The 55,975-nt window shown below is 65.5% G+C and carries 54 protein-coding genes, 1 tRNA gene and 1 pseudogene (2 of these 56 only partly in view); 25 read left to right on the forward strand and 31 right to left on the reverse strand.

Translation table 11 applies throughout. The features are described 5' to 3' along the window. From BM167_RS06915 to BM167_RS06945, 7 genes are all read right to left on the reverse strand, one after another. Positions 1 to 941: the 5' portion of a geranylgeranyl reductase family protein gene (locus tag BM167_RS06915; protein ID WP_092890659.1), read on the reverse strand. 433 nt of this gene lie to the left of the window's left edge; 941 of the gene's 1,374 nt are visible here — the first part of the coding sequence; it begins with the start codon at positions 939 to 941; its stop codon lies off the left edge, out of view. Positions 942 to 1,258: 317 nt separating this feature from the next. Further along, entirely contained in the window at positions 1,259 to 2,167 is a 909-nt protein-coding gene (locus BM167_RS06920; protein ID WP_092890662.1) for a hypothetical protein, read from the reverse strand. A gap of 98 nt (positions 2,168 to 2,265) precedes the next feature. Beyond that, positions 2,266 to 3,333, reverse strand: a complete 1,068-nt coding sequence (locus tag BM167_RS06925; protein ID WP_092890665.1) for an ABC transporter permease — start codon at positions 3,331 to 3,333, stop codon at positions 2,266 to 2,268. Continuing rightward, the gene (locus tag BM167_RS06930; protein WP_092890668.1) at positions 3,326 to 4,543 is read right to left on the reverse strand and encodes an ABC transporter permease; all 1,218 of its coding nucleotides are present in this window, start codon (positions 4,541 to 4,543) and stop codon (positions 3,326 to 3,328) included. The genes BM167_RS06925 and BM167_RS06930 overlap by 8 nt, the downstream gene beginning before the upstream one ends. Continuing rightward, entirely contained in the window at positions 4,540 to 6,111 is a 1,572-nt protein-coding gene (locus BM167_RS06935) for an ABC transporter ATP-binding protein (RefSeq protein ID WP_092890671.1), read from the reverse strand. Before BM167_RS06935 ends, BM167_RS06930 begins: the two co-directional genes overlap by 4 nt. Positions 6,112 to 6,156: 45 nt before the next feature. After that, positions 6,157 to 7,284 carry a BMP family lipoprotein gene (locus BM167_RS06940; RefSeq protein WP_092891152.1) on the reverse strand — a complete coding sequence of 376 codons (1,128 nt, stop codon included), beginning with the start codon at positions 7,282 to 7,284 and terminating at the stop codon, positions 6,157 to 6,159. A 146-nt stretch (positions 7,285 to 7,430) separates the two neighbouring features. Next, positions 7,431 to 8,795: a phosphopentomutase/phosphoglucosamine mutase gene (locus BM167_RS06945; protein WP_092890674.1), complete on the reverse strand. Its 1,365-nt coding sequence runs from the start codon at positions 8,793 to 8,795 to the stop codon at positions 7,431 to 7,433. 103 nt (positions 8,796 to 8,898) lie between these two features. Here BM167_RS06945 and BM167_RS06950 point away from each other — a divergent pair, with 103 nt between their 5' ends. Further along, the gene (locus BM167_RS06950; RefSeq protein ID WP_092890677.1) at positions 8,899 to 9,183 is read left to right on the forward strand and encodes an acylphosphatase; all 285 of its coding nucleotides are present in this window, start codon (positions 8,899 to 8,901) and stop codon (positions 9,181 to 9,183) included. Between the two features lie 78 nt (positions 9,184 to 9,261). Next, entirely contained in the window at positions 9,262 to 9,516 is a 255-nt protein-coding gene (locus tag BM167_RS06955; RefSeq protein WP_092890680.1) for a DUF8132 family protein, read from the forward strand. Between the two features lie 16 nt (positions 9,517 to 9,532). On the opposite strand, the gene BM167_RS18375 is transcribed toward BM167_RS06955, so the two are convergent. From BM167_RS18375 to BM167_RS06970, 4 genes are all read right to left on the reverse strand, one after another. Beyond that, on the reverse strand, positions 9,533 to 10,363 hold the full coding sequence (locus BM167_RS18375) for a TrmB family transcriptional regulator (RefSeq protein WP_245781315.1): 831 nt from the start codon (positions 10,361 to 10,363) through the stop codon (positions 9,533 to 9,535). Further along, positions 10,360 to 12,897: an efflux RND transporter permease subunit gene (locus tag BM167_RS06960; protein WP_177213293.1), complete on the reverse strand. Its 2,538-nt coding sequence runs from the start codon at positions 12,895 to 12,897 to the stop codon at positions 10,360 to 10,362. The genes BM167_RS18375 and BM167_RS06960 overlap by 4 nt, the downstream gene beginning before the upstream one ends. A gap of 3 nt (positions 12,898 to 12,900) precedes the next feature. Further along, positions 12,901 to 14,457, reverse strand: coding sequence for a COG1361 S-layer family protein (locus BM167_RS06965; RefSeq protein ID WP_092890683.1), 1,557 nt, complete (start codon positions 14,455 to 14,457; stop codon positions 12,901 to 12,903). Positions 14,458 to 14,815: 358 nt separating this feature from the next. Beyond that, positions 14,816 to 15,478: a DUF7522 family protein gene (locus tag BM167_RS06970; protein WP_092890686.1), complete on the reverse strand. Its 663-nt coding sequence runs from the start codon at positions 15,476 to 15,478 to the stop codon at positions 14,816 to 14,818. Between the two features lie 272 nt (positions 15,479 to 15,750). Here BM167_RS06970 and BM167_RS06975 point away from each other — a divergent pair, with 272 nt between their 5' ends. The 5 genes from BM167_RS06975 to BM167_RS06990 all read left to right on the forward strand — a co-directional run bounded on the left by BM167_RS06975 (position 15,751) and on the right by BM167_RS06990 (position 19,253). Next, the gene (locus BM167_RS06975) at positions 15,751 to 16,194 is read left to right on the forward strand and encodes a DoxX family protein (RefSeq protein WP_092890689.1); all 444 of its coding nucleotides are present in this window, start codon (positions 15,751 to 15,753) and stop codon (positions 16,192 to 16,194) included. A 176-nt stretch (positions 16,195 to 16,370) separates the two neighbouring features. Then, the gene (locus BM167_RS18870; protein ID WP_281244623.1) at positions 16,371 to 16,502 is read left to right on the forward strand and encodes a DUF7989 family protein; all 132 of its coding nucleotides are present in this window, start codon (positions 16,371 to 16,373) and stop codon (positions 16,500 to 16,502) included. Between the two features lie 65 nt (positions 16,503 to 16,567). Beyond that, a complete protein-coding gene (mvaD, locus tag BM167_RS06980) occupies positions 16,568 to 17,542 on the forward strand; it encodes a phosphomevalonate decarboxylase MvaD (protein ID WP_092890692.1) in 975 nt (324 codons plus the stop codon). An 89-nt stretch (positions 17,543 to 17,631) separates the two neighbouring features. Then, the gene (locus BM167_RS06985) at positions 17,632 to 18,759 is read left to right on the forward strand and encodes an NAD(P)/FAD-dependent oxidoreductase (protein ID WP_092890695.1); all 1,128 of its coding nucleotides are present in this window, start codon (positions 17,632 to 17,634) and stop codon (positions 18,757 to 18,759) included. 149 nt (positions 18,760 to 18,908) lie between these two features. Beyond that, entirely contained in the window at positions 18,909 to 19,253 is a 345-nt protein-coding gene (locus BM167_RS06990; RefSeq protein ID WP_092890698.1) for a hypothetical protein, read from the forward strand. Here the strand turns inward: BM167_RS06990 and BM167_RS06995 are convergent. The 6 genes from BM167_RS06995 to BM167_RS07020 all read right to left on the reverse strand — a co-directional run bounded on the left by BM167_RS06995 (position 19,247) and on the right by BM167_RS07020 (position 25,160). Next, complete coding sequence (locus tag BM167_RS06995) at positions 19,247 to 21,241, reverse strand: cbb3-type cytochrome c oxidase subunit I (protein ID WP_092890701.1); 1,995 nt, start codon at positions 21,239 to 21,241, stop codon at positions 19,247 to 19,249. The two genes, BM167_RS06990 and BM167_RS06995, sit on opposite strands and share 7 nt — an antisense overlap. A gap of 91 nt (positions 21,242 to 21,332) precedes the next feature. After that, entirely contained in the window at positions 21,333 to 21,788 is a 456-nt protein-coding gene (locus BM167_RS07000) for a DUF6789 family protein (protein ID WP_092890706.1), read from the reverse strand. A 60-nt stretch (positions 21,789 to 21,848) separates the two neighbouring features. After that, entirely contained in the window at positions 21,849 to 22,604 is a 756-nt protein-coding gene (locus BM167_RS07005) for a hypothetical protein (RefSeq protein WP_092890709.1), read from the reverse strand. Positions 22,605 to 22,683: 79 nt separating this feature from the next. After that, positions 22,684 to 23,862: a Gfo/Idh/MocA family protein gene (locus tag BM167_RS07010; RefSeq protein ID WP_092890712.1), complete on the reverse strand. Its 1,179-nt coding sequence runs from the start codon at positions 23,860 to 23,862 to the stop codon at positions 22,684 to 22,686. Further along, complete coding sequence (locus tag BM167_RS07015) at positions 23,859 to 24,653, reverse strand: glycosyltransferase family 2 protein (RefSeq protein WP_092890715.1); 795 nt, start codon at positions 24,651 to 24,653, stop codon at positions 23,859 to 23,861. Before BM167_RS07015 ends, BM167_RS07010 begins: the two co-directional genes overlap by 4 nt. A gap of 162 nt (positions 24,654 to 24,815) precedes the next feature. Next, on the reverse strand, positions 24,816 to 25,160 hold the full coding sequence (locus BM167_RS07020) for a hypothetical protein (protein WP_092890718.1): 345 nt from the start codon (positions 25,158 to 25,160) through the stop codon (positions 24,816 to 24,818). A gap of 155 nt (positions 25,161 to 25,315) precedes the next feature. Here BM167_RS07020 and BM167_RS07025 point away from each other — a divergent pair, with 155 nt between their 5' ends. Further along, positions 25,316 to 25,585: a hypothetical protein gene (locus tag BM167_RS07025; protein ID WP_143095477.1), complete on the forward strand. Its 270-nt coding sequence runs from the start codon at positions 25,316 to 25,318 to the stop codon at positions 25,583 to 25,585. A 32-nt stretch (positions 25,586 to 25,617) separates the two neighbouring features. Here the strand turns inward: BM167_RS07025 and BM167_RS18380 are convergent, their stop codons facing one another. The 4 genes from BM167_RS18380 to BM167_RS07040 all read right to left on the reverse strand — a co-directional run bounded on the left by BM167_RS18380 (position 25,618) and on the right by BM167_RS07040 (position 30,383). Further along, positions 25,618 to 26,586 (reverse strand): alpha-ketoacid dehydrogenase subunit beta, encoded by a 969-nt coding sequence (locus BM167_RS18380; RefSeq protein WP_177213294.1) that lies wholly within the window; start codon positions 26,584 to 26,586, stop codon positions 25,618 to 25,620. After that, on the reverse strand, positions 26,576 to 27,652 hold the full coding sequence (pdhA, locus tag BM167_RS18385; RefSeq protein WP_177213295.1) for a pyruvate dehydrogenase (acetyl-transferring) E1 component subunit alpha: 1,077 nt from the start codon (positions 27,650 to 27,652) through the stop codon (positions 26,576 to 26,578). The genes BM167_RS18380 and pdhA overlap by 11 nt, the downstream gene beginning before the upstream one ends. 72 nt (positions 27,653 to 27,724) lie before the next feature. Next, positions 27,725 to 28,999 (reverse strand): cation:proton antiporter, encoded by a 1,275-nt coding sequence (locus BM167_RS07035; protein WP_092890725.1) that lies wholly within the window; start codon positions 28,997 to 28,999, stop codon positions 27,725 to 27,727. An 82-nt stretch (positions 29,000 to 29,081) separates the two neighbouring features. Beyond that, complete coding sequence (locus tag BM167_RS07040) at positions 29,082 to 30,383, reverse strand: MFS transporter (protein WP_177213313.1); 1,302 nt, start codon at positions 30,381 to 30,383, stop codon at positions 29,082 to 29,084. Between the two features lie 450 nt (positions 30,384 to 30,833). On the opposite strand from BM167_RS07040, the gene BM167_RS07045 reads away from it, so the two are divergent. From BM167_RS07045 to BM167_RS07070, 6 genes are all read left to right on the forward strand, one after another. Beyond that, positions 30,834 to 32,228 carry a GntP family permease gene (locus BM167_RS07045; RefSeq protein ID WP_092890731.1) on the forward strand — a complete coding sequence of 465 codons (1,395 nt, stop codon included), beginning with the start codon at positions 30,834 to 30,836 and terminating at the stop codon, positions 32,226 to 32,228. A gap of 278 nt (positions 32,229 to 32,506) precedes the next feature. Then, positions 32,507 to 33,655 carry an FAD binding domain-containing protein gene (locus BM167_RS07050; RefSeq protein ID WP_092891154.1) on the forward strand — a complete coding sequence of 383 codons (1,149 nt, stop codon included), beginning with the start codon at positions 32,507 to 32,509 and terminating at the stop codon, positions 33,653 to 33,655. Between the two features lie 42 nt (positions 33,656 to 33,697). Continuing rightward, entirely contained in the window at positions 33,698 to 34,333 is a 636-nt protein-coding gene (locus tag BM167_RS07055) for an SDR family oxidoreductase (RefSeq protein WP_092890734.1), read from the forward strand. 187 nt (positions 34,334 to 34,520) lie between these two features. Continuing rightward, positions 34,521 to 35,123 (forward strand): DUF7282 domain-containing protein, encoded by a 603-nt coding sequence (locus tag BM167_RS07060; RefSeq protein WP_143095478.1) that lies wholly within the window; start codon positions 34,521 to 34,523, stop codon positions 35,121 to 35,123. Between the two features lie 223 nt (positions 35,124 to 35,346). Beyond that, positions 35,347 to 36,234, forward strand: a complete 888-nt coding sequence (locus BM167_RS07065; RefSeq protein WP_092890740.1) for an alpha/beta fold hydrolase — start codon at positions 35,347 to 35,349, stop codon at positions 36,232 to 36,234. Between the two features lie 57 nt (positions 36,235 to 36,291). Continuing rightward, positions 36,292 to 36,969, forward strand: a complete 678-nt coding sequence (locus tag BM167_RS07070) for a helix-turn-helix domain-containing protein (protein WP_245781316.1) — start codon at positions 36,292 to 36,294, stop codon at positions 36,967 to 36,969. A 75-nt stretch (positions 36,970 to 37,044) separates the two neighbouring features. On the opposite strand, the gene BM167_RS07075 is transcribed toward BM167_RS07070, so the two are convergent. After that, a complete protein-coding gene (locus tag BM167_RS07075) occupies positions 37,045 to 37,512 on the reverse strand; it encodes a universal stress protein (protein ID WP_092890743.1) in 468 nt (155 codons plus the stop codon). A 510-nt stretch (positions 37,513 to 38,022) separates the two neighbouring features. Here BM167_RS07075 and BM167_RS07080 point away from each other — a divergent pair. Continuing rightward, on the forward strand, positions 38,023 to 38,403 hold the full coding sequence (locus BM167_RS07080) for an SHOCT domain-containing protein (protein WP_092891158.1): 381 nt from the start codon (positions 38,023 to 38,025) through the stop codon (positions 38,401 to 38,403). Between the two features lie 327 nt (positions 38,404 to 38,730). Here the strand turns inward: BM167_RS07080 and BM167_RS07085 are convergent, their stop codons facing one another. From BM167_RS07085 to BM167_RS07095, 3 genes are all read right to left on the reverse strand, one after another. Further along, complete coding sequence (locus BM167_RS07085) at positions 38,731 to 40,911, reverse strand: heavy metal translocating P-type ATPase (protein ID WP_092890746.1); 2,181 nt, start codon at positions 40,909 to 40,911, stop codon at positions 38,731 to 38,733. A gap of 127 nt (positions 40,912 to 41,038) precedes the next feature. Further along, positions 41,039 to 41,467, reverse strand: a complete 429-nt coding sequence (locus tag BM167_RS07090; protein WP_092890749.1) for a universal stress protein — start codon at positions 41,465 to 41,467, stop codon at positions 41,039 to 41,041. A gap of 262 nt (positions 41,468 to 41,729) precedes the next feature. After that, positions 41,730 to 41,804, reverse strand: a tRNA-Arg gene (locus BM167_RS07095). Positions 41,805 to 41,913: 109 nt separating this feature from the next. Here BM167_RS07095 and BM167_RS07100 point away from each other — a divergent pair. From BM167_RS07100 to BM167_RS07110, 3 genes are all read left to right on the forward strand, one after another. Beyond that, positions 41,914 to 42,819 (forward strand): geranylgeranylglycerol-phosphate geranylgeranyltransferase, encoded by a 906-nt coding sequence (locus BM167_RS07100; RefSeq protein ID WP_092890752.1) that lies wholly within the window; start codon positions 41,914 to 41,916, stop codon positions 42,817 to 42,819. A gap of 195 nt (positions 42,820 to 43,014) precedes the next feature. Beyond that, complete coding sequence (locus tag BM167_RS07105) at positions 43,015 to 43,626, forward strand: RAD55 family ATPase (protein WP_092890755.1); 612 nt, start codon at positions 43,015 to 43,017, stop codon at positions 43,624 to 43,626. 45 nt (positions 43,627 to 43,671) lie between these two features. Then, the gene (locus BM167_RS07110; RefSeq protein ID WP_092890758.1) at positions 43,672 to 44,097 is read left to right on the forward strand and encodes a CoA-binding protein; all 426 of its coding nucleotides are present in this window, start codon (positions 43,672 to 43,674) and stop codon (positions 44,095 to 44,097) included. 37 nt (positions 44,098 to 44,134) lie between these two features. Here the strand turns inward: BM167_RS07110 and BM167_RS07115 are convergent, their stop codons facing one another. Then, positions 44,135 to 45,115, reverse strand: a complete 981-nt coding sequence (locus tag BM167_RS07115; protein ID WP_092890761.1) for a PLP-dependent cysteine synthase family protein — start codon at positions 45,113 to 45,115, stop codon at positions 44,135 to 44,137. Between the two features lie 125 nt (positions 45,116 to 45,240). Next, a complete protein-coding gene (locus BM167_RS07120; protein WP_092890764.1) occupies positions 45,241 to 45,588 on the reverse strand; it encodes a DUF5798 family protein in 348 nt (115 codons plus the stop codon). Positions 45,589 to 45,706: 118 nt separating this feature from the next. Here BM167_RS07120 and BM167_RS18945 point away from each other — a divergent pair. After that, a pseudogene (locus BM167_RS18945) lies at positions 45,707 to 46,478 on the forward strand (alpha/beta fold hydrolase). A 25-nt stretch (positions 46,479 to 46,503) separates the two neighbouring features. Here the strand turns inward: BM167_RS18945 and BM167_RS07130 are convergent. The 3 genes from BM167_RS07130 to BM167_RS07140 are packed head-to-tail and all read right to left on the reverse strand — an operon-like array spanning position 46,504 to position 50,376. After that, a complete protein-coding gene (locus BM167_RS07130; protein ID WP_092890767.1) occupies positions 46,504 to 47,562 on the reverse strand; it encodes an ABC transporter permease in 1,059 nt (352 codons plus the stop codon). After that, positions 47,555 to 49,384: an ABC transporter permease family protein gene (locus BM167_RS07135; protein ID WP_092890769.1), complete on the reverse strand. Its 1,830-nt coding sequence runs from the start codon at positions 49,382 to 49,384 to the stop codon at positions 47,555 to 47,557. Before BM167_RS07135 ends, BM167_RS07130 begins: the two co-directional genes overlap by 8 nt. After that, the gene (locus BM167_RS07140) at positions 49,381 to 50,376 is read right to left on the reverse strand and encodes an ABC transporter ATP-binding protein (protein ID WP_092890772.1); all 996 of its coding nucleotides are present in this window, start codon (positions 50,374 to 50,376) and stop codon (positions 49,381 to 49,383) included. The genes BM167_RS07135 and BM167_RS07140 overlap by 4 nt, the downstream gene beginning before the upstream one ends. A gap of 110 nt (positions 50,377 to 50,486) precedes the next feature. On the opposite strand from BM167_RS07140, the gene BM167_RS07145 reads away from it, so the two are divergent. Further along, positions 50,487 to 50,693: a hypothetical protein gene (locus BM167_RS07145; protein WP_092890775.1), complete on the forward strand. Its 207-nt coding sequence runs from the start codon at positions 50,487 to 50,489 to the stop codon at positions 50,691 to 50,693. A 71-nt stretch (positions 50,694 to 50,764) separates the two neighbouring features. Beyond that, complete coding sequence (locus BM167_RS18390; RefSeq protein WP_177213296.1) at positions 50,765 to 50,923, forward strand: hypothetical protein; 159 nt, start codon at positions 50,765 to 50,767, stop codon at positions 50,921 to 50,923. A 12-nt stretch (positions 50,924 to 50,935) separates the two neighbouring features. On the opposite strand, the gene BM167_RS07150 is transcribed toward BM167_RS18390, so the two are convergent. Then, positions 50,936 to 51,802 carry a 3-hydroxyacyl-CoA dehydrogenase family protein gene (locus tag BM167_RS07150; RefSeq protein WP_394327233.1) on the reverse strand — a complete coding sequence of 289 codons (867 nt, stop codon included), beginning with the start codon at positions 51,800 to 51,802 and terminating at the stop codon, positions 50,936 to 50,938. Positions 51,803 to 51,947: 145 nt separating this feature from the next. Here BM167_RS07150 and BM167_RS07155 point away from each other — a divergent pair, with 145 nt between their 5' ends. The 4 genes from BM167_RS07155 to BM167_RS07170 all read left to right on the forward strand — a co-directional run. After that, positions 51,948 to 53,114: a DUF7409 domain-containing protein gene (locus tag BM167_RS07155; protein ID WP_143095479.1), complete on the forward strand. Its 1,167-nt coding sequence runs from the start codon at positions 51,948 to 51,950 to the stop codon at positions 53,112 to 53,114. A gap of 150 nt (positions 53,115 to 53,264) precedes the next feature. Beyond that, positions 53,265 to 54,062 (forward strand): class I fructose-bisphosphate aldolase, encoded by a 798-nt coding sequence (locus tag BM167_RS07160; protein ID WP_092890781.1) that lies wholly within the window; start codon positions 53,265 to 53,267, stop codon positions 54,060 to 54,062. Position 54,063: 1 nt separating this feature from the next. Continuing rightward, on the forward strand, positions 54,064 to 54,966 hold the full coding sequence (locus BM167_RS07165) for a class 1 fructose-bisphosphatase (protein ID WP_092890784.1): 903 nt from the start codon (positions 54,064 to 54,066) through the stop codon (positions 54,964 to 54,966). A gap of 56 nt (positions 54,967 to 55,022) precedes the next feature. Next, a protein-coding gene (locus BM167_RS07170) for an acyl-CoA carboxylase subunit beta (RefSeq protein WP_092890787.1) crosses the window boundary here: on the forward strand, positions 55,023 to 55,975 show its 5' portion. The gene runs 826 nt beyond the window's last position; 953 of the gene's 1,779 nt are visible here — the first part of the coding sequence; it begins with the start codon at positions 55,023 to 55,025; the stop codon falls past the right edge of the window.

Consider the following 55,975-nt stretch of genomic DNA (forward strand, 5'->3'; position numbering starts at 1 on the left):
CCCGCGTACTCGCCGGCGTACGCGGCACCGGCGATTCCGCCGCCGGTGGTCGGGTTGACGTGGGCCGCGGAGTCGCCCGCGGCGATGAACCCCGGTGCGACGGCGGAGTCGTAGGGGCGACGCGTCGGCAGGGCCGCGCCGAGTTTGTCGGTGACCGTCGCGCCCTCGAACTCCTCGCGGTTCCGGAGATCGTCTTTCAGATCGTCGACGAGTTTCATCGGTTCCTCGTTCATCTGGAACCCCAGACCGGCGTTGATGGTCGTCTCGGTCCGCGGGAAGTACCAGACGTACGCGGCGGCGACGTCGGCGGGCTTGAACACGAGTGCGTCGGACCACTCGACTGGCTCCTCTACTTCGACGATTTCGCGGTAGGCCGAACAGAACTGCGAGTACGAGACGTTCGTGTCGAACGTCGCCTCCGAGAGGTCCGCCTTGTCCTGCAGAAGCGACAGGGCACCGGCGCCGTCGACGACGATGTCGGCGTCGTACTCGACTTCTTCGCCTTTGTGCTTGCCCGTGACGCCGGTGACGGTGCCGTCGTCGTCCTGCGTCACGTCTTGGACGACGGTGTCGTAGTGGAACTCCGCGCCCGCGTTCTCGGCGCCCTCGATGAGGCGGCGACCGTACTCCCAGCGGTCGATGACCGCGAGTTCCCCGGGGACGGGAATTTCGAGCACCGAGTCCTCTTTGGGTATCTCGAAGCGCCCGTGGTCGACGTCGGTGTTCGTGAACGCCGGCTCTATCTGCGATTTGGGGATGGCATCGGGGAACTCGTCTGCGCCCTTGAGGGCGTCGCCACAGGCGATGTGGCCCGCCTCTTCTGCAGTCTTTCGCTCGACGACGACGGCGTCGAGACCCTCATTCGCGACGGTCGCTGCCGCGTAGCACCCCGAAGTGCCTGCCCCGACGACGACGACGTCGTACTCGTGGGTCGTGCTCATTGATTCGTATTCCCTTCCGTGATAAGAAAACTCTTTATTTGTTGGTCTGCGTCGGGCAAAGGCCCACCTCGGAACCCGAACGGTCGATACGAGACGTCTCGGGCGCGTATTTACCAGTTGACTGCACTGCGCAACCGGACTCGTCAGAAGGCTTGACTGACCGCGAGTGAAGAGGCTTGCGATACATCCACTGAGCAATCACTGGTTCGCGAGGGCGCGGCGCTTCACAGCTATCAGATTCGGAGTCGCGCCGTCCCGTGTCACCTCCGCTGTGCCAACGAGCGTCCAGGCGGCTTTGCGTCTGCGAATCGACGCCCTCACTCGGCGTCTTTCAGGTCGGTGCCGAACACCATCTCGGCGTCGGACTCGTCGTCTCCGTCGTCGGCCGCAGTCTCTTCGCCGTCGCGTCGGTCACCGCCGAGAATCTCGGCGTCGTCGGCCGCCGTGCCGTCGGGGAGCGTCGACTCCGCGTCGTCCGTGAGTATCTCCGCGCCGTCGCTCTCCGTCTTCGGCGTCTCGGCGGGGAACTCGCTCTCGTCGTCGGCGAGGAGCGACTCCATCCGTTCGCTGGCCCGTCGAGAGGCCTCCGCGAGGGGGTTCTCGTCGTCTTCCCCGTCGGACGGAGTCGCCTCGCCGGGGGTCGCGAGGGCGTCCTCTCGGGAGGCGTCGTCCGGAGAGTCTCCGTCCGAGTGCGCCCGACGGCCCGCGGCGGGTCGGCCGTCGACGTCCTCGACCGAGATGTCTCGAACCTCTCTCTCTCCAGTCGGATCGACGACTCTCCGGGTGGCGTCGTCGGACTCGTCGTCTCCGTCGTCGAGAGCGTTCTCGACGGCGGCTTGGACGTTCGACTCGATCTGATCCGAGGCGACGTCCATCGTGTCGGCGACGGAGTGTTGCACCGCCAGCGACACCGTCTCGCGGAGGTCGTCGGGGTCGATACCCTCGTCTCGCGCCGACTCGACTTCGGCGGCGACGAGATCCGCGGCGGTGGTGGCGCGGGCGACCGTCCGGCCGAACGCGACGACGAAGAGACCGACACCGACGAGAGCGAGGGCGGGAACCGCACGCTCGGACCCGGCCAACGCGGTCGGAGAGAGAGGCGTTCCGTCCCCCGACGGGAGTCCGTACCAGAGACCGATTCCGACGAGACCCACGCCGGCGGCCGTCGGGACGAACGCTCGGAGATGGTATCGGGCGGCAGTTCGAACAGCGTCTCGCGGGCGCATATCCGGCGCATCACCGTTCCGGATAATAAATCCCCCAGACCTGTTAGAGATAATGACGTGTCAGAAATATGTCGTCGAGTCAGGAGGCGACGCGACGTTCAGTCGTCGCCCGACTCGTAGTGGTCGCCCGCGGCCTCGGGTATCTGGGTCCGGCCGACGAGAGCGAGGACGACGATGACCGTCACGTACGGGATGGTCCGGACGAGCGGTTGCGGAATCGCGAACACGTCGCGCGCCTGCAGCGTCAGTTGAAGCGCGTCGAGTCCGGCAAACAGCATCGTCGAGAGCATCGCGCCGATGGGGTTGTAGTTGCCGAACAGGTAGGCGACGATGGCGATGAACCCTTTCCCGTTGACCATCGTCGGGCCGTTGCCGGTGAACTGTCCGAGACTGAGCGACAGCGCCGCGCCCCCGATACCGGCGAGGACGCCCGAGATGACGACGGCGGCGTAGCGGACGCGTTGCACGTCCACGCCCGCCGTGTCGAGCGCTTTCGGGTTCTCACCGCTCGCGATGACCCAGCGACCGAACGTGGTCCGATTGAGCGTCCACCACGAGAGGGCGACGGCGACGAACATCATGTAGACGAACGGCGTCGCGTCGAACAGCGCACCGAGCGACGGGATATCCGAGAGGTACGGAATCGTAACCGTCCCGATGGTCGGAACGCTCGCCGTGTTCGGGCCGCCGTAGACGACCTGTGACGCGAACGGAGCGAGTCCGAGCGCGATGAGCCAGATGGCGAGTCCGGCGATAATCTGGTCGGCGCGGAACTCGATGCAGACCACCGCAAACAGCAGTGCGAGGAGCGTGCTGGCGAGGACGCCCGCCAACAGACCGAGCCACGTGCTCCCTGTCACGTCGGCGAAGTAGACGCCGCCGAACGCCGAGATGATGAGCAGGCCTTCGAGCCCGATGTTGATGACGCCGCTCTTCTCGGCGAAGATGCCGCCGAGAGCGGCGAACGCGATGGGCACCGAGAGACGCAGCGTCGCCGAGAGCGTGCTCTTTGCGGTGAGGATGTTCAGCACCTGTCCGGCGTCCGACGACGGGAACAGGACGCCGAGGACGCCGATGGCCACGAGCAGGAGGGCGGCGACGCCCGCGACGAGTCGCCGCGAGTCGAGGCCCTCGGTCAGGTTCGACCGCAGACTCGTCTCACTCATCGGTCTCACCTCCCACGCCGCCGTCGGTGACCGGGCGACCGGTGGTCTCGTCTTCGAACGTCCAGACGTGCTTGCCGATGAGGCGGAAGAACTCGGGCATGGCGACGAAGAGGATGATGAGGCCGCGGAGGACGCCGACGAGTTGCGGCGGCACGTCCGTCGCGACGTCCACGACGATGGACCCGCTCTTGAGGACGCCGAACAGCAACGCCGCCAAGCCGACGCCGAGCGGATTGTTCCCCGCGAGGATGGAGACGGTGATGCCGTCGAAGCCGTACGCGGGAACGCCCGTCTGGAAGTTCCCGAGGACCATGAGGACGTACACCGCGCCGCCGATTCCGGCGAGCGCACCGGAGAACGTCATGCTCGCGACGACGGTTCGAGCGGCGTCTACGCCGCCGTACTCCGCGGCCTCGGACTGGATACCGCTGGTCCGGAGGTCGTAGCCGAACGAGGTGCGTTCGAGTATCAGGTAGACGGCCACGAGGAGGCCGATAGCGAGGACGAACGCGACGAGCGAGAAGTCGTTTCGGGGGTCGAACAGGATCGGAGGGAACAGAGCGCCGTCGGGAACCGAAACGGTCTGCGTCGCGAAACTCTCGGGGTCTTTGAAGTGGTCCTGTACCAGATACAGCGCGATAGACGTCGCGACGAAGTTCAGCATGATGGTCGTAATCACCTCGTTCGCGTCGGCGTACGCCTTCAGAGCGCCCGGTATCGCGCCGTAGGCGCCTCCGGTGACGGCTCCGACGAGGAGTCCGAACGGGAGCAAGAGGAACGGGCCGACGCCCGCGGGCACCGTCGCTCCGACGACGGGAACCGCGATGGCCGTCGCGAGAGCGCCGACGACGAGTTGCCCCTGCGTCCCGATGTTGAAGATGCCGGCGCGGAAGGCGACGGCGACTGCGACGCCGGTGAACATCAGTATCGTCGTCTCCGAGAGCGTCGTCGCGAACTGACCGTTGAGCGGGTTCTGCGAGAGGTTACCGAACGCGCCGATGAACAGTCGGTCGTATATCAAAAGCGGGTCGTAACAGAAGCCGACGCCGAAGTACGTCGCGGCGGCCGTCCCGCACGTCGTCATCCGACCGGCCGCGAGGATGAGGACGAACCCGACGGCGATAGACAGCAGTAACGCGGCCCCGCTTATCAGTACCCGTTCGCCCCTCGACGCGCCGACGAGTCGTTCGGCCGCGTCTTTGACGCTCATCGGCTCTCACCCGTCGGTTCCGCGGCGCCGACTCCGCGCGAGGAGTCGTAGGACTCGGGGTACTCACCGGCCATCAACAGGCCCAGTTCCTCTTCGGTCACCGCCTCGGGGTCTACCACGTCCATTATCTCGCCCTCGTACATGACCGCGAGTCGGTCCGACAGTCCCTGTACCTCCTCTAGCTTCGAGGAGACGAGAAGCACCGCCTTCCCCTCGCTTCGGAGTTCCAACAACTGCTCGTGGATGAACTCGGTCGACCCGATGTCGACGCCGCGGGTCGGATGCGTCGCGACGACGAGAGAGGGGTCGCGTTCGAACTCGCGGCCGACGATGAACTTCTGTTGGTTGCCGCCGGAGAAGGAGACGGCGTCGGCGTCGGCGTTCGGCGGCCGAACGTCGTACTTCCGGATGATGTCCTCGGCGTGCGACCGGGATGTCTCCCAGTCGATGCGTCCGTCCGTGGCGAACGGTTCCGAGTGTTGGCTCCCGAGGATACCGTTCTCCACGAGGTCGAAATCCATCACCAAGCCGCGCTCTTGGCGGTCTTCCGGGATGTAGGCCATCCCCTCGCTGATTCGTCGCCGCCGGGACCAGCGGTCGATTCGCTCGCCCTCGAAGGAGACGGTACCCGCCTCTTGGCTCCGCAGTCCGGTGATAGCCTCGACGAGTTCGGACTGGCCGTTGCCGTCGACGCCCGCGATTCCGAACACCTCGCCGGACCGAACCTCGAACGACGCGTCTTCGACGACGTCCACGCCGCGTTCGTCTTCGACGGTGAGGTCCCGAACCGAGAGGACGGATTCGCCGGGGTCTACGGCCGGTTTGTCCACTTGCATCAGGACTTCGCGACCGACCATCAGTTCGGCGAGTTCCTCGCGCGTCGTCTCGTCGGTTGCGACGGTGCCGACGTTCTCGCCGTCGCGGAGGACGGTCACCTCGTCTGCCGCCTCCAGAACCTCGCCGAGTTTGTGCGAGATGAAGATTATCGTCTTTCCCTGCGCGGTGAGTTCTTCGAGGACGGTGAACAGTTCCTCTACCTCCTGCGGCGTCAACACCGCGGTCGGTTCGTCGAGGATGAGCACGTCCGCGCCGCGGTAGATGGCCTTCAGAATCTCGACGCGTTGTTGCGCTCCGACGGAGATGTCCTCGATGCGAGCGTCGGGGTCGACGTCGAACCCGTACCGTTCGGACAGTTCGACGACTTCCTCTCGGGACCGGTCTCGGTCGATGGCCAACCCGCCCCACTTTCGGGGCTCGTTCCCGAGCGTGATGTTCTCGGTGACGGTCATCGGATCGACCAGCATGAAGTGCTGGTGGATCATCCCGACGCCGGCGTCTATGGCGTCTCGGGGCGAATCGAACGAACGCGGCGTCCCGTCTATGTACACCGTGCCTTCGGTCGGTTCGTACAGTCCGTAGAGGACGTTCATCAAGGTGGTCTTCCCGGCCCCGTTCTCACCGAGAAGCGCATGCACCGTCCCGCCTTCGACGGACATGTCGACATCGTCGTTCGCGATGACTCCCGGGAACCGTTTGGTTATCCCGGCGAGTCGAACGGCTGTTGACATTGGGGGTAAATGAGCGAGGAATAGTTTAGTTCCGCCGGTTCCGGGTTAGACTTCGGACGGGTCCGTCGGGACGGAGACGTCCCCGTCGATGATCTCCTGACGGACGGATTCGACGGAGTCTTTCACGTCGGACGGAACTTCGGAGCCGAGCGAGTCGCCGTAGACGAGGGCGACGCCCTCTTGCTCCAGACCGAGCGTGACCGTCGAGCCACCCTCGAAGCTGTCTTCGACGACCGACTCGATGGAGTTGTACACCGCGGTGTCGACGCGTTTGACCATGCTCCCGAGGATGACGCCCGCAAAGGAGGGCTTCGTCAGCGACTGGTCGCGGTCGACGCCGATGGCGAACGCTCCCTGCTCTTGTGCGGCCTGGAAGACGCCGGTACCCGTGTTACCCGCGGCGTGGTAGACGATGTCCGCACCGCTGTTGTACATCGACAGCGCCGCCTCCTTCCCCGCCGAGGGGTCGTTGAAGCTACCGACGTAGGAGGACTGGACCTCGACCGAGTCGTCGGCGTTCTTGACTCCGGCCGCGAATCCGGCCTCGAACTTGGCGATGAGGCCGCCTTCCTCGCCGCCGACGAAGCCGACAGTCTTCTGGTCGGGTTTCGTCTCGCCGTCGCCCGCGCTGAACTCTTGGGTCGTCAGCAGACCGGCCATCTGACCGGCGAGGAACGAGCCCTCGTGCTCTTTGAACACGTAGCTCGCGACGTTGTCGGCGTCGACGGCGCTGTCGACGATCATGAACTGCTGGTCCGGGTACGAAGACGCCGTCTCCGAGAGCGCGTCCGCCTGCAGGTAGCCGATACAGGAGACCAGGTCGTAGTTCGGGTTCGTCGAACTGGCGAACTGCTGTTGGAAGTTTTTGAACTGCGATACCTCGTCGGGTTGCGCCTCGTTGTACGCGACGCCGAACTCGTCTGCGGCCTGTTGAACCCCCTGCTGTGCTTGGTCGTTGAACGACCCGTCGCCGAGGCCGCCAGTCGCGTACACGACGCCGACCTGCGCCGCCGGTTCGGACTCGCCGGTCGTCTGCTCGCTTTCGGTGGTGTCGCCCGAGGTACCCTCGGTCGTCTCGTCGCCGCCGCTTTCGTCGCTCGGTCCGCCCGTACAGCCCGCGAGTCCGACTGCACCCGCGAGGCCGGTCGCCTTGATGAACTTCCGTCTATCCATGAGTGTGGTCACCTATTGAGGATAGGTCTCAGAGATGTTGATAAATGCTCCGTTTCGCGGATGCCCGATTCGTTCGAAAACGGACGCGAGATTCGACGTACGACCAGTTGCACCGGCGCGGTCGCGTTCGCCCGCGACGCGACCGGTCAGGACGCCGCCTCGACGGCGTCTTCGACGACGTCCGTGGCCGCCTCCACGAGGGCGTCTACGTCGTCGGCCTCGGCGTACACCCGAACGTACGGTTCGGTGCCGGACGGGCGGACGAGTATCCACGAGTTGTCCGGGCGTTCGATTCGGACGCCGTAGTCCGTGTTCGCGGACGCCCCGGGGAACCGGTCGGGGAGCGTCGATTCCAGCGTCCGCATCGCCGCCGTCTTCGCCTCGTCCGGGCAGGCGACGCTCACCTTCCGGTAGGGTCGTTCCGTCACGGGTTCGCGGAGTCCGGAGAGACCGGACTCGGCGACGAGACGCGAGAACACCGCCGCCGACGCGACGCCGTCTATCCACCCGCCGAACGCGGTGTGGACGTGTTTCCACGGTTCCGCCGCAAAGACCACGTCGCCGCCGTCGGCGCGGGCGGACGCGATACCCTCGTGGAGGGCACCGAGTCGGACGCGTTCGACCCGCCCGCCCGCGGCCGCCACCCGTTCGTCGATGCGCCCCGAAGCGTTGGGCGTGGTCACGACCACCGGGTCCGAAACGTCGCTCGACCGGACGTAGTGCTCCGAGAGGACGGCCACGACGGTGTCCTCGTGGACCACGTCGCCGTCGGGGCCGATGATGACGATTCGGTCGGAGTCGCCGTCGTGTCCGATTCCGAAGTCGCACTCGGAGTCCGCGACGAACGCACGAAGGTCCCGAAGCGTCTCGGGCGTCGGTTTCGACTCCCGCCCGGGGAAGTGACCGTCCACCTGCCCGTTGAGGCTCACGACGTGCGCGCCGAGTTCGTCGAGAACCCGGGGCGTCGCGACTGCCGAGACGCCGTTGCCGCAGTCCACCGCGACCCGGAGACCCTCACAGGACGCGCCGTGGTCGCGGGCGTACGCCGTCACGGCCTCTCTGTACTCGGGGAGAACCTCCTCTCCGCGGGAGTCGCCCCACTCGTCCCACGGGACCGGTTCGGTGCCCGCCTCGACCCGTTCTTCGACCGCGCGTTCGAGCGTCCGGTCGTACTCCTCGCCGTCCGTGAACAGTTTGATGCCGTTGTCCGTCGGCGGGTTGTGCGAGGCGGTGAGCATCACGCCGTGGCGACCCTGCGAGGCGTACGCGAGGGTCGGTGTGGGCACGACGCCGACTCTGACGACGTTCGCGCCCGCGGATTCGAGACCCGATTCGACCGCCGCGGCGAGACCCGGCCCCGTCGTCCGCCCGTCGCGCCCCACGACCACGTCCGGCCGCCCGCCGGACTCGACGACGTCCAGACCCACGGCGCGACCCACGGCGAGTGCGAGTTCCGGGGTCACGCGCGTCGTGACGGTGCCGCGGATTCCCGCGGTTCCGAAGAGTTCCATACGAGTGGATGAGGCGGCCCCCACTTAGATTCCTCCAATTTCGGTGCGGGCGTCGGGGGGCGCTTCCCCGCGATATTTCCGGCGGGGACGCGTAGGGAAGCGCATGAGTTCCGACGACAGAGTGCGCGCACACGTCTTCGTCTCCGGGCGGGTACAGGGCGTCTTCTACCGAGCGAGCACGCGCGACGCCGCCCGCGAACGCGGCGTGGACGGGTGGGTCCGAAACCTCGACGACGGTCGCGTGGAGGCCGTCTTCGAGGGGCCGCGACCGGACGTCGAGCAGATGGTCGAGTGGTGTCACACCGGGAGTACCGCCGCGGACGTCGAGGGCGTAGAGGTCACCTACGACGACCCCGAGGGCGAATCGGGGTTCGAGATTCGGCGGTGACTCCGCCGCCCGCGGGCACAGATACGCCGACTGACAGGTACGAGAACGACTAAGTCTCCGGGAGATACAGCGTTCGGTATGCTTCACCGCCGACGGTTCGACGGGGGCGACCGCGCCGGTCTCGGCGTGGTGACGTACGTCTACGGTCTCGTGACGGCAGTCGGACTCGCGGCGACTCTCACGACCGGATTCCTCCTCGTCCGGGGGCCGTTCCTCGGAGGGGCGTTGCTCGACCCCGTCCCGATGCTCGTCGCACTCTGCGGGTTCGTCGTCGGCATCGTCGTCCTGACGTGGGGGGCGACGCGCGCGGCGGGCGTCGGCGCGGGGACGTAGCGCCGAATCGCGGCTCTCAGTAGTTGAAGAGCGTCTCCTCGATGATTCGCGAGAGCATGTCGGCCATCGCGGTGTCGGCGCTCCAGATTGCCGTCTCCTCCGTCGGGTTCGACGGCGGGGCGACGGAGAGAAACACCACGCGGCGGTCGACGAGCAGCACTCGACCGTTGAAATCCGCGGTGGGGACGTCCAGCGGTTCGGAGACGGCGACGGACGCCGCCGCCTTCTCGAATCGGGTGCGGACCGCCGCGCTCTCGCTGACGACGCGGACGGTGACGCCCGCGTCGGCCCGTTCGGCGAGGACGGCGACGAGTTCGGTCGGGACGAGGTCGGTGTCGGGCGCGGCGAAGATGACCCGTTCTTGGGCCTGCTCTGTGAGTTCTATCAGGCGGTTGCTGGCCGGTTCGCGCCCGCGGACCGTCCAGACGTCGTCTCGCGTCTCGCCCGACGTGCGCTGTCGCCGCGCCGCCTCCAAGTAGTCGAACGCGCGGTCGGCCTCGGACTTCAGTTCCTCCGCCAGTCGCCGCCGGGCGGCGTCCAGACCGACCGGCCGGTAGCGCTTCGGCGTGGACTGTTGGAGTTCGACCAACCCGAGCGACTCCAGTTCCTCGGCCGCGCCGTACACCTGCGACCGCGGCACGTTCGCGAGTTCGTGAATCTGCTTTGCCGTCCCGACGCCGAGTTTCTGCAGTGCGACGAAGACGCGGGCGGCGTAGTTCGAAAGTCCCAACGCTTCCAGCGACTCGACGGCCTCGTGTTCGCCGTTCGTCGCCGACCCGTCGCTTCCGGCGCCGTCTTCGTTCTCCCCGCCGCGGGGAGCGCCGCCGTCCGTCCGAATCGGATTCACAACAACCGTGCCTCCGGGGATTCACTCATAGGACTGTCGGAGTCCGACGGCGAGTCGGGGCCGCCGCCCATCGGTTCGTTCGGGTCGTCGTTCACGAATCGGTCCCAGACGACGAGGGCCGGCGGGAGGACGAGCAGGGAGGTGAGGAACGAGTAGATGATGGAGATGGCCGTAAGCACCCCGAACTGCCCGAGGACCGACAGCACAGAGAGCACGAGCACGCCGATACCGAACGACGTCGTGAGCATGCTCCCCATCAGCGCACCGCCCGTCCCGACGACGGTCCGTCGAAGCGACGTCATCACGTCCGTCTTCTTGCGTTCGTCGAGGAACCGGTGGACGATGTGGACGGAGTAGTCGATGCCGAGCCCGATGGTCAAAGAGAGGATGGTCGCGGTGAAGGCGTTGAAGGAGATGTCCAAGAGACGCATCGTCGCGGCGACGAACGCCACAGAGGCGACGATGGGGACGAGATTTGCGATGGCGATAGAGGGCAGGTCCTCCAAGAGCCAGTAGATGAAGAGGAGGAAGATGACGGTTCCCCCGAGTGCGAGAGCCAGACTCGTCACCGCCGAGGTGAAGATGAGGTCGGACACCTCGAGGAAGACGATGGTGCTCCCGGTGGCGACGGCGTCGTAGCGGAACCTGTCTGCGACCTGACGCGCGTCGTTCGTCGCTTCGCGGTCCGTGGCGTCGGCCGAGACGGTGTACTGAACGCGAGTGCTCCGTCGGTCGTCGGAGAGATACTCGGCGGCCTGTGACTCCACCGGCGAGGATTCGAGGTAGTCGTATATCTCTCCGAGGTTCTGGTCGGGCACCCCGTTGTCGTTTCTGTCGTTGCGTTCGACGAGGGCCGCGAACTCTCTGTCCCGTTCTGCGAGCGATTGGATGACCGTCACGATGCTTTGGGACTCGGCGCGGCGGTCCTCGGAGACGAACGACGACGGCGGGTTGTCGCCCGCGCGGTACACCTGTTCGAGGGCGGCGTCGTTCTCCATCCGCCCTTCGACGTACACTGTCACTGACCCGCCCTGCGAACTCGTGAACTTGTCTTCGAGGAAGTTCAACTGCGAGACGACGGTGTAGTCGCTCGGTGCGAACGGTTCCGGGAGGGCCTCCAGATACGCGGGCACCTCCTCGGGCGGGAGGAAGTCCTCCTGCGAGAACGAGGTGTCCACGCCCGTGGCGTACGCGCCCGCGCCGACGCTGAGAAGCAAGACGAGAACGAGGAAGATGGCGGGGGCTCTGTCGGCGATGCCGACGCCGACGCTCAACACGTCGCCGAGCGCTGACCCCTCCTGACCGAGCGGAGAGTCGTTGAACGTCGGGATGGGGTACTTCTCGCGTTTGTGGTCTATCCACACCTTCGCCGCGGGGAGGAACACCCCGAAGATGAGGAAGGTGAAGATGATGCCGACGCCCGCGACGACGCCGAAGTCGCGGATGGGCGGCAGGTCGGACGCGAGGTTCGCGAGGAATCCGATGACTGTCGTGCCGGTGACGATGAAGAAGGCGACGAGCAACTGGTCTGTCGCCACCTGCATCGCGTCGTCGATGCCGAGACCGGTCGCGCGGTCCTCGCGGTAGCGGTTCACCGCGTGGATACCGAAGTCGATACCCACCGCCAAGAGCAACGGCGGTACCGCGATCATGATCTGGTTGAACGGGATGCCCGCCAGTCCGAGGAAGCCGAACGTCCAGATGACCGTCATCGCCAGCGAGAACGTCCCGAGGAGGAGGTCTACGAGGTCGCGGTAGGCGACGACGAGAAAGAGGACGATGAGAATCACCGCCGCGGGCGTGACGATGAGAAGCGAGTCGGAGGTGACGGTCGAGAACTCCTGGGAGACGATACCGCTCCCGAAGACGGTGATATCACCCTCGGAGGTGTCCGCGATACGCTGGGCCTGCGTCTGGATGGGCGTCAACGGACTCGAACCGGACTGCCCCGCCGACGACCCGGAGACTTCCGCCGGAAGAGAGTGTTGGACGACGCCGATGGTCGCCGACGCCGAGGCGCCCTCGGCGTTGAAGTCGTTGCTCAGCGTGCCGGTGAAACCGGGATTGTCGGCGTTCTGGCGGACCGCGCGCCGAACCTCGGTCGGCGTCGCGCGTTCGAGGACGCGAATCTGCGATTCGAGCGTCGTCGCGTTCGGGTCGATGGTCTGTGCGACGACGCCCGCCGCCGATGACGTCCCGCTGACGTACATATCCGGGCGCTCCTCTAATTTCTCTTGCATCCGAAGCATCTGCACCATCGACTGCTTCGAGAGGACGTTCTGGCCGCGTTGGATGAGTTGCGTGCTGCCGGGGTCGTCGCTGAACGACGCGCCGAACTCGTTGTTCACCCGGTCTAACGCGTCTTGGGCCGGGATGTCTTCGGCGAACTGCTGGGTTCCGGCCTCGGTGGAGACGCCGCCCAGACCGACCATGAACACCGCCGTGACGACGAAGAAGGCGAGCATGACCTTCCCCGGTCGGTTGACGATGTGGTCGTCCGCCCAGTCGACGGCGCGTTGGTGGTCGAGGTCCATCGGTTAGGTCCGTCGACGGTAGAGGAGGATGCCACCCACGACGACGACGACGAGAGCGGCGCCGATGACGACGAAGGGAACTCCGCCGCCCTCGGATTCGGTCACGCGGACGGGGACCTGGTACGTCTCGGAGATGCTCGTGTCACCGTCGCTGTCGTCGTACTGGAAGTCGACTTTCATCGGGTACGTTTTCGACATCGCGTCGCCGCCAGCACTCGTCTCGAAGCGGATGGTCTCGGACTCGCCCGGTTCGAGTTCCTCGATGAACGACTCGTCGTTGGACGACGAGAGCGGTGACTCGGGGTATATCTTCGCGGAGATGTCCGAGAGCGTCTCGTTGCGGTTGTTGGTCACCGTCAGTTCGAGGTCGCCGCCGTCGCCCGCGGCGAACGTCGCGTTCACCGGTTCGACGTCGAACTCACGGGTTTCCGGTCCCACGTCGGCGCGAACGTCGATGGTGTCGGACTGCTGTTGGTTACCGCTGTCGTCGCGGTAGTTGACGGACATGCCGAGTTGGCGCTGACCGCCGGCGGATTCCGACGAGACGTCCGCCTCGAAGGAGAACGTCGCCGAGTCGCCGGGTTCCAAGTTCCCGATGGCGTACTCCGTCTCGGTGGGCGTCAGCGTCTGTCCCGGTTCCGAGAGGACGACGACGGCGTTTCTCGCGGTGTGCGGTCCGGTGTTCGTCACCTCGCCGGATATCGTTCCCGTATCGCCGACGCGGAGCGAACTCTCGACGCCGTCGATTTCGAAGGTCTGCTCGCGAAGCGCCTCCATCCCGAGCGAGATGTTCGGGCTCCGACCGTCGTTACCGTTCGCGTCTTTGTACGACACCATCGCGTTGAGCGTGTAGTTCCCCGGGCGGGAGGTGGGAGCTAGACTGGTGTCGAACTCGAACGTCCGCGTCTCGCCGGTGTCCCACGAATCGATGTAGCGGTTGCCCTGTTGACCGCCGCTTATGGAGACGTCTCCGCTCTGCGAGGAGACGGTCAGCGTCGAATCGGTCGCGTCCTGTTCGCCGACGTTCTCCATCGTGACTTCGTACGTCCCGCTACCGCCGACCGTCGCGGTCGAGTTCGTGTCGACGACGGCAAAGCGCGGGCCCTCTTCGACGCGAACGGTGGCGTACTCCGTGGTGGTACGTTCGCGCGGTCCGTTCTCGCCTTCCCACTCGTACTCGACTTCGAGCGGAATCTTGTACGTCCCCGACTCGATGTCGGAGGGCACCTTCACCGCGAGGGTGATATCCTGAGTCCCGGGAGTGTTTTGACTCGCCGCGTCGGGGTCAGCCAACTGCTGGATGAACATACTCCCCGTCTGCACGTCGAGTCGGTCCGTGTCGCTCGGACGAATCTCGATGTTGCGTGCCGTCCGAGTCGTGTCGTCGAAGTCCGTCGCGTCGTTGACCAACTGTACCTGTACCTCGTTCACCTGTCCAGGGGTGAGCGTCGGCGAGGAGACGTACGTTCTGAAGTCCGGGTCGACCGTCTGTGCGGCCACCGGCGTCGCACTCGTAATCATCACGCCGACGAGAAGCACCGCGAGTACCTTTCGTATCATGTTGGGGAATCCCCGGGTTTGTCCTCGTGACCGGTGCCGGGAAACCGGTCGTCCACCGACTCTCTCGGTGGGGTCTTAGATTCCGAGATGAGGGGCAGGCATATAAGGTGTTGTAAATCTCTACAAACTAGTCCCTCGTTTGCTTTGTAGTAGAATAGTACAAACAGATATTCGGGCCGCTCCGTCGCCGAACCTGACTCTGGCGGAGGGGCTCCGAAGAACGAAGTCGCTCCCGCGGCGAACAGAACCGTCGGTCGCCGTGGGGTCGAGAGCGCGGAGTCCGAGCGTTCACCGGCGGGCAACGCGAGTGCATCGAAGAGGGTTCTGGGCTATCGAAGCGGACAACGAGGCGGACGAGTCAGTTCTCGGGGGCGAGACGCGTCCGGCAGTTCTCGACGAACGACTCGACCGAGAGGTCCGTCCCGCGTTCGAGCGTGAGGTAGATATCCTCGTCGCCGTCGGCGGATAGCCGAACGAGCGTGGTGCGTTCGAGGCCCCGGACGACGAACTGGGTCTGACCGCCGACGGGCGATTCGACGCCCTCGCCGTCGCCCGCTTCGAGCGAGACGACGAGACGCGAGATGGACTCTTCGTCGTATCTCCGCCCGTCGGCGTCGACGGCGCAGTACACCTCGGTACGGTCCTCGTCGTGAGAGATGGCGAGTCGGAACGCGGACTCGTGAGCGTCGAGGAGGTATTCGAGGAGGCGCGTGTGGGGAAAGCCCGTCTCCTCGACGAACTCCACGTTCACCGACCGCCCGCGGAGGCGCGCGAGGGCGGTCCGACCGTCGGCGGTGAGACCGTAGAGACGCCCTTTCTGCTGTGACTCCGGAACGAGGAGTTCGACTATCTCTCTGTCGCGGAGTTCCGAAAGCGCGCGCGAGACGTGCGGTTGGGCCAAGTCGAGTTCGTCGGCTATTCGCGACGGCAGTTCCGGACCGTCGTCCGAGAGCAACTCACACACCGCGAGTCGGTACCGCGAACTGGCGATGTATCCCGCGGCGTCCCACGTCTCAGACATGGTCGCGCGCGGTCCTGTAGCTTCGAGTACTGCTCTCGCGTTTCGTCCGATGGGGGGTTCGTCGGGTTGGGGAGGTTATCATTTGGATACCACTCCTATCCAAAATTCCGCTGATTCACACGCTCAGGGCGTAAATTTCGGAAGGTACCGCTTTGATTAATGCCAAACCATAATCAAAGTTTCGTCGCGGTGACCACGTAACACCGGCGTCACCCGGTTACGTCGATGTGCGCAAAGTGATATATTGGTTCGGGATAGAATCACGTAACGTAATGTTACCAGACATCGCTTCGATAGCGCTTCAGTTCGAGAGCACCGGTGCCGGTATCGTCTTTCTACTCGCGCGACTCCTCTTCGGGGGCGTCCTCGCGTTCATGGGTCTCAACCACTTTCTGAACGCCGACGCCATGACGGGGTACGCGGAGGCGAAGGGACTGCCCGCGGCGCGTGTCGGCGTCCTCGGGTCGGGTGGCCTTCTGGTCGCGGCCGGACTCGCCATCGCCGCCGGCGTCTTCCCCGCAATCGCGGCGGGTGCAGTCGCCGCGTTCCTCCTCGTGACGACGCCCCTGTTTCACGACTTTTGGGCCGTCCCCGAGGACCAACAGCAATCGGAGATGACGGGCTTTCTGAAGAACACCGTCATGCTCGGCGGCGCACTCGCCTTCTTGGCCCTCGCCGAGACGGCGTGGCCCTACGCTCTCGGTGGTGGCCTGTAGACGCTCGTACCGCGCCGTTCTCCCGTCTCGACTCGGCGCGAACCGCACGGCGACGCGGAGCCGGTTTTTCTCGCGCACGCCCGACGACGGTGACCCTTATACACCTATGTGTGATACTAACCCTACTAGGCATACCCAGCGAAACGTTAAGCCGACGCACGAGAACTACTACCACGATGAACTCGGACCGAACGCCGATGAAGCACGTCAGTCACACACCACCCTCCGGCGACGCCGTCACGAACGTCTGGCAACGGGGACCGGAGGCCGAGACGAGAGCAGAGACAGAGGAACCGGCCGACGACTGAACCAGTTTTCGCCGCGACGATAACCCATCGGGACGTTTAACCGGGAGTCCCTCCCGCGTAGGAGCATGAAAGCCACCGCGAAGGCACACCCGATACAGGGGCTCGTGAAGTACCACGGGATGCGAGACGAGGAGTTGCGACTCCCGTACCACGACAGCATCAGCGTCTGCACCGCGCCGACGCACACGAAGACGACGGTGGAGTTCCGCCCCGACGGCGAAGAAGACGTCTACCGCATCGGCGGCGAGGACGTGACCGGCCGCGGCGCCGAACGCATCGACGCCGTCGTCGACCACGTCCGAACGCTCGCGGGGTTCGACCACGCGGTTCGACTGGAGAGCGAGAACTCCTTTCCCTCGAACATCGGCTTCGGGTCGTCGTCGTCGGGCTTTGCGGCGGCGGCGATGGCTCTCTCGGAGGCCGCGGGACTCGACCTCTCTCGGCCCGAGATATCGACTATCGCCCGCCGCGGGTCCTCCTCCGCGGCGCGCGCGGTGACCGGCGCGTTCTCGCATCTCTACGCCGGTCTCAACGACGAGGACTGCCGCTCCGAGCGCATCGAATCCGACCTCGAAGACGACTTGCGAGTCGTCGCCGCGCACGTCCCCGCCTACAAGGAGACCGAACAGGCCCACGAGGAGGCCGCAGAGAGCCACATGTTCGAAGCGCGGATGGCGCACGTCCACGAGCAACTGCAGACGATGCGCGACGCCCTCCGCAAGGGGGAGTTCGACCGCACGTTCGAGTTGGCCGAACACGACTCGCTGTCGCTGACGGCGACGACGATGACCGGCCCGTCGGGGTGGGTGTACTGGCAACCGCGGACCATCGCCGTCTTCAACGCGGTGCGGAAACTCCGCACCGAGGAGGACATCCCCGTCTACTTCTCGACGGACACGGGCGCGAGCGTCTACGTGAACACGACCGAGGACCACGTCGAACGCGTCGAGTCCGCCGTCGCGGCCTGCGACGTGGAGACCGACGTCTGGTCCGTCGGCGGCCCCGCCGAGATTCTCCCCGAGTCCGACGCGCTCTTTTGAGGTAGCGCGCCGGGTCGGGTCGGGTCGGCCGGTCGGCGATTCCGCCGCCGACCCGCACGCTCTTTGTCTATCCCGCCTCAGTCTCACGTATGCGACTTCTGGTGCTCGGTGCGGGCTACGCCGGTGTGACGCTCGCTCGCCGACTCGAATCGAACCTCCCGTCGTCGGTCGAACTCGTCGTCGTCGACGACTCCGACGCCCACCTCGTCCAACACGAGGTCCACCGCGTCATCCGCCGTCCGGGCGTCGCGGACGCGATTCAGGTCCCACTCGCGGACCTGTTCGACCGGGCCGAACCGCGGGTCGCCCGCGTCGAACGCCTCGACAGGGACGCGCGCGAGGTTCACCTCGACGGCGGCGACTCTCTCTCGTACGACTACGCCGCCGTCTGTCTCGGTGCGGAGACGGCGTACTACGGGCTTCCCGGCGTCGAAGAACACTCGCTTCCGCTGAAACGCGTCGAGGACGCACTCGCGATTCGCGAGGCCGTTCTCGACGCCGAGGGCGAAGCGCGCATCGTCGTCGGCGGGGCGGGTCTCTCGGGCGTCCAGACGGCGGGGGAACTCGCCGCTCTCGCCCGCGAGGAAGAGTTAGATGCCGACGTCACCCTCGTCGAACGACTCGGCGACGTCGCGCCGAACTTCCCGGAGAACTTCCGCGACGCGGTCCGAGGGGAACTCGAAGCACGCGGCGTCGAGGTGCGAACGGACGCGTCGGTGACCCGCGCCACCGAGGACGCCGTGGAGACGGCCGCGGAGACGTACCCCTACGACATCTTCGTCTGGACCGGCGGCATCACCGGCGCGGACGCGATGGGCGGGGACCGACCTCTCGTTCGAAGCGACCTCAGACTCGACGACCGGACGTTCGTCGTCGGCGACGCCGCGCGGGCGGTCGACGCCGACGGAGAGGCGGTTCCCGCCTCGGCGTCGGCGGCCATCCGCGAGGCGCGGACGGTGGCGACGAACCTCTCTCGCCTCGTCGATCACGAACTCGGGGGCGGCGACGACTTCGCCCCGCGCCTCGACCCCTACCGGTTCGACGTCCCGGGGTGGATCGTCTCCGTCGGCGACGGCGCAGTCGCGCAACTCGGGCCGAAGGTGTTCACCGGCGCGCCCGCGAAAGCGATGAAGACGTCCGTCGGCGCGGGCCATCTCACCTCCGTGGGGTCGATTCGGCAAGCCGCGGAACTCGCAGAGGAGGAACTGGGCGTCTGAACCGACCGCGAGAGTTTGCGAACGCGAGGGAAACGCCGTCGGGAGAATCTGCCGTCTCGGAGAGTCGCGACCGGTGATTCGGTCCCCCCGTCCGCTTGCCAACGCAGGCAGGACGCCCGTGACGGTACCGGGCCAAGCGGACGGAAACGATGTCTTCCGAGAACGATAGCGACAGCGAGACGCGGAACTCGTCGTCCGAACACGCGCTCTCCGGACGGAGGGAGATCGAGGCGTGGGCCGAGGACGCGGGAAAACGGCCCGCCGTCGCGGCGACGACCCACGGGTCGGTGTCTCTCGACTTCGCGAGCGAGGACGACGCGGACAGAGCGGTCGATTGGGACACGTTCTTCGCACTGTACGACTCCGCCGACGTGGCGCTCTTGGTGGATAGAGGCTCGGAGGACCACCGGTTCGTAGACGACGCGCGACTCAGAGAGGGGGTGCGGAGAGACCGCCGAGTGCGGAGCGAGGTGTCGACGACCGACCGTCAGTAGTCCTCTTCGGCCGACGCGCCCTCACTGCCCGCGCTCTGCCCGTCGGACTCGCGTTCGCGGTTCGTCGACCGGTTTCGACCCGTCTCGGCCTCGGAGCGTTCGCCCTCGCCGTCGGACCGGTCGTCCGGCACGTAGCCGAGTTCCTGTTCGAGTCGCCGTTCGAACCACTGCCACTCGTTCGAGAACTGCCCGGTCGGTTTGAGGTTCCACGGGTCGGCGCTCCGAATCTTCGGCCCGACCCTGTACGACTGGACCATGTTGAACAGCCAGACGCCGACGCTGATAGCGATGATGAGCGCGCCGAACGAGGCTATCTGTTGAAGCGGCGCGAACTGCGCGGGATACGACGCCGACCGGCGGGGGAGTCCCATCAGTCCGATGACGAAAAGCGGCATGAACGTCACGAGGACGCCGACGACGCTCAACGCGGTGTGGAGGTTCGCGAGGCGTTTGCTGTACCACCGGCCGGTGAAGAGCGGATACCAGTAGTACGAGGCCGCGAACATCGAGAAGGCGATGATGCCCGCGACGAAAAAGTGGAAGTGCGCGACGACGTAGTAGGTGTCGTGGACGAGGAGGTCGACCGGAATCGACGCGAGGAAGACGCCGGTGACGCCGCCGACGATGAACAGGCTGATTCCGGCGACGAGGAACTGAAGCGGCGCGGCGAGTCTGATATCGCCGTTCCACATCGTCGCGATCCAGTTGAACGTCTTCACCGCGGAGGGGACGGCGATAGAGAGGGTGACGACCATGAACGAGGCGCGAATCCGCGGGTCGATGCCCGTCGTGAACATGTGGTGCGCCCAGACGCCGAACGAGAGGACGCCGATGGCCAGCGTCGAGTAGACGATGAACTTGTAGCCGAACAGCGTCCGACCGGTGAACTTCGGGAGAATCTGGCTCGTCAAGCCGAACGCCGGTAACACGAGGATGTACACCTCGGGGTGGCCGAAGAACCAAAACAGGTGCTGCCAGAGTATCGGTCCGTTGGCTTCGAGCGCGTAGAAGGCCGTCCCGAAGTTGCGGTCCAAGAGGAGCATCAAGAGCGCGCTCCCGAGGAGGGGGAACGCAAAGAGGATGAGGCCGCTTGCGGTCAGCATCGACCACGTGAAGATGTCCATCTCGCTCCAGGTGACGCCCTCACCGCGTTCGGTGAACACGGTGACGATGATGTTTATCGCGCCGATTACGGTCGCGATGCCGGACAGATGCAACCCGAGAAGCATCAGGTCTATCTGCGGGTTCGGGAGCGTCGCGGACAGCGGTACGTACATCGTCCACCCCGTCGTCGGCGGTTCCAACGCGTAGAGGAACTCGATTCGCGGCCCGAACACGTCTATGACCTTCGCGAGGACTTCGGTCAGAAGGCCCGCCCGGACCATCACGAACGAGAACGGAATCAGCCAGAACGCGATGGCGTTGATGCGCGGGAACGCCATGTCGTCGGCGTCCAAGAGAAGCGGCAGAAAGTAGTTCGCGACGCCGTTGAAAACCGGCGTCACGAAAAACAGGAGCATCGTCAGTCCGTGCGTCGTGAAAAGCGCGTTGTACGTGTTCTCGTCCCAGACGTCGACGCTCGGCGTGATGAGTTCCGTCCGGACCATGAACGCGTCCGTCGCGCCCCAAAGCGCCGCCGCGAGTCCGAAAAGGAGGTAGAGAAATCCGATGTCTTTGTGGTCGACCGTGGTCAGCCACCGCATCAGGCCGTACGGCTTGCTCGTCTTGTGCTCTCGCTTGAACAGCATGCCCATGGAGGGCGCGACGCCCCCGTCGGAGGCCGAGGGACGCGCGTCGCCGCCGTCGGTTCCGCCGGACGGACTCCGACGCGCCGACGAGGCGTTCTCTTCGCCCCCGTCGGAACGGACCAGTCGGTCGGCGAGCGGTTCGGTCAGTGTCGTCTCGTCGCTCTCTCGGCGACGCCAGTACAGCACCCCCGCGAGGAGGAGACTGGCGACGACGAGGACGACGAAGGGGGAGACATTCATCGTTGGCATCGAACGAACTGCGTGTCAGGGCGGTTAGGAGAACACGGCCATAAGTCCAGAGGGGAGCTGTAGGGAGAGCTGAACGTCTGCGTCACCATCTCGTCTCCGTTCGCTCCGACGGCGAGTCGGCGGTGGGCGTCGTTCCGGTGAACCGAGCGTAGGCGGTTCCGAGAATGAACCCGTAGGCGAGGTGCGCCATCAGGGTCAACCCCGCGAAGGCGAGGATTATCGGCCCCGAGAGGTCGCCGCGCCCGAGGAGAACGAACGCGACCCAAAGCAGGATGGCGAGACCCATGCCCTGCAGGGCCGGGTCGTCTCCCGGCAGAGACGGCTGGACGGCGGCGAAAAGCAGGGGCCACGCGACGACGCCGGCGACGACGAACAGGACGAAGCCGACGCTCGTGTTTCCGGGGACGCCGACGAACCGGGCGACGGCGTCGAACATGCGGATTCGCGACCGCGTCTCCACCTCGAAGAGGAGCAAGAGGAGACTCAGGGCGACTGTTCCGACGAGACCACCCCCGACGGCGGCGAGCGGACGGTTCATTTGCTCGGTGGTTCGGTAACGGGTTGCATAAGACTGATGGCGAAACGCTCTCGGCGAGACTCAGATGAGCAAGACGACGACGGAGTAGACGACGGAACCGACGAGGAACGGGCGGAACAGCCCTCGTGCGGCCTCGGGGACTTCCTCTTTGAACGTGTTGAACACCAACCCCCCGGAGACGAACCCGAGCAACATCCCGAGCGCCAGTTCGCTTATCTGCGTCACGAGTCCCACGCCGCCGCCGAGAAGCGTCGCCCCCGCCAACACCCACCGACCGGTTCCCTCGAACGCGTCGCCGTGTCTGCGGTCCAACCCCCGGTCGAAGTTCAGGAAGTGAAGCCCCATCGCGAGCGTGTACAACACGAGGTTGAGAGCGCCCTCGACCTCCTGGTGAAAGAGGAGATAGCCGATGAGCGCCGAGTAGACGGTGAAACTCCCGACGTGGATGGTGTATCTTCCGGGGGAGGTTTCTCCCTCCCCGTCGCTGTCGAAGTGGTGGGCGGCGTACACCTCCAACCCGTAGAACGCGACGACGCCGGCCAGTCCGGCGAGAAAGACGAGTTGTTCCGCGAAGAACTGCCCCTCGTACATCGTGCGCACCTCCGCGGCGGCGCTTGCGATTTCGGGCAGGAGGAGGACGAACACGTACGCGACGGACGTACCGGCGCCCAAAGAGAGGAGTTGCCGCCCGCGCGTCGAACTCCTGTGCGGCGCGTACATCGTCAGGAGGTGAACCGACGCGAGGGCGACGGCGAGGAGAGACGCCAAGAGCGGAGACTGCTCCGCTCGCTCTGCGACGAGTGGAACGGCGTTCATGCGTCGCGTACACGGGTCGGAGGAATGACGGTTACGGCGGAAGCGCCTCCGGACCGTCCGGCGACGGCGCGTCGGCCGGTCAGTCGTCCGCCGGTTCCGCGGCCGGTTCCGCGACGGGGCTCTCGGCCAGCAGTTCGCCGTCTTCGACCATCTCTTCGAGGGGGTTGCCGTCCACGTCGAGGGGGAGTTCGACCTTCGTGCGCCGCCGGGCGGCCTCCCACGCGGCGAATATCAGCTCCGTCGATTGGACGACGTTCTCGGCGGCCAGTTCGGGCGTCCGGCCCGAGTCGAGAGCGTCTATCACGTCGGCTATCGCCCGGTCGATGAACGTCGATTGGTCCACCCACCGTTCGGGGAGGAGGGGGACGTTCTCGGCGACTTTGAGCGCCGCCATGCGGGGTTTCGACCAGGCCGGTGCGTGGACGGTGTCGCCCTTCGTGTCCATCGTCTTCCACCCGCCGGTGGAGTCGTTGAACAGTCGGAGCGTCGGGCCGTCCTCGACGCCGATGTCTATCATCCCGTCGGCGCCGACGAGTCGAATCTCGCCGGGGACGATGCTGTCGTCTCCGGTCGACGCGAGTCCGCGCACGCCGTTCTCGTAGCCCCACTGCGCGATGGCGCCGTTCTCATTGTGGACGCCGAACTGGACGTTCTCCTCGGAGTAGTCGATGCCGGCCATCACCCACTCGGGGTCGCTCTGGTCGTTGAAGAAACCGCAGAGGTCGAAGTAGTGCGACCCGTAATCGAAGAGATTCTTCCCGCCGAGTTCGATGCGCTGGAGCGGACCGATCTCGCCCGCGTCGAGCAGTTCCTTCGCCCGGCGGAACGGACCGCCGAAGCGTCGCTGGTGGTTGAACGTGAGTTGGACGTCGTGGGCGTCGGCACGTTCGACCATCCGGCGGCATCCCTCCCACGTGTTCGCCATCGGCTTCTCGCAGTGAATCGCGGAGACGACGTCGCTTTCGGCGCACTGGACGACGATGTCGGCGTGGAACGCCGGCGGGACGCAGACGCTCACCACGTCCGGTTCGACGTCGCCGAGCATCCGGTCTAGCTCCTCGTAGACGTTCCCCTCCGGGAGGTTCCAGTGGTCGGCGAATGCCTCGGCGTTCTCGCGGACGATGTCGGTGCAGGCGACGAGTTCGCAGTCGTCGAGGCGGTCGTACGCCTCGGCGTGGCGGTACGCCATCGCGAAGCCGTCCGTGTCCTTCTCGTCTGGGTCCGGGCCGGTTCCGACGACGGCGACGTCGTAGCTCATCGGTTCCCTCCGACCGGTTCGTGGCAGTCGGCGGGACGTGCAGTCGAGACGTTCCGCGACCGGTTCGCGAGCAGTCCCTGTATCCGACCGACGCCCTGCGCGAGCGTTCCGCCCGCCCTCGTGACGGTTGCCGTCGGCGTGCGACCGAGGTAGTTGAGCGGATTGACGAGAGAGGAGACGGTCTCTTTGACCTGCTCTGACGCGGACATGCCTTGCGTCTCCCAGTAGTAGGGCGTCTGCTGGGCCAGTTCGTAGTGCTTGCGCCAGTAATCCGGGATGCTCTCGGCGTACGGGTGGTCGACGACCATGTCGGGTTCGTAGTAGATGTCGAACTCCTCTGTGACCCGTTCTGCGAGTTCCTTCTCCTCGTGGCCCCAGCCCATCTGTTCGTCCCACCCGCCGACCGCCTCTACGGCCTCTCGCCGGAGCGCCATGTTGCATCCCCAAAAGCGGTCGACGGTCTTCGGATAGTCGCCGTGGCTGTAGTGCGCGGTGAAGTACTTCCGGAAGATGTCGTCGCGGGGGTGGAAGATACGCCCGGCGACGGCGTACTGCTCTTCTAACGTCTTCGAGGCCTGTTCGAGGTAGTTCTCCCGGGGCCGGGAGTCGTCGTCTAAGAAAACCAACTTGTCCGCGCTCGCGCGTTCGATGCCTTCGTTCCGGGCCCGAGTCACGGGGTAGGCGTCCGAGACGACGACTTCGTAGTCGTCGAACGTCCCGCGTTCGAGGTACTCGACCGCCTCGATTTCGCTCGGAGGCTTCAACGTCGGGATGATAACGGAGACATCCATCTTGCCTCGACGGTTGGCTACGTTTTCTTAAAAGTATGAAGCCGGTATATAGATTATCGAGGGTCTAACGGCCGTCTATCGGCGATTCGGCGAACGGCCGTCTCGCGCGGCTATCGCGCCCGGTGACGGGCGGTCACGCTCTCTCGGCGTCGGGTCGGGGCCTCAGCGCGTGAGGTCGATGGCCCACGCGATGATGCCGACGCCGAGGAGGACGATACCGACGGCCGAGGTGGCCGGTTCCGGGAAGAGAAACAGCAACGCCCCGGAGACGATGAGGAGAGTGATGAGCCCCTCGTCTAGCCACGAGTCGCCGTCCGAGGTGGGTCTGGCGGCGTCTCCGTCTCCGTCGCCGTCGCCGATGAGTTCGTCGTCTCTCGTTCCGCTTTGGAACGACGACGGCGCCCACCCCCACGGGATGGTCGGCATCGAGAGCGACGGACTCGACCCGATTTCGGCTTCGGACTCTCGGCTCACGTCGTCGTCGTTGTAGGCGTTATCGTCGCGCATACGTCGAACATGGACGGTGAAACAGTTGTGAGATTGGGCCGACTCGCGTAACTGTCTCCGACGAGCGAACGAATCGGAGGCGACGAAACGAAAACTCGTCGAGAAAACCGGCAGTCGACGAACATCTATGTCCGTTCGAGACGTGGATGCTCACGATGAGTTCCTCTACCGACACGCCAGGCGACGACGCTCCGACCGGGTGGACGACCGAAGAAGCCGACGACGACGTTCACTCGTGGCTCGGCGCGGACGAACGGGTCGTCTGTACCGAAGCGTCCGGTTCCGGAGACGGGTGGGTGGCGTACTCGCAACCGCGCGGCGAACTCGGAACGTCGAATCAGGTCCCGTTGACCGACGAACCGACCGACCGAGACGGCGCACTCGCGGCGGCCCGCGAGTACATGGAAGAAAACAGCGACGAGTAGCGTTCCGCCCGCCGACCGGTTCTCCGGGCGAGTTACGCCGACAACGCCCGTTCGATACCGGTTTTGATGCGGTCCTCGCCGGGGATGTACTCGTCCTCGCGGGCGAACAGCGGATACGGGACGTCGTACCCGGTGACCCGTTGAACGGGCGCTTCGAGGTAGTAGAGCGCGTCGTCGTTTATCTGTGCGATTATCTCGGCGGCCATCCCCGCCGTCTTCGGTGCCTCGTGGACGACGACGCAGCGACCGGTCTTCCGGACGGAGTCGAGAATCGTCTCCGAGTCCAACGGCGCGAGCGTTCTCGGGTCTATCACCTCGACGCTCGCGTCCACGTCGTCCACCGCCTCGGAGACGCGGTGACGCATCGCGCCCCATGCCACGACTGTCACGTCGTCGCCCTCGCGGACCACGTCCGCCTCGCCGAACGGGACGGTGTAGTCGCCCTCGGGCACGTCCTCGCGGAAGGCGCGGTAGATGCGCGTCGGTTCGAAGAAGACGACGGGGTCGGGGTCCCGAATCGACGACGCGAGGAGTCCCTTCGCGTCCGCGGGCGTCGAGGGGATGGCGACTTTCAGACCGGGGGTGTGGGCGTACCCCGCCTCGAAACTCTCGGAGTGGTGTTCGAGGGCGCGGATGCCGCCGCCGTACGGCGCGCGAATCGTCATCGGGCAGGTGAACTCCCCGCGCGTCCGACTCCGAATCCGAGCGACGTGTTGCTGAATCTGGTGGAACGCCTGGTGCATGAACCCGGAGAACTCGATTTCGGGCACCGGCGTCAACCCGTACGCGCCGAGTCCGACGCCGAGTCCGACGATGCCCGCCTCGGCCACGGGCGCGTCGTACACCCGGTTCGGATACTCGTCTACGAGTCCCTGCGTCGCGCGGAAGACGCCGCCGTTGACGCCGACGTCCTGCCCGTAGACGACGACGCCCTCGTCGCGGTCCATCTCCTCGAACAGCGTCTCGCGGACCGCTTCGACCAATCGGAGCTTATCTGTCATTCTCGCCCTCCGTGAACGCCGCGCGCTGGCGGTCCAACTCTCGCGTCCGCGACTCGTAGACGTTGTCGAACATCTCCACCGCCTCGACGCCCTCTCTGGCCTCGTTTGCCGCGGCTATCTCCTCGCGCAGGTTCTCCTCTATCGACTCCCGCATCTCCTCGATTCGGTCGTCGTCCAAGATACCGCGTTCGCGCAGGTACGACTCGAACCGAACTATCGGGTCGCGTTCCTCCCACTCGTCTTCTTCCTCCTGTTTGCGGTACAGCGAGGGGTCGTCGGACGTGGTGTGTATCGACCGACGGTAGGTCAGCGCCTCGACGAACACCGGGTCGCCGTTCCGAGCGCTCTCTACGGCTTCTTTGACCGCCGCGTACGTCCCGAGCACGTCGTTTCCGTCAACCTGGATGCCGTCGATTCCGGCCGCGATTGCCTTCTGAGCCAGCGTCTCCGCGCGGGTCTGTTTCTCCCGCGGGACGGAGATGGCGTACTGGTTGTTCTGACAGAAGAAGACGCTGTGTGCGTCGAACACCCCGGCGAGGTTGAGCGCCTCGTACACGTCGCCCTCCGACGTCGCGCCGTCGCCGAAGTAACCGATAGTCGCGGCGTCCTCGCCGGTTATCTCTTGGGCCCACCCCAGACCCGCCGCGTGCAGGGCCTGAGAGCCGACGGGGACCGACGGCGGGAAGTTCCGCTCCTCGCGCGGGGCGGCGGCCCCCTCCTCCATCCCCATGGCGTACTGGAGGAGTGCCCGCGGCGGCGTCCCGCGGGTGAGGTACGCGGGCGTCTCGCGAAACGAGGTCACCATCCAGTCTGTCTCTTCGAGGGCGTCCGCGCTCCCGACCTGTGCGGCTTCCTGCCCTATCGCGGGCGCGTACGTCCCGAGTTCGCCCCGTCTCTGGAGGGCTATCGCCCGTTCGTCGAGTCGGCGCGACCGTTTCATCGTCCAGTACAGTTCCAACAGGTGGTCCTCCGAGAGGTCGGGGTCGAGGTCGGAGTCGACCGACCCGTCCGGGGCGAGCACCTGCAAGTGGTCTATCGAGAACTCTATCGCTTGTTCGCGAGGCACGGTGAACAGACCGTTCGACGGCCAGCCACTTGTATGTCAGTTTCCTTTCAGATAATCTGAACGTCGAGTGCGCTACCCCCGCCACGCGTCTAACTTCCGCATCACCGGTGACGCCGCGATTCCGTGGACGAACGTCGAAGTCAAGACGATGAACCCGACGAGAGCCCACAGTCCCTCGGCGGCGACGAGCAGTTCTCGCTCCTTGAACGTCGCTTCGTTGAGAGCGTGCGCGAGGTAGTAGAACGAGCCGATTCCCCGGATACCGAACGTCGCAATCACGAGTCGCTCGGCCCAGTGCGCCGAGTGGCCGAACAGTCCGACGACTCCCGCTATCGGTCGCACGACGAAGAGAACCACGAGTCCCACGCCGACCATCGGCCACGTCAGGGGGTCGAGCAGTCCGCTGACGAGGGTGCCGCCGAAGAGAACCAAGATTCCGGCCATGAGCAGGCGTTCGGTCATCACCGCGAAATCGTGGAGATGTTCGTAGTAGTCGTGTTCCCACTCGTAGTGACGAAGGACGAGAGCGGCGACGAAGACGGCGATAAAACCGTACCCGTTGGCCAGTTCGGCAACGCCGTAGGCGAGAAGCGTCGCCGCCAGCGCTTCGGCCCCCTCCATCACCACCGCGAGTCGCGTGCTCGCCGGTTCCCCGAAGACGAACCGCGCGATGACCTGCCCGGCGGCGTAGCCGACGACGATGCCGACGAGTATCTTGTACAGCACGTCGACGAGCACCCACTCTCGAAGCCACTCGCCCGCCGCGATCGACGCCGCGCCCGCGAGCGCTATCGCGAGGTTGGTGAACGGGAACGCCAGTCCGTCGTTGAATCCGGCCTCGGAGGTGAGCGCAAACCGGATGGAGCCCTCCTGGTCTTCTGGGTCTATCTCCTCGTCGGTTCCCTCGGCGGGGGGCCCGGTCTGGACGTCCGCCGCGAGAACGGGGTCCGTCGGCGCGATGACCGCGCCCATGAGGACTGCCGTCGCGATGTGCGCGCCGAGGACGTACCACCCGAGAAGCGCGGTACCGACGATAGAAAGCGGCATCGTGATCGCGAGCAGTCGCCACGTCGACGACCACGCCCCCCAGTCGAACGGGCGGTCGAGTTTGAGTCCCGCACCCATCAACGCGATGATGACCACCAGTTCGGTGAGCCGTTCGGTTATCTCGGGGTGGTCGACGGGGTTCGGAGCCTCGACGCCGAGAGCCAAAAACAGCACGCCACCCGAGACGACGTATATTATCGGCAGCGAGACGGGTTTGTCGGCGAATATTCGAGGGAGCACCGCCGCACCGAGAATCGCGAGACTCACGACGATCAGCGCGAGATAATATGACGCCGCCATACTGTCACCAAGAGGATAGCTCCTAAGGGCGCTATGGCCACCGAGAAAGAAAGTGTCCCTCGAAGACAGATGTCCGGTGGCGTCAGTCGTCGTCGGTCAGCGTCGGGCCGCTACCGGACCCGAGGAACCCGTCGACGGTGGCGCGAGACGCGACGTGGGGCCGATAGACCCACGCGTTCAAGAGGACGATGGGAACCATCGTGGCTCCGACGATGGCGTACCCGACGTGGAGGTTCGGCAAGAGCACAGAGGAGTACACGAGGGGGTAGACGATGCCGCCGACGGTGCCGACGCCGCCGACGACGCCCGCGACGGCCCCCGAACTGTTCGGGAACATCGCGGGAACCTGCGCGAAGATGGCTCCCTCCGCGAACGCGCAGGCCATCCCGACGAGGAATCCGGCGGCGACGGCTATCAACACCGCGCCCGAGAGTCCGGCGAGCGTCATCACCCCCATCGCGGCGACGATAAAGGAAAGCGAGACGAACGTCCATTGTTCTCTGTACCGACCCTCGAACACCGGCAGGATGTCTCTCTCCTTTCGCGCGAGAACGTCGCTCGCGTAGCCGCCGATAGGGCGCAGAAGGCCCGCCGCGACGGAGAACGTCGCCGCGAACGTACTCGCCAACACGAGGTTGCTCGTGTCGAACGCCTCGCGGTAGTACGTCGCCAACCAGCCGTTCATCGAGAGTTCCAGCCCGAAACTCATCACGTACGCCAACGCGAGAGCGACCGTTCCGTACCGCGTGGCGGTGTGAACCCACTGTTTCAACGTCGCACTGTCGGCGGTTGCCTGCCGGCGTTCCTCGGTGGCGGCGGCCTCTCCGAGGAGGTAGTACGTCACAGCCAAGAGAATCGAGACGACGCCCGTGTAGAAGAACGCCGCCCGCCAGTTGGTCTGAAAGAGGGGACCGTTCCACCCCGGTCCGAAGACGCGCGGGAGGACGAGGGCTCCCGCCGCGGCACCGGCGTTACCCACGCCAGCGTAGATGCCCTCGGCGATGCCGAGGTTCTCCTCTTCGAACCACTCTGAGACGTGTTGGATGCCGATGACGAACGTGATGCCCGCCGTGGCGACGATGAGACGTTCGACGAAGAACACCGCGTAACTCTCTGCGAACGCGCTCGCCATCGAGAACACGCCCACGTAGGCGAGGACGATAGCGAACACGGCCGGAGCGCCGTACTTGTCCGAGAGCCACCCCGTCAGGATGCGGCCGAACGGGGCCAGCCATATCGCCGCGCTCGCGAGGACGCCGATTTCGCCGAGCGAGAGTCCGAACTCTTCGGCCATCGGGCCCGTGAAGGGCGCAAACGAGAACCAGATGAGAAACGAGAAGTTGAACCCCACCGTGGCGAGCAGAAGCGTCCGCCACTTCGTCATCCGTATCAGACCCATTCTCGAACTCCGAACGTTGATGGACGTTCATCTACTTTTCTTCCAGAAATCACCGACAATACGTTGTTCATTCCGTCTCGAAGCGTGCGTTCGTCTTGTATAAGGCTACTCCTGAGACGCATCCGGACAAACAAATGGTGATTGGAGAGTGTGTAGAGTATTACCGGATATTAGGGAATTAGCGCTCGAACACCCGATACGAAGTCGGGAACTGTCCGTCCGGACACCGAACTATCGTCTTCGTCGTGACTCGTCTATTTTCGGAGACGCCGTTCAGAACCTGACCCGCCCGAAGTCGGACGAGAGGGAGCGTATGTAATTAATTTTCACCTTGGTTCGGATTTTATTATTATAATAGTATATGTAGGTGTTACTACATCCCCATGATTAATTATACCCCGCAGGTAGAGTAGAAAGTGAGTATCACAACAAACCATGGCAATAGAGTTTGCACACAGTCCGCTGGTGACGTTCATCTTGGCGTTAGCCGCGGTTATACTGCTGTTAGTCGTGTGGGACCTCCCGGCGTTTGTCGGGTTGATCATCTCGGCGTTCTTCGTCGGCATCATCAACGCGGTGTTCGTCCCCGACTTTTCGGGGGCGGACGCGGCGAGCGAAGTCGCGGCCGCGTTCGGCGACGGGATGGCCGGCATCGGGATACCCATCCTGATGGCGGCTATCATCGGGAAGTCGATGCTCGAAAGCGGTGCGGCCCAACGCATCGTCCGCGGGTTCCAGAACGCTCTCGGTGAATCGAACTCCGATATCGCGCTGTGGGGGAGCAGTACCGTGCTCGCGGTGCCCGTCTTCTTCGACAGCGTCTTTTACCTGATGGCACCCCTCGCACGGTCGATGCGCGCACGCGTCGGCCGCGATTACACGCTCTTCATCGTCGTCGTCGGTGCCGGTGCGGCGACGACGCACGTGTTCGTCCCGCCGACGCCGGGACCGCTCGCGGTCGCAGACCAGATCGGCGTCAATCTCGGGATGACGATTCTCGTCGGCATCGCGACGGCGTTCCCCGCGGCGTTGCTCGCCGGTATCGTCTACGGCCGATGGCTGAACGCGCGACTCGACATCCCGCTTCGCGACGCGATGTCGACGACGACAGAAGAGCTCGAAGACATCGCGAACCGAAAGACGAGCACCCTCCCGGGCGTCTTCGAGTCGCTTCTGCCCATCCTGCTGGCCGTGGTGCTGGTGGGGGCGTTGACGTTCGTCAACTCTCTGCAAAACGTCTACCCGTCGCTCTCTGCGGTAGAGCCGTACGTCGCGTTCGTCGGGAACAAGAACGTGGCGCTGACCATCGCCGCGATGGTGGCCGCGTACTCGTACTACCGTCACAACGAGATGGAGCGCGACGAGTGGACCGAGGAACTGACCGAGGCGCTGAAGAGCGGTGGCAACATCGCGGCGATTACCGCGGCGGGCGGGGCGTTCGGCGCGCTGCTTGCGGCGTCCGGAATCGGCGACTACATCACCGGCATCCTCTCCGGTATCGGCATTCCGCTGATAGTGAGTGCGTGGCTTATCGCCGCCATCGTGCGCATCGCGCAGGGGTCGGCGACGGCCGCGATGCTGACCACCGCCGGTATCATGGCCCCGCAGGTCGGCCAACTCGACGTCCACGCGGCGTATCTGGTGATGGCCATCGGGGCCGGCGGAAACATCTTCTCGTGGTACAACGACAGCGGATTCTGGCTGGTCAAGGAGATAGGCGGCCTCACCATCGGCGAGACGCTTCGGACGTGGACCGCTCTCACGACTATCATCTCCGTCACCGGTCTCGTGGCGACGGTTACGTTCTCGACCATCCTCCCGATGGCGTAACCGTCTCGGCCCGTCGCACCCCTCCGCCGTAACGGAGCGAAACGCGGACCGTTCGGTCGAACCGAGCGACTCTCTTTTCACCGTGTCACCGTCGATGTGTGCGCACTAGCGGACGCCTCGGCGAGGCCAACGGAGGACCCGAACCGTTCGCGCGGTCCGACGTCGCCGTGTTCTGCGTCGCGACGACGAGAGAGACGCGTCCGCGGGACAGGAGATGCCGAAGGGAGTTCGGCTCGCCCCTCCGGAGGCCTTTCGGCGGTCGAACCGCAAGAGACGGCGTGTCTCGGGAACGATCGAAACAGCCGACGGAGTCGCTCGACGTGACGGTGTCCGGCGGGTCGATGGGCGGACTGTTCACCGGCCTCGCCCTCCGAAGCGCCGGACACGACGTGACGGTTCACGAGCAATCGACGGGACGACTCCGGAGTCGGGGGGCGGGAATCGTCGCACAGCGGAACGTCCGTCGGTTTCTCGGCCGTCACGCCGCCGCCGCGCCCGAGGAGATAACCACGGCGTCCAGCGAGCGACGGTATCTGACGCGGGACGGCGACGTCGAACGGTCGGCGGCGGAGTCGATGGCATTTACGTCGTGGGACGCCGTCTACCGGCGACTCCGGGCGGCGTTCCCGGACGACCGGTACCGCACGGGCGAGGAAGTCGTCGCCGCCGACTCCGAGACGGCAACCGCCCGGCTTGCGGACGGGACCGAACTGTCGGCCGACCTGGTGGTCGTCGCCGAGGGGGGTCAATCCTCGACGCGCCGGGACCTGTTCTCGGACGTCGACCCGGAGTTCGCCGAGTACGTCGCGTGGCGGGGCGTCGTCTCCGAGTCGGACCTCTCGGCGGCGGTAGTCGATGCGTTCGACGACCGGTTCGTCTTCTATCAGGGATCGAACCACCTGATTCTGGCGTACTTCATCCCCGGCGACGACGGCGGTACCGCCCCCGGGACGCGCCGCCTCAACTGGGTCTGGTACGACAGCCTCGAACGCCGCGACCGAACCGCCGTCTTCACCGACGCGGGCGGCACCGAACGGACGGTCACCGTCCCGCCCGGACGCCTCCGAGAGTCGGTCCTCGACCGGCAACTGGACCGTGCGGAGTCGGAACTCCCGCCGGTGTTTACGACGCTCGTAACGGAGACGACGGACCCGTTCGTCCAAGCGATATACGACCTGACCGTGCCGCGGATGACCGTCGGCCGAGTATGTCTACTGGGTGACGCCGCGTTCGTCGCCCGCCCGCACACCGCCGCGGGGACGGCGAAAGCCGCCGGTGACGCCGTCGAACTCCGACGGGAACTCGACCGACGCGAGACGCTCGGGTCGGCGCTCTCGGCGTGGGACGACGCCCGTACAGAGTACGGGAACCGACTCGTCGAACGCGGCAGACGGATGGGGCGAGAGCGGTTGGGTCTCGGCGAGTGAGCGGTCACCAGTTTCTTCGGCGCTCGGAGTCACTCTCCGAGCATGTACGTGCTCGTCGCCGGGTCGCACGGTCAAGTCGGACAACACGTGACGAGAATCCTCGCAGAGAGCGACTACGACGTCGGCGGGATGGTTCGCGACGAGTCGCAAACCGAGGATATCGACGCCTTGGGAGCCGAACCGGTCGTCGCAGACCTGACCGAGGACGTCGCACACGCCGTCGAGGGTGCCGACGCCGTCGTCTTCGCCGCCGGGTCCGGCGGTGAGGACGTGTGGGGCGTCGACCGCGACGGCGCGAAGAACCTCGTCGACGCCGCCGAGGACGAGGGCGCGACGCGGTTCGTGATGTTGAGTTCGATAAACGCCGACCGCCCCGAATCGAGTCCCGAGGCGCTTCGGGAGTATCTGCGCGCGAAGGCCGAAGCCGACGACTACCTCCGAGAGAGCGACCTGACCTACACCGTCGTCCGCCCGGGTCCGTTGACGAACGAGGAGGGGACCGGACGCGTCGAAATCGGAGCGGAGATAGACCGAGACAGCGCCGAGATCCCCCGCGAGGACGTGGCTCGAACGCTCGTCGCAGCGCTCACGGCCGAACCGACCCACGGGAAAACGTTCGAACTCGGCTCCGGCGACACTCCGATAGAGAAAGCGGTGCAGAGTCCGCCGGACGAGTGAGCGGCCGATCCGTCCCCGACGCACAGTCTTTCCGACGTCACCGGTCGGCCAGGTTTGCGCAATTTGAACCATATATGATAACTGTTATACGCCAGTGGACGGATTGCGTTGAGAGGCCGTATTATCCGATTAGCTGTTAATTCGGCTGCAATTAGTGGTACATGCGTACCACCGGAGAAACCACAACATGTCAGAAAAGAACTATTTGCGTGCAGCGACTGGTCGGCGTACGGCGCTACGAACGATAGGCGGGGCCATCGCGTTCGGTGTCGGCCTCGGAAGTGTGGGCTCTGCGGCCGCAGTACACGAGGAGAGCCACCAAGAGAACTACGCCGATATCAAGTTCAACCCCCAGCGGACGACCGGAGAGTCCGTCCGGGTCGCTCGATACGAACCGAAAGGCGACGGGTTCATCACGATTCACACGTGGGACCTGATCGAAGAACAGAACGGCTCCGACACGATCTGTGGCGTCTCCGGGTTGTTCGAACCGGGAGAGTACTCCAACGTAGAGGTTCAACTCTTCGACGACGGAACCGGGTATTCGCCCGCTTTCGGCGACCGAGAGCGACTCGAGGAAGATCAACCGCTCGTAGCCGTCCCGCACAGAGACAGAAACGACAACGGCTCGTTCGACTTCGTGACCGAAGAGAATCCGGCACACGCCGACATCCCGTTCACCAACGGGACGCAGGTCAGAGACGACCTCCCCGTCGACGGCGCGACCAACGACTGGGCCGACGTCAAGGTCGTTTCCGACAACAGGAACGACGGCACCTCCGAGGACTGAGGTAACGCGCACGAGGGCCACCGGCCACAGTCCGCCGACCGATCGACGTTTTCTTCGAGAGGATATCGCGACGAACCGCGTGAGTCCGCGGTAGCGTCGTCCAGCGATAGGCCACTAGCTCCGCTGGACGAGTGGTCGGTGAGCCACACCCGCGGGGTCGTATATATACCACCGTACCTATCCGGCACCAATCACTCCCCGCGGCGCGCGAAATCGATAGTCGATGACAGCGAAGAGTTCCACGTCGCCTCGCTCGGATGCGGAACGCGATGCCGACAGAACGGTCACCGTCTCGCCGGACGGCGATGGGGACATCGCGTACGCGGACTACGGTCGCCCCGACGGCGCTCCGGTCGTTTTTCTCCACGGGACGCCCGGGTCGCGAAAGCTCGGCTCGCTGTTCGATTCGGCGGCCGACGAGACCGGCGTTCGCGTCCTCGCGCCCGATAGACCCGGATACGGTCGGTCCGACCCGCGGCCGGGCCGGTCGGTGCGAGACGCCGGAGCGTTCGTCGGTACCGTCCTCGACGACGCCGACGTGCAGACCGCCGGTCTCGTCGCGTTCTCCGGCGGCGCGCCCTCCGCACTCGCGACTGCGGCGACGCGGCCGAACCGGGTCGAGAGTGTCGATATCGTCTCCGGGGCGACGCCGCCCGACGTCGGCGGAGAGACGCCAGCAGTCCAGCGGTTTCTCGCTCGACTGGCGACGACGACGCCCGCCGTCCTCCGCGGCCTCTTCTACGGGCAGGCGTGGGTTGCAGACCGTCTCGGCCCGTCGGTCGTCGTCTCGCAGTACACGGCGGACGCCGAGTCGATTCCGAACCCCGAAGCGGAGGTGATCAGAGCGGACTTCGTCGAGGCGTTCGCTCGCTCTCGACGCGGTGCCGTGACCGAGTTCCGGAACGCGGCGAGGGACTGGGGAGTCCGCTTCGAGGAGGTTACGACTCCCGTCCGCTTTTGGCACGGGGACAGCGACGCGAACGTGCCGATAGGCGGCGTCAGACGCCTCGAAAAACGGCTACCGAACGCTCGTCTGCGGGTTCTCGACGACGCCGACCACTTGGAGACGCTCCTCCGATGCATCCCCGACGTGATGGAGCGACACCGATAGGTCGGCCGCCGAGTTCTCGCCGAGGCGGGCGTCGAACCGGCGACCACGGTGTTTGATATGCGAACCGAGCGAACGTCGTTCGACGGCGGCATGAAACGCATCCAGTTTTCGGTCCGTTACCCGGACCGGTTCGTCCACCCGCTTCAACGGCGGATTATGGAGGAGACGCCGATTACGCGGGCCGAGTTGCTGATGTGGAGTCCGACGGACGACGCGGCGACGTTTCTGTGGTTCGACGGGGACCGAGAGGCGACCGAGACGGTCGTCGGCGGTATCGACTCGCTCCTCGCGAGCGATTTCGTCGAGGACGACGCGGGGACGTACGCGTTCCTCAGACAGGACGAGTACGAGTTTTCTGCGGCGTTGCTCGACACTATCGCGAGTTCGGGCGTCATCTTCCTCCCGCCGGTCGTGTTCCTCGCGACGGGCGACGTTCGGTTCGAGGCGGTCGGGGAGACGGCGGCGCTCAGTTCCTTTCACGACGAACTCTCCGAGTTCGGTAGCCTCACCGTCGAACGGGTCCACGAGTTCGAGCGAATGCGCTCGCCGTCGCGCCTGACCGAACGACAGCAGGCGGCCCTGGAGGCGGCGGTCGAAGCGGGCTACTACGAAATCCCTCGTGAGGGGTCCGTCGCGGACGTCGCTGCGGTCCTCGACTGTTCGCCGAGCACGGCGGGGGAACTGGTGCGGAAAGCCGAGGCAGCGGTCATCGGTGGCTACGTCGAGAGCGGGTGACCGGAGTCGGCGTGTCCGATCGGCGACGAGGGACGTGACCCGCCGTCGGGCCCCGCCCGAGTCGGGCGACGGCCGTTACCGACCGTCCTGTCGCGACTCGTCGACTTCGGTTTTCACGACGGTCGCCGGGCGCGCGGTCAACCGGAGGACGCGGTCGGTGACGCTCCCGAGAAGCGCGCGGTACTCGTCGGGTCGGCGTTTGGTTCCGAGTACGAGCAGGTCCGCGTCGTGGTCGTCGGCGTACGCCACGATAGTCTCGGCGGGGCGGCCGTGGCGTATCGCCGTCTCGACGTCCACGCCGACCTCAGACGCTCGGCGACGGAGGTCCGAAAGCGTCTCCTCTCCGTGCTCTTCGAGGCCGTGTTCGGGGCCTTCGGCTTCGTCGACGTACTCGTCGCCGCTGTACGCGGTCACGACGTCCTCGTCGACGACGTAGAGCGCGTGGAGGACGGCGTCGTGCGCGACTGCGAGGTCGAGTGCGTGCGATTCAGCCCGATCAGACGCGACCGTTCCGTCGGTCGAAAGCAGAATCCGGTCGTACATTCGTTTCCGATTTCAGAGGCGGGTACAATAAAATCCGCTTTCGATTCTCGGGTCTCAGGAGGCGAACGACCGCGTCCGGACGTTCCGACCGTCTGCTCGGCCAGTCGGGACGCGGGGATAGGTTCCCGTACGGCCGCGAATCCCGACGAAACGTCGTTCGTGGTCGCGGCCCTCCATCGGTATCGGGTGGCCGGTGGCTCACTCTGGACTCTCCTCACGGTCCGCGAAGGCCCGCGACAGAAACAGTGCGTCTCACCGTCGCGTGTCGCTTCCGACTCGCTGTCGTCGGTCCCATTCCGCAGACAGGGTTGCGGCACCGGCCGGACGTACCGATGCCACGGTGGGAGACGGACGAGAGAAACATCGGGGTTTTGCAATATGTTGTTCGGTGGCTATCGAACCATGTATTCGAAACTTTCAGTCCAAAATATATCGGGAACGAGAGTCGCAACTGCATTGAACCGCGAACGCGTACACGACGGTAGACGCGGACTCACGGAGGGACGACATATGCCCGAACATACGGACGACAGACGACTGGTGACGATAGCTCTCGTCGTCGGTGCGATCGTTCTCCTCCCGGTGTTCCTCGTGGGCTTCGGGATGCTGGGATTCGGATCGATGATGGGCGGCACGTGGGGCGGCGGAATGCGGGGAACCGGAGCGATGCCGGGATGGGTACTCGTCGGCATCGTGGTGCGAATCCTGTTGCTCGCCGCCCTCGTCGCCGGTGGTTACCTCCTCTATCGGGCGGTCACCGGCGGCGAGACTGACTCGGATCAAGCGCTCGAAGAGCTTCGGCTCGCGTACGCGCGCGGAGAACTGACCGACGACGAATACGAAACGCGGCGCGAAGCGCTCGAACGCGATACGAAATCGCGATCAGACTGATCCGAGGGGTGACGGAGCGTCGTCTGGTCGCGTTCGCCACGAATCCGGTCTCCGGCCTCTCGTTCCCGGGGACGACGCTGTCCGAGGCGCTCTGACCCCCTTCGAGCGTAATCGAAAGGAGACGCGGGGATGACCCGTCGCGGGCCGAAATTCTCCCGGGGCTTTCCTCATCTGCGAACCGCGCTATGCAGTGCCGTAATCGCGAATCAACCCGAAGAAGTGGGCGCTGCAAGCTCTGGTTCGACTATCGAACGAATCGACCTTTCAGGCGTGAGGCGTCCGAATTCGGCCGGCTCAAAACGGCATTTCTGGCAGCTCTGGACCGGGTCACCCACGATAGCCGAGCAATCGAAGGCCGTTCAGCGAGACGAGAACCGTCGAGCCTTCGTGACCGACGACCGCGAGTGGGAGCGGGATTCCCCGGAGGAGGATTGTGCCGACCATGAGAGCAATCGCGCCGAAGGCGATAGCGAGGTTGATCGTGAGCGTCCGTCGGGTCTTCCGCCCCAGTCCTAGGACGTACGGAATCTTGCTGAGGTCGTCACCCATCAACACCACGTCGGCGGTGTCGAGTGCGACATCGGTCCCCGCACCGCCCATCGCCACGCCGAGGGTTGCTGTGGCGAGCGCCGGCGCGTCGTTGACGCCGTCGCCGACCATCGCCACGTTCTCGTAGCGATCGACCAGGTCTTCGATGGTCGCCACTTTCTCCTCCGGCAGCAGTTCAGCTTGGACCTCGTCGATGCCGACCTCGTCGGCGATTTGCTGTGCGACGCGCTCGTTGTCGCCTGTCAGCATCACGATGTGCTCAACCCCGAGTGAGCGGAGGTCGTCGATCATCTCGGCAGCGCCCGGTCGAACCGTGTCGGTGAATGCGAGCCATCCTAAGACGGTGATGTCGACATCGTGCTCCCGGGCGACTATGACGCTCGTTTTTCCCTCCGACTCTAGTTCTCTGAGTCGGTCTAACCCTGGTTCGAGACCATCGATTGGTGCGTCTCCGACCACGGTCTCGAAGTAACTTCGATTTCCGATGTGGATGCTCCCGTCTTCAACATCAGCTTGGACCCCCTTCCCGGCGACTGACTGAAACCGTTGTGCGCTGGGCACGTTCAACGACTGCTCTTCTGCCGCCGTCACAGTCGCGCGAGCGAGATGATGCTCCGACCGGGCTTGCACCGCAGCTGCGAGTGAGAGCAAATCGTCGTCAGTTACTGCACCGTCGTCCACACCCTCACGGACGAACACGTCGGTCAACTGCGTATCACCCTGTGTGAGTGTGCCGGTCTTGTCGAACGCGACTGCATCGATTTTCGCCGCGGTCTCGACGTGCTCGCCGCCCTTGAACAGGACGCCCTGTCTGCCGCCGGAGGCGATAGCCGAGAGGACCGCCGCGGGCGTCGAGATAATGACCGCACACGGTGAGGCAGCGACCATCAGCGTCATCGCTCGGTAGAACGTACTCGTGAACTCGCTGCCGAGTGCAAGCGGTATCCCGATAGCCGCGATCGTGAGCGCGAACACGCCGAGGACGTACGGTTGTTCCAGGCGGTCGATGAGCCGCTGTGTGGGTGCCTTCTCGCTTTGGGCCTCTTCGACCATGGTGATGAGGCGGCTGATCGCCGATTCGTGGGCCTGTCTGGTGACTTCGATTTCGAGACTTCCGCTCTCGTTGATCGTCCCGCCGAACACCTCGTCGCCGGGTTCCTTCGGCACGGGAACCGACTCGCCGGTGAGCGAGGCCTGATCGACCGTTCCCTCGCCGGACGTCACCACGCCGTCGAGTGGAATTTTGTCGCCTGGACGGACGACGAACACGTCACCGACGGCGACCCCGTCGATGGGAACCGTGACCTCCTCACCGTCACGCAAAACCTGCGCTTCGTCCGGCCGCATCTCGACGAGTGACTTGATTGCCCGGCGCGAGCGGCCGATCGCGTAGTGTTGGAGTGTGTTTGACAGCGAGAACAGGAAGAGGAGCATCGCGCCCTCGAACGGGGCCCCAATCGAAAGCGCACCGAGCGCAGCGACGATCATCAGCAGGTCGATATCGACCCGGCGGTGACGGAGCGTCTCGATCGCTCCTTTGAGCCCGTACCAGCCGCCGAAGACGTACGCGACGCCATAGCCGGCCCACATGAGGAGTGGCGGGCCGTCGAGCCACCCTGTCGCCAGGCCGGTCACCATACCAAGTAGTGTCAGACAGACGAACGCTGCCTCCCGTCTGAGTTCCGAGCGAGGGGTTGCCTCATCGGGTGCCGTGTCGGACTCGTCTTGGATCGAGACGTCACGGTCGCGGACTGCCTGTCTGAGCGTTTCCTCGGAGGTGGCGCTTTCGTCGTATGTGATTCGAACGCTCCCCGTTCGGAACGAGACATCGACGTCGCGGACGCCGGGTTTGTCTTGGAGATGTCGTTCGAGTGCTCGCGCCCCAGCTTCGCCACGACCGCCTCGTCTCTCGATCTGGACTGTACACGTCGATAGCGGGGGCGATTCAGTAACGGTCACGCAGTCTCTCCATACCGTATGTGTTGGTTTTGCATTGTCGGTCTATCACTGTGTCCTCGTCTGACCGCATACGAGAGCGGATTGTCGAAACTCCGGGACGTCCTCCTGTCCTTTTGGTCCGAGCAACTCAGCTAATGATCGTCACCGGAATCTGTGCTCGGCGGGTGACTGTCTTGGCAACGCTTCCGAGAAGTGCACGGTCGATTCCTGAGCGGCCGTGGCTGCCCATGACGATTTGATCGACGTCGTGGTCGTCAACGTATTCGAGGATTGTTCGCGCCGGTTTGCCGATTTCCGTGACGGTATCGAGTTCGGTATTCCGTTCCGCCGCAAGGTCCGTGGCTGTCGCGTGGATTCGGGTCGCTTCTTCTTTCGCATTCTCGTACCAGTCATCGGCGACTGGTAAGCCGCCAGCCTCCACGTCCATAACTGAGTCGATCGGATTGATGACGTACATCGTGGTGATGGGTGCGTCCGGGAAGGTCTCGATAGCGTATGTGAGCGCGCGCTCTGAAAGCGGGGAGCCGTCGAAGGCGACGAGAACGTTGTCCGGCATACAGAGAAGGTTCGTGCCGAATTGAAATGAGCGTACTCTTTCGGAGATACCGCGACGGAGTTCGGCCGGGAGAGATATTTCAGAAGAGCCGTCCGTGGAAAATTACTGTTCGATATTTTACTCTCTATTCAACAGGTGATTCTTAGCGGGCGATCTGAGTTCATCCGCCAATGAGAGTTCGATTATCGAACGAAAGCACCCCACCCCGGTCGTTCGACCGATGACCGCACCGCAGTCTTGCGGTTATTTCACCGAAAATCTATGGGCGCTGCAGGATTTGAACCCACGACAACTTGGTCCGAAGCCAAGCACTCTGTCCAGACTGAGCTAAGCGCCCTCGATACAACGTAGAGGGACGGTTCGTTTTAAACCCACGGATTCGGAGCCGCCGTGTGAACCCGTCCGACTCCGCGTCATTTATCTCCGCGGCATCGGGAGTGAGAGATATGTCACCGGCCGCGGGGTCAGAGTCGAACGTCGGCGACGCGGAGTCGGCGTCGCCGTCGGAGACGGCGCGCGGACTGCTCGAACTCACTCGTCCCGGAAACGCCGCGGCCGCGGGCGTCCTCACGTTCACGGGCGCGTTCGTCGCGGACGGACTCGCCGCGCCCGTCGCCATCGTCGCCGCCGTCGCCGCGACAGCGTTCGCGACGGCGGCGGGAAACGCGGTGAACGACTACTTCGACCGCGAAATCGACCGCATCAACCGACCGGACCGACCGATACCGCGGGGTGCGGTGAGCGAGCGCGGTGCGCTCGTCTTCAGCGTCGCTCTCTTCGCGGGCGCCGTCCTCTCGACGCTCGTTCTGCCGGTCACGGCCATCGCCATCGCGGTGGTGAACCTCGTCGCGTTGCTCGCGTACACGGAACTGTTCAAGGGCCTCCCCGGAGTAGGAAACGCCGTCGTCGCCTACCTGACGGGGTCTACGTTCCTGTTCGGTGCCGCCGCGGTGGGCGGGACGTTCGAGACGACGGTCCTCGTCCTCTTCGGCCTCTCCGCGATGGCGACGTTCACGCGCGAAGTCGCGAAAGACGTCGAAGACGTGGCCGGGGACAGAGAGGAGGGACTCCGGACGCTCCCGATAGTCGTCGGAGAGCGACGCTCTCTGACCCTCGGCGTCGCCGTGTTGGTGTTGGCCGTCGCGGCGAGCGTCGTTCCGTACGCCGTCGGCGGGTTCGGAGCGGCGTACCTCGCACTCGTCCTGCCGGCAGACGTCGTGATGCTCTGGGGGGCGCTCCGAGCGTTCTCCGACCCGAGCGCCGGGCAGACGCGACTCAAGCAGGGGATGTTCCTCGCGACGGCGGCGTTCGTCGCGGGGCGAATCACCGCGTCCGGGGCGATACCGTGGTGACCACCGCCCGACGCCGAACAGACGGGCGGAACGCTCCGCGCGGACCCGTCGCTCGCCGACGGAGCGCCCGTGTATGGAATCAAAAAGAATATTATCGGTTCACTATATCATCCAACTACCTAATGACTCCCGGCGAGTCGATCCGTCACGCGAACGTCTATCTCCATGCTGACGGCTCAGTTCCGAGGGACACAGATGTATGACCTCGGCCCGGATCTCGATACGGAGGTCCAACCGGGAACGAACATCCTGCTCAGCGGACCGCCACTGACGGGAAAGCGATCGCTCGGACTCGACGTCCTCGCGGAGGGGACGGAGAACGGCGACGGGGCGATAATCGTCACCACGAAGGACGGCGCAAAGCGCGTCCTCTCCGATTTCGACAAGCGCGTCTCCTACGAGGGAAAGCCCGTCGCGGTGGTCGACTGCGTGACGCGCCAGCAGGGACTCGGCGACATCCGCGACGACGACAGAGTGAAGTACACGTCCTCTCCCGTGGACATGACGGGCATCGGAATCAAGCTCTCGGAGTTCCTGCAGGCGTTCTACCAGGACCGACACATAGAGCAGAACCGCGTCATGCTCCACTCGCTTTCGACGCTCCTGATGTACGCCGACTTACAGACGGTGTTTCGCTTCCTGCACGTCTTCACCGGACGCATCCAGAGCGTCGACGGTCTCGGTCTGTTCGCCATCGACTCGACCGCCCACGACGACCAGACGATGAACACCCTAAAGCAGTTGTTCGACGGCATCATCACCACCCGCGAGGACGGCGACCCCGAGATTCGCCTCGCCTCCGACTGACGGGTCGCCCGCGATTTTTTGTCCGCGCCGCCCCTCCGTCCGTTCATGCCCGTCACCGACGACGCCGGACTGAGAGACGTACTCGACGCAGAGACCATCGCAGTCGTCGGCTGTTCGACCACCGCCGGGAAGGCCGCCCACGAGATTCCCGCGTACCTGCAACGACGCGGCTACGAGGTGATACCCGTCAACCCCTTCGCCGACGAGATTCTCGGCGAGACGGCGTACGACTCGCTGGGCGACGTTCCCGACGACGCGGACGTGGACGTCGTGGACGTGTTCAGGCCGAGCGAGGAGGTTTCGGACATCGTCGACGAGGTACTGGCGCGCCACGAGTCGGTCGGCGACGCGGACGCTCTCTGGCTCCAACTGGGGATACGAGACGACGAGGCGGCCGCGCGCGCGGAGGATGCCGGACTGACCGTCGTTCAGGACAAGTGTATGAAGGTCGAACACGGCCGTCTGCTGTAGCGCCGAGGTCGGACCCGACGCCGACGCCGACGAGCGCTCACCCCTCCCACGACTCGAAGTCGCGGTAGATACCCTTCGAGAGGTAACGTTCGCTGGAGTCGGGGAAGATAGTGACGACGGCGTCGTGCGGCGCGTCGACGTCGCCGTCTCGAATCCGCTCTGCCACGTCTCGGGCGGCGAGACTCGCCGCGGCCGACGAGGAGGCGACGAGGTGGCCCTCTTGGCTCGCGAGTCGTTGGACCTCCGCGTGCGCGTCTCGGTCGGCTATCTGGACGATGTCGTCGACCAGCGACTCGTCGAACAGTTCGTTCGTCGCGACGTCGTGGGTCCCGATGCCTTCGGTCTTGTAGTCCGCCTCTTCGACGTCGTCGCCTTCGAGGCGAGCGTACACGGACCCCTCGGGTTCGACGGCGACGACGTGGGTATCGTCGTCCCGTTCGCGGGCGTAGCGGGCGATGCCCATGAGCGTCCCCGCGGTTCCGCATCCGACGACGACGGCGCCGACGTCGCCGTCCAACGCCTCGTATATCTCCGGTGCGGTCGTCTCGTAGTGCGCCTCCGCGTTCAGCGGGTTCGAGAACTGCTGGGGGACGACGGCGTCGTCTATGTCGTCTGCGATGTCGCGGGCGCGTCGGATGGCCCCGCCCATCCCATCCTCCGTCGGGGTGTTGACGACTGTCGCCCCGAGCGCGCGCATCAGTTGCTGTTTCTCGACGCTGAAGCGTTCGGGGACGACGAACACCGCGTCGACGCCGAGTTGGCCCGCGGCGACGGCGATACCGATGCCGGTGTTTCCGGCAGTCGGTTCGACGACGGTTCCGCCCTCCGGGAGCGTCCCGTCTTCGAGCATCCGTTCGAGCATGTACTTCCCGATGCGGTCTTTGACGCTCGCGCCCGGATTGAACGACTCCACCTTGGCGTAGACGGGCACCTCGTCCGGGGAGGCGTGTACGCGGACCAACGGCGTCCGGCCGATGGTCTCGAGCACAGAGGAGAGCGGCTCGCTGTCCGTGGTCATGCGGTGGCAAAAGTTGCCCCCGAACCTGAAGGTTACCATCCGTCCGCGAGAGACGCGAACCCAACTACCGGGTGGCAGTCGCGTTCCGAGAGCGTCGCGGACGACGAACCTGACCGCGAGGAGCGTTACGCGTCGTCCGTCTCGACTGCGGTGTCGGCGGCGTCCGCGTCGGTCGAGTCCTCGACGGATTCGTCCGCGGCGTCCGCCTCGGCGGCGTCGTCCGTCTCCGCCTCTCTGATGTGCGCCGTCGCCGTCACCGACTCGACGTCGATACCCTGCTTTTCGGCCATCGCTTCGAGGATGGCTCGCTGTTCTGCGGATTCCGCTTCGAGCGTCTCCACTCGGTCCTGCGTCTCGCCGACAGTCTCGCGCATCTCGCGTATCTGGTCTCGCAGGTCGTTCAATCGCGCGTAGACGTCCTCCGCCATCTCGGCTACTTTCTGTAGCTTCTTGGCCGTTCCTCCGAGTCCCATATCTGCACCACCGTCCTCGTGCCTTGTGTGCGTTCCGACTTCGGGATTCTCCGCTCGGAGCGTCCGTTTCCGCGGGGGCCGCATTGCCCATTGAACCGGGTCCCCCGTTTGGTACGCTATGTACGACGAGTGGGCGGCGGCGCAGGAATCGACGACGGTATCGGTCGACGGACGTCGCCTCCAGGTGTCGTACTACGACGAGGGGTCGGGGCCGGTGGGGGTGTTACTCCACGGGATACCCACCTCGTCGTTCCTGTGGCGCGACGTGGCGTCGGCTCTCGAAGACGACTACCGCGTCGTCGCCCCGACTTAGTCGGCTACGGTACCTCCGACATGCGAGACGGCTTCGACCGTTCCATCCGCGCCCAAGAGGAGATGGTGGCTGGTCTCCTCGACCAACTCGGCGTCGATTCCGCCTCGTTCGTCGCACACGACATTGGCGGCGGAGTCGGACTTCGGTACGCGGTCAACCGTTCGGACGCGGTAGAGAACCTCGTCCTCTCGAACGCGGTGTGTTACGACTCGCGGCCCGCCGAACCGGTGATTGACCTCGCACTCCCCGGCACCGCCAAGGAGACGAGCGTCGAGGACGGTCAGGAACTGGTAGACGGACTGTTCCGCGGGACGCTCACCGACGACGCGGACGACGAGTTCGTCGAGGGGATGAAAGCGCCGTGGGAGTCCGAGGAGGGCGTCGTCTCCCCGAGTCGGAACGCCGTCGCGACGAACACCAACCACACGACCGAAATCGACCCGGAAGCGGTCGCCGCGCGGACGCTTCTCCTGTGGGGGCCGAACTCGTCGAGTTGGACGACGCAAACCACTGGGTGATGGAGGACCGGCCGGAGGCGTACCGGAGCGAACTGCGGGAGTTCCTCGCCGGAGAGTGAGGCGGACGAGTTTGGAGCCCGACGATTAGAGTTCGTTCGGGTCTACCTCTCCGACGAGGTAGCGAACGGCCAGATACGCGCCCGCGCCGAGGACGACGTACGCCGCGACGACGGCGGGCGCAAGGGGGTCCGGGCTCCCGATTGCGAGGCGGGCGGACGTGTTCACGGGGTTGTGCGGAAGCAGCGCGGTGCCGCCGAAGACCAACAGCACGCCGATAGAGTAGAGGAACTGCGCGGCGCGCCGTTCGGGCGCGAGAAGCGCCACGGCCGCCCCGAGCGAACAGACGAGCGTCGCGAGTGCGGCCACCATCGCGAAGAGCCACAGCGGATTCGAGACGGGCGTCCCGTTGACGCCGAGGAGGAACATCCAGAGAAGCGACTGGGCGGGCGCGAGAGACGCCGCCGCGAGGAGTTTTCCGTCCACGACGTCCGACAGAGACAGCGGTGCGACGCGGAGCAGTTCGAGCGTCCCGCGGTCTATCTCCTCGGTCAGCGAGTCCACCGTGATGGACCCGCTTATGAAAACCGGGAGATAGAGGAGAAGCGGAACGAGCACCGTGTAGGTGAAGCCGTAGTACGGGCTCGATTGGGTCTCCTGCGGGAGCGGAAGCGTCGAACCGTCGAGGAACGCCGACCGCTCCCCGCGTTCGGTTCGCTCGAACTGGCGGAGGGCGTCCCGGAGTTGAACGACGACGACGGTGGTCTCGACGTTCGAGTCCGGTGCCGTCGCCGTCACGAACACCCGCCCGTTCAACCGTTCCGCCGAGAGGACGGCGTCCACGTCACCCCTGTCGAAGGCCCGCATCGCGGCGTCGTCGTCCCGATACGGTCTCGCGTCGATGCCGCCGACGGACGACGCCGCGCGAACGAGGTCGGACGTGGCGTCGCCCGAGACGGCCACGTCCACCTCGAAGTCGCCGACCGCCCCGGGGTCGTACAGCGAGACGAGGCCGACGACGAGGAACGACGAGAACGCCGCGACGAACAGTTGCAGACAGAGCGCCAACACGATGGTCTTCTCCGTTCGGAGCGACCCGAGTTCTCGCTTCGCGATGGTCGGCCGGGGGTCGCGGGCGTCACGCAAGGGCGTTCACCACCGTGATGTTGTACCCCGCGTGAACGGCGACTGCGACGACGAACGAGGCGGCGTACCACCGCCCGTCGCGAGACGCGCCGACCGCGGTCAGACCCGCGGTGACGACGTGCAGGACGAGTGGCGCGAGAAACAGCCCCACGCCCGAGAGGACGCCGATGCCCGACGGTGCGAGCGCAGCCTGTCCGAGGGCGAGTTCGGGGAGGCCGACCACCTGCGCGACGGCGGTGAACTTCTCGCCGACGAAAAAGCCGACTCCCGAGAGCGCGCCGAGTCGGAGCGCGGTTCTGACCGACCGCTCGAATCGGGACTTCTCGAAGGCGGCGTAGACGTGGATGCTCTTTGCGAACTCCTCTACGACGGCGACGAGGAGCAACAGAGCGGGCACCGTCGCCTCGACGGGAAGCGCGAACAGCACGGCGATAGCGAGCAGTTCGGCGACGAAGACGAACGGAATCGACAGCGCGGAGAGGACGGCCACGTCGCGGGGCCGCGAGATGCGGGCGTCGAGGGCGTCTAAGAACTTCAGGGGGACGGAACGTTGGGTGAACATGTCCTCCTCGCGGTAGACGCCCGCGCCGAGGAGGAACAGCACGCCCGAACAGAGGTAGAACGGACCGGTCGAGAAGGCGTACTCGCCGAGTCCGACCGCGCCCGCCGGTTGCAGGTCGCGGACGACGAGCGTGAGCGGCGAGATGAGCGCGATGGGCGTCACGTTCGCGAAGATGGCGGGTACGAACGCGTAGGAGGTGAGAAACACCGACGCGGCGACGGTGACGAACGTGAGTTCCTTGAACGAGCGAGCGAACATCGCGCCGACGAACGTCGCCGCGAGGAACGTCAGGCCGATGGGGAGGACGGCCGCGACCGAAACCGGGCCGCCGCCGACGGCGAGAGCGACGAGCGACGTGACTCCGACCACGACGCCGACGTACGGGAGCGTCTTGCCCGCGACGATGTCGCCCGGCGAGACGGGCGCGACCAACAGCAGTTCGCCCCGGCGGTTGATTCGCTCGTTCAGCATCGTGCTCCCGTACGCCTGCACGACGAAGTTCATCGGCACGAGGAAGGCGAACGCGAGAACGAGGGACGCAAAGGGGAAGGGCGGCTGGATGGCCGCGGGCGACCCCGTCGTCCCCGAGGAGAGCGGGTTCGCGCCGCCCACGTCGGGGACGCCGAGGCGTCCGTCGCCCCCGCCGGACCCGCCCGCGGCGGACCCGCCGCCGTCGCCGCCGGTCGTTCCCGCGCCGTCGCCGCCGGCGTCGCCGCTCCCGTCGTCTGCGTCTCCGGTCGTCCCCGCGCCCGCGTTCGCGCCTCCGTCGGCCGAGTCGTCGGACGTGAGCGGGTTGCCCCGGTCGAGATACCGGAGGCTGACGACGACGGGGAACGCCGCAGTCTGGTTCTCCTCGCGGAGCATCAGGCCGTCGTTGTACCGTTCGACGACAGACCGGGTCGTCGAGAGCGCCGCGCGACCTTTCTGTGAGTCGGCGGGGTAGAACGCGTCGCCGACGACGAGGAGGTCGATATCCCCCGATTCGAGCGCCGCCGCGTCCGGCGGACGGGGGTCGAGGGCGGAACTCGACTCGACCGCCGCGTGGTAGGGGTTCTCCGGCGAGACGCCGACGCGGTAGATTCCCCGGTCGACGTCGACGCCGCCGGTCAGTGCCCCCGCGCCCGCGACGGACCCCGCGAGCAAGAGAGCGACCAAAGCGAGGACGGCCGTCCGGCGGTCGAGGGTGCCCGCCGAGCGACTCACCTCCCAGCGGGCGATTCGAACGACCGCGCGCAGGTGGTCCCGGACGTCGCGCTTCACTTCGCCGGTCCCCCGTACGTCGCGGCGTCGTCCGCGCCGTTGGCCGCCTCTGAACCGTCCGACTCTCCGTCGGTCTGCGCGTTCCGCCGCCGCGTTCGGCCGCGGTCCGTCCCCTCCTCCGTCGTCGGCCGACCGGCGAGGTCCAAGAATATCTCCTCTAAACTCGGCTCTCGCGTCCGGATGTCGTCCACCTCGCCGCCCGCGGATTCGGCGGCGGCGCGGACGGACTCGACCGCCTCCATGTCGCCTACGACGCGCCGGTGTCGCCCGTCGCCGACGGGGTCGGAGTCGGGAACCGAGACGGTCGTAAAGACGTGGTAGGTCGTCTCTCCGTGTTCGTCGCGAATCTCGGGGACCGTCCCGCGGGCGATTATCTCGCCGCGGTTCATGATGACGACTCGGTCGCAGATGCTCTCGACGTGGTAGAGGTTGTGCGCGCTGAAGACGACCGTCTTGCCCCGGTCTGCGAGTTCGCGGGTGAACTCCAACACGTAGTTCGTCGTCAGGGGGTCGAGTCCCGACGCGGGTTCGTCGTAGACGAGGAGGTCGGGGTCGTTGACCAACGACCGAGCGATGGCGACTTTCCGCTTCATCCCCTTCGACATGTCGCCGAGGCGACGCTCTCTGTGTTCGAGTTCGAGGCGGTCGAACGTCTCCTCCGTCCGGCGCGTCGCCTCCTCGCGCGGCACGTCGTAGAGGTCGGCGAAAAATCGGAGATACGACCGCGGCGTCATGTCCTCGTAGAGGGGCGACTCCTCGGGGAGAAAGCCGAGATGTCGCCGCATTTCGGGGTCACCGGCGTCGAACTCGCCGACGCGCGCCTCGCCGCCGGTCGGTTCGATGAGTCCGGCGAGCATCTTGAGCGTCGTCGTCTTGCCCGCCCCGTTCGGCCCGACGACGCCGAATATCTCGCCGCGGTCGACCTCGAAGGAACTCCCGACGACGGCGGGGAAATCCTCGTAAGTCTTCCTGAGGTTCTCGACGGTAATCATGCGAGCATCCACGGAGTTCCCCCCGATAAAGCGTTCGCGCAGATGTTCAGTCCTGATACTCAGCGTATCATCTCGACAACGGTTTCCGGCCGGGCGGCGAAGGGAGGGCCGTGCCGGCAGACGACTACCTCGATTCGACGACGGCGCTCTTCGTCGGCGTCTTCGTCGCCGCCTTGTTCGGGTTCGCCGCCCTCCTCGCGTACGTCGCCGCGGGCGACGTCGTCCCCGCCGCGAGGGCGTTAGCCGGCGCACTCGCGGGCCTCGGCGTCGTCTTCCTCCTCGCGTCTCTCGTCGTCGCGGCACTCCTCGCCCGCTAGCGGCGGGAGGTAAGTCGCGGACGCGGCGTCTCGGCGATAGCTTTTCGTGACGAGAGAGTGACTATTCGAGTATGGCACCCGAACTCATGGTTGTTCGCGCGGCGGACGGCGACTGGCATCGGACCGACATCTTGGGGTGTCAGCGGTCGAGCGTCATCGACCCCGCGGAGGAACGGGAGGCCGACCCCGAGGAGTTGAGCGGCGACCGGTGCGAGTACTGCACGTGGTAGGGACGCGGCGAGTCAGTCGTACTCGTAGAACCCCTTCCCGCTCTTTTTTCCGAGGTCACCGGCGGCGACCTTTCGCTTGAGCAGATAGGCCGGTTTGTACCGGTCGCCGAGTTCCTCGAACAGCGTCTGTGAGGCGTCGAGGCAGATGTCGAGGCCGATGTGGTCCGCCAGTTCCAGCGGTCCCATCGGGGCGTTCGTCCCGAGTTTCATCCCGCGGTCTATGTCCTCTTTGGAGGCGACGCCCTCGTCGTAGGCGCGGATGCCCTCGTTCAACCACGGCATCAGGATGCGGTTCGTGACGAATCCGGGTTTGTCGTCGGACTCCCACGTCTCCTTGTCGAGGCGGGCCGCGAACTCGTGTGCGAACTCGACGACTCGGTCGGGCGTCTTCTCGCCGACGACCACCTCGACGCCCTTCATGACGGGGACGGGGTTCATGAAGTGGACGCCGACGACGCGTTCGGGCGCGTCCGTGGCGGCGGCGATGGTCGTCACCGAGAGCGTGCTCGTGTTCGTCGCGAGCACCACGTCCTCGCCGAGGAGTTCGTCCAAGTCGGCGAAGATATCCCGCTTTACGTCCATGTTCTCGACTGCGGCTTCGACGACGGCGTCGCACGCGGAGAGATCAGATAGCTCCGTCGTCCCGGAGATTCGCTCGCGCGCGGCCTCCGCCTCGCCGTCGGTCAACCGGTCGCTTCCGACGAGTCTGTCGAGGCTCTCTTCGATGCTCGAAAAGCCCCGTTCGACGTACTCGCGTTCGATGTCGCGCATCACCACGTCGTATCCCGCCGTCGCGGCCACCTGCGCGATGCCGTTGCCCATGGTGCCCGCGCCGACGACGCCGACCGTCTCCACCTCGTCGATGTCACGAATGTCCATGCAACACCTGCGCCCGGTCGGGTGGTAAACGTGCCGACGGGGCGTCGGTCGAACGGGAAGAGACGGGTCGAGCGACGCAGTTCCGTCGGCGTGCGAACAACGTGATTGTTCGGATACAAGCACGGAAACGCTCAAGTCGGAAACCGTGAAGGTACACCCAACGGGTGACATGGTGACCGAAGGCGGCGACGCCGGTGACGGCGTCAACGAGTACGTCGAAGCGGGACGAGTGAGCGACCGCGACCGCCTGTCGGATGGGGACGAGGGCACCGACGCGGCGGACGACGGAGAGATTCCGCTTCCGTGGAACAGCATCGACGAGACGAGCGCGGACGACGACGGCGACGGGGGGCCCGAGACGTTCGAGGACCTCCGGTTCGTCGGACCGAAGACGGCGAGCGCCCTCGAATCGTCGGAGATAGAACTGTCAGATTTCGTCCGTAAGCGCATCTCCTACCGGGAGTTGACCGAAGTCGGCGTCAACCCCGGCGTCGCGGCGAAGATACGACGCGAGCACTCGCTGTCGTGGTCGTTCGACGCGACGGACACGGACCTCTCGCGGCGGTCCACGCAGGTTCGCGGCTTAGACGACGACGAACGCGAGTGGATAGCGAGTTCGACGGGGTGGGGCGACGACGAGGCGGGCGACGAATCGGACGGCCGCGCGGACGGCGAAACCGAATCCGGCGACTGGGAGACGGAGACCGGAGAGACGGGCGGACGGCGCGCCGGTCGGCGAGAGACGTCCGCAGAGTCCGACGGCGAATCGGCGTGGCGCGAACAGGCGGAGACGGGACCGTCCGGCCGCGAGACGACCGAGTCCGACGGCGAGGCGGAGTGGCGAAAGGAGACGCCGGAGACGGGCCGCAGCGATTCGACCCCCGAAGACGAGGAGGCGGCGTGGCGCGCCGGTTCGACGCGCGAGGGCGACGGCGAGTCGAACGTGACCGAGGGAGAGGCGGCGTGGCGGAGTCGAAGCCCCGAGAGCGACGACGAGGCCGTGGGCGACGAACCGGACGGGCGTGCGAGCGACGAGGCGGCGTGGCGGTCGAACGCCGAGTCGGACCGCGACGCGACGTCGGCCGCGGCGGACGCCGAAGCGACGTGGCGCGCCGAGAGCGCTCCGACGCCGGTGACGGTCATAGACGGCGTAGACGAGACGGACGCGGCGGAACTGGCCGACGCGGGCATCCGCTCGATTCGACGCCTCGCTACCGCCGACCCAGAGAGCGTCGCCGACGCACTGCAACTCGACCAGACGCTCGTCGAAGGGTGGGTCAGCGCCGCGGACGAGCGACTCGACGGAGTCTGAGAAATTTTTTACTCTTCGAGTTAATTCGCTCGCCAAGGGGCGAAGCGCCTCCAACTCGCGTGTCACAGTCTGCCTCGTGAGTTGCGTCTCCGAGAGTCGGAATGACAACCGACAAAGAGTTTATATGTGTTGTTACCCGAAACAGAAGTAATGAGAGCCGGAGCCGACTCCGCCATCACGCGGAACGGGAAGTCGATCATCCTGGCGTACGACCACGGACTGGAGCACGGTCCGACCGACTTCGACCCGGTGCCGGAGACGGCGGACCCCGAGGTGTTGTGGGACCTCGCGACCCACTCTGCGGTGACGGCGTTCGCCGTACAGAAAGGCGTCGCAGAGGCGTACTACCCGTCCTACGAGGACGACGTGTCGCTGCTCGCGAAACTGAACGGGACGAGCAACCTCTGGATGGGCGAACCCGATTCGGCCGTCAACTGGACCGTCGAGAACGCCGCGGACCTCGGAGCGGACGCCATCGGATTCACCCTCTACGGGGGGTCGAACCACGAGGTGGAGATGCAAGAGGAGTTCCGCGACGTCCAAGAGGCCGCCCGCGACGAGGACCTCGGCGTCGTGATGTGGTCGTACCCGCGCGGGCAGGGGCTGAAAAACGACAAGAAGCCGGGCACCATCGCCTACGCCGCCCGTCTCGCCCTCGAACTCGGTGCGGACATCGCGAAGGTGAAGTACCCCGGTTCGGAGGAGTCGATGCGACGGGCGGTGCGCGCCGCCGGACCGGCGGGCGTCGTCATGAGCGGTGGGTCGAAGACGTCCGACCGCGACTTCCTCGAAACGGTCGAATCGGCGATGGACGCGGGCGCACAGGGGCTGGCCGTCGGACGCAACGTCTTCCAGCGCGAGGACCCCGAAGGCATCCTTGACGCCTTAGAGCAGGTGATATTCGAGGAAGCCACCGCCGACGAAGCGCTCGAAACGGTGGGGATCTGAGATGGCCACCGACGACGACGCCACCTCCGACCGCGTGAACTCGGTGGATCGAGTGTTCAAGAAGGTGTTAGACGCCGTCGCGAAGACCGCGCCCGAGATTCGAGAGGGACTTCCGACGCGGCGAGCGAAGGTCGAAACCGAGAACCCGTCCGGCGAGACGCCGTTGGCCGCCGACGTGTACGCCGACGAACTGCTCTGTGAACGCATCGGAGACATAGAGGGCGTCGGCACGTACGCGAGCGAAGAACGCCCCGAAGCCCAGACCGTCGGAAGCGGTCTCTCGGTCTGCGTCGACCCTCTCGACGGCTCTTCGAACCTCAAGCCCAACAACACGATGGGGACCATCGTCGCCATCTACGACTCTCCGCTTCCGGCCACCGGCGACGACATCCTCGCGGCCGCGTACGTCCTGTTCGGGCCGACGATGACGATGATAACGGCGTACGACGACACCGTCACGGAGTACGTCATTCAAGACGACGGCACGTACCAAGCGATTCGCGTGGACGTGACGCTCCCCGACGACCCGACGGTGTACGGGTTCGGCGGGCGCGTCGCGGACTGGGTCGACGAGATAACCGAGTACGTCCGCGAGATAGAGTCCGACCCGTCGATGAAACTCCGGTACGGTGGCGCGATGATCGGCGACGTGAACCAGGTTCTCACCTACGGCGGTATCTTCGCGTACCCGACGCTCGCGGACGCGCCGGAGGGGAAACTCCGCATCCAGTTCGAGGGCTACCCCGTCGGCTACATCGTCGAGACGGCGGGCGGAGCCTCGTCGGACGGCCACCAGTCGCTTCTGGCCGTCGAGAAAGACGACCTGCACGCGCGGACGCCGGTGTACGTCGGCAACGAATCGCTGGTCGACGGCGTCGAGGCCCACCTCTCGGACGACGACTGAGCGTCGTAGATTCTTACATGGAAAACCATTTTGAACACCCCCGCTGAGTCGGAACTATGAAGGTCCGAATCGGCGGCGACGCGTCTGCCGACGAAGCGTCTGCAATCGCCGGCGCACTCGCCCGCCACCTCGACACAGAAGTGGAAGTGTACGCCGGTGGCGACGCCCCCGCCGCGACGGCCGACCCGCCCGCGACGGAGTACCCCCTCGACGACGAACTCGGCCCCACGGGCCGCGAGGAGAGACTCCGCGCGGAGATAGCCGACATCCTCGACGGCGGCCCGGAGAAGTATCGCAACCGCCTCTCCGAACAGGGGAAACTGTTCGTCAGAGACAGACTCGACCTGTGGTTCGGTGACCGAGGGGACGGCGACGGAGAGGCGGGCGACGGCGTCATCTTCGAGGACGGGAAGTTCGCCAACTTCGACTCGTGGCACCCCGACAGTCCCGAAGTCGACGCGGAGGACGCGGGAGACGACACCCGCCTCCCCGCCGACGGCCTCATCACGGGGGCCGCCGAGTTCGAGGGGCGGAAACTCCACTTCATGGCCAACGACTTCACCGTCAAGGCCGGGTCGATGGCGCGCCGGGGCGTCGAGAAGTTCCTCCGGATGCAACAGCGAGCGCTGAAAAACGGCAAGCCGGTGCTGTACCTGATGGACTCCTCGGGTGGCCGAATCGACCAGCAGACGGGCTTTTTCGCGAACAGAGAGGGAATCGGGAAGTACTACTACAACCACTCGATGCTCTCGGGTCGCGTCCCGCAGATATGCGTCCTCTACGGGCCGTGCATCGCGGGCGCGGCGTACACGCCCGTCTTCGCTGATTTCACCGTCATGGTCGAAGGGATGTCGGCGATGGCCATCGCCTCCCCGCGGATGGTGGAGATGGTCACGGGCGAGAAGATAGAGATGCAGGAACTCGGCGGCGCGCGGATGCACGCCGAGGAGTCCGGAAGCGCCGACTTGGTCGCCCGCGACGAGGAACACGCCCGCGAACTCGTCGCCGA

The sequence above is a fragment of the Halopelagius inordinatus genome (assembly GCF_900113245.1).
GTDB classification, from domain to species: Archaea; Halobacteriota; Halobacteria; order Halobacteriales; family Haloferacaceae; genus Halopelagius; species Halopelagius inordinatus.

Excerpts from the sequence above, each read along its gene's own strand:
- BM167_RS06920 (WP_092890662.1), bottom strand. The coding sequence starts at position 2,167 with ATGCGCCCGCGAGACGCTGTTCGAACTGCCGCCCGATACCATCTCCGA.
- BM167_RS06925 (WP_092890665.1), bottom strand. The coding sequence starts at position 3,333 with ATGAGTGAGACGAGTCTGCGGTCGAACCTGACCGAGGGCCTCGACTCG.
- BM167_RS06930 (WP_092890668.1), bottom strand. The coding sequence starts at position 4,543 with ATGAGCGTCAAAGACGCGGCCGAACGACTCGTCGGCGCGTCGAGGGGC.
- BM167_RS06935 (WP_092890671.1), bottom strand. The coding sequence starts at position 6,111 with ATGTCAACAGCCGTTCGACTCGCCGGGATAACCAAACGGTTCCCGGGA.
- BM167_RS06940 (WP_092891152.1), bottom strand. The coding sequence starts at position 7,284 with ATGGATAGACGGAAGTTCATCAAGGCGACCGGCCTCGCGGGTGCAGTC.
- BM167_RS06945 (WP_092890674.1), bottom strand. The coding sequence starts at position 8,795 with ATGGAACTCTTCGGAACCGCGGGAATCCGCGGCACCGTCACGACGCGC.
- BM167_RS06950 (WP_092890677.1), top strand. The coding sequence starts at position 8,899 with ATGAGTTCCGACGACAGAGTGCGCGCACACGTCTTCGTCTCCGGGCGG.
- BM167_RS06955 (WP_092890680.1), top strand. The coding sequence starts at position 9,262 with ATGCTTCACCGCCGACGGTTCGACGGGGGCGACCGCGCCGGTCTCGGC.
- BM167_RS06960 (WP_177213293.1), bottom strand. The coding sequence starts at position 12,897 with ATGGACCTCGACCACCAACGCGCCGTCGACTGGGCGGACGACCACATC.
- BM167_RS06965 (WP_092890683.1), bottom strand. The coding sequence starts at position 14,457 with ATGATACGAAAGGTACTCGCGGTGCTTCTCGTCGGCGTGATGATTACG.
- BM167_RS06970 (WP_092890686.1), bottom strand. The coding sequence starts at position 15,478 with ATGTCTGAGACGTGGGACGCCGCGGGATACATCGCCAGTTCGCGGTAC.
- BM167_RS06975 (WP_092890689.1), top strand. The coding sequence starts at position 15,751 with ATGTTACCAGACATCGCTTCGATAGCGCTTCAGTTCGAGAGCACCGGT.
- BM167_RS18870 (WP_281244623.1), top strand. The coding sequence starts at position 16,371 with ATGAACTCGGACCGAACGCCGATGAAGCACGTCAGTCACACACCACCC.
- mvaD (WP_092890692.1), top strand. The coding sequence starts at position 16,568 with ATGAAAGCCACCGCGAAGGCACACCCGATACAGGGGCTCGTGAAGTAC.
- BM167_RS06985 (WP_092890695.1), top strand. The coding sequence starts at position 17,632 with ATGCGACTTCTGGTGCTCGGTGCGGGCTACGCCGGTGTGACGCTCGCT.
- BM167_RS06990 (WP_092890698.1), top strand. The coding sequence starts at position 18,909 with ATGTCTTCCGAGAACGATAGCGACAGCGAGACGCGGAACTCGTCGTCC.
- BM167_RS06995 (WP_092890701.1), bottom strand. The coding sequence starts at position 21,241 with ATGAATGTCTCCCCCTTCGTCGTCCTCGTCGTCGCCAGTCTCCTCCTC.
- BM167_RS07000 (WP_092890706.1), bottom strand. The coding sequence starts at position 21,788 with ATGAACCGTCCGCTCGCCGCCGTCGGGGGTGGTCTCGTCGGAACAGTC.
- BM167_RS07005 (WP_092890709.1), bottom strand. The coding sequence starts at position 22,604 with ATGAACGCCGTTCCACTCGTCGCAGAGCGAGCGGAGCAGTCTCCGCTC.
- BM167_RS07010 (WP_092890712.1), bottom strand. The coding sequence starts at position 23,862 with ATGAGCTACGACGTCGCCGTCGTCGGAACCGGCCCGGACCCAGACGAG.
- BM167_RS07015 (WP_092890715.1), bottom strand. The coding sequence starts at position 24,653 with ATGGATGTCTCCGTTATCATCCCGACGTTGAAGCCTCCGAGCGAAATC.
- BM167_RS07020 (WP_092890718.1), bottom strand. The coding sequence starts at position 25,160 with ATGCGCGACGATAACGCCTACAACGACGACGACGTGAGCCGAGAGTCC.
- BM167_RS07025 (WP_143095477.1), top strand. The coding sequence starts at position 25,316 with ATGAGTTCCTCTACCGACACGCCAGGCGACGACGCTCCGACCGGGTGG.
- BM167_RS18380 (WP_177213294.1), bottom strand. The coding sequence starts at position 26,586 with ATGACAGATAAGCTCCGATTGGTCGAAGCGGTCCGCGAGACGCTGTTC.
- BM167_RS07035 (WP_092890725.1), bottom strand. The coding sequence starts at position 28,999 with ATGGCGGCGTCATATTATCTCGCGCTGATCGTCGTGAGTCTCGCGATT.
- BM167_RS07040 (WP_177213313.1), bottom strand. The coding sequence starts at position 30,383 with ATGACGAAGTGGCGGACGCTTCTGCTCGCCACGGTGGGGTTCAACTTC.
- BM167_RS07045 (WP_092890731.1), top strand. The coding sequence starts at position 30,834 with ATGGCAATAGAGTTTGCACACAGTCCGCTGGTGACGTTCATCTTGGCG.
- BM167_RS07055 (WP_092890734.1), top strand. The coding sequence starts at position 33,698 with ATGTACGTGCTCGTCGCCGGGTCGCACGGTCAAGTCGGACAACACGTG.
- BM167_RS07060 (WP_143095478.1), top strand. The coding sequence starts at position 34,521 with ATGTCAGAAAAGAACTATTTGCGTGCAGCGACTGGTCGGCGTACGGCG.
- BM167_RS07065 (WP_092890740.1), top strand. The coding sequence starts at position 35,347 with ATGACAGCGAAGAGTTCCACGTCGCCTCGCTCGGATGCGGAACGCGAT.
- BM167_RS07070 (WP_245781316.1), top strand. The coding sequence starts at position 36,292 with ATGCGAACCGAGCGAACGTCGTTCGACGGCGGCATGAAACGCATCCAG.
- BM167_RS07075 (WP_092890743.1), bottom strand. The coding sequence starts at position 37,512 with ATGTACGACCGGATTCTGCTTTCGACCGACGGAACGGTCGCGTCTGAT.
- BM167_RS07080 (WP_092891158.1), top strand. The coding sequence starts at position 38,023 with ATGCCCGAACATACGGACGACAGACGACTGGTGACGATAGCTCTCGTC.
- BM167_RS07090 (WP_092890749.1), bottom strand. The coding sequence starts at position 41,467 with ATGCCGGACAACGTTCTCGTCGCCTTCGACGGCTCCCCGCTTTCAGAG.
- BM167_RS07100 (WP_092890752.1), top strand. The coding sequence starts at position 41,914 with ATGTCACCGGCCGCGGGGTCAGAGTCGAACGTCGGCGACGCGGAGTCG.
- BM167_RS07105 (WP_092890755.1), top strand. The coding sequence starts at position 43,015 with ATGTATGACCTCGGCCCGGATCTCGATACGGAGGTCCAACCGGGAACG.
- BM167_RS07110 (WP_092890758.1), top strand. The coding sequence starts at position 43,672 with ATGCCCGTCACCGACGACGCCGGACTGAGAGACGTACTCGACGCAGAG.
- BM167_RS07115 (WP_092890761.1), bottom strand. The coding sequence starts at position 45,115 with ATGACCACGGACAGCGAGCCGCTCTCCTCTGTGCTCGAGACCATCGGC.
- BM167_RS07120 (WP_092890764.1), bottom strand. The coding sequence starts at position 45,588 with ATGGGACTCGGAGGAACGGCCAAGAAGCTACAGAAAGTAGCCGAGATG.
- BM167_RS07140 (WP_092890772.1), bottom strand. The coding sequence starts at position 50,376 with ATGATTACCGTCGAGAACCTCAGGAAGACTTACGAGGATTTCCCCGCC.
- BM167_RS18390 (WP_177213296.1), top strand. The coding sequence starts at position 50,765 with ATGGCACCCGAACTCATGGTTGTTCGCGCGGCGGACGGCGACTGGCAT.
- BM167_RS07150 (WP_394327233.1), bottom strand. The coding sequence starts at position 51,802 with ATGGACATTCGTGACATCGACGAGGTGGAGACGGTCGGCGTCGTCGGC.
- BM167_RS07160 (WP_092890781.1), top strand. The coding sequence starts at position 53,265 with ATGAGAGCCGGAGCCGACTCCGCCATCACGCGGAACGGGAAGTCGATC.
- BM167_RS07165 (WP_092890784.1), top strand. The coding sequence starts at position 54,064 with ATGGCCACCGACGACGACGCCACCTCCGACCGCGTGAACTCGGTGGAT.